The following is a 57,671-nucleotide window of genomic DNA, read 5'->3' on the forward strand; positions in this document are numbered from 1 at the left end:
CGCCGTCACATACAGAGTACGGTTGTCCGGTGCAAACATCAGCGAGCTTGGGCTTCTGTCCCACAGCGGTGCGACTTCCTTCGACTGTCCGGTGCTGGTATCACGCAGCATGATACGGTAACGGTCGGCCTCGAAGCCGGGTTTAGTCATCGCGAGGTACGCCATATAACGGCCATCGCTAGAGAATGTCGGCTGCGCGTCCCAAGCAATGTTATCGGCGGTTAAGTTAGTGGCTTTGCCGCCATTCACACTCACCTGCCACAGATCGTAATTGGTAGTCCAAGCTTGATCTTTGCTGGGCGCTTTGGCGCTGTACACCACATATTGGCCATCTGGGGTGAAAGTCACTTCTTCCATGCCTGAGAATGGCTTAGGTGGCGTTTCTGTGTCTAAACCTTGGGTGATGTCCACCACTTTAGTTAGCTTCTCGCCGTTAAGGGCACCCACGAATAAGTGGTTACGGGCATGATCTTCCCAGGTATCCCAGTGACGTACCATCAACTGCTTGTATTCACGGCCCGTCGATTTACGCTCTTCTTCGGCCTTAAATTTGTCTTTCGAGCAGGCTAAATCTTTACACTCTGGGAAGACGCGCATGCTGAGTACGATTTGCTTGCCATCGTTAGAGAGTTTGTAACCATCAATATCCAATGGCAGATCAGAAACTTGCTGCGCTTCACCGCCCGTTAATGGCAGTTGGAACAGTTGGCTTGAACCACTGCGGCTGGCGAGGAAATAAATTGATTTGTCATCGTTTGCGAAGCTGACATCGTGCTCAGTACCCGCAGCCGAGGTGATCTGCATCGGTTTAGCGTCTGCTTGCGTCAGATCGAGAATATATAAATCCGAGCTCGCCTCTCCCTTGTCATTAACGGTCTTCAGGCCGTAGACCAATTTTGTGCCATCGTGGGACACCGCGGCTGAATGCAATTTGTTGAGTTTAACCAGCTGTTGCACAGTAAAAGGTTTGGGATCGGCCGCGTGGGCAGAGCAGGCCAAACCAGCCGCGCCAAGCGCCAATAGGAGAGGAGCTATTTTCATTGTTATATCCATCTTTTGTTAAACACATTCGGTAGTTGTACCGAATGAACGGTCAAAACGAACATCAATCGTTTTTGTGAAGATAAGTTTGCCACACTAGCGAAACAAAAACGCTCAAGCAAGCCAAAAGGCGTACTTGAGCGTATTTTTTTGTGACAAATTGTCAGTCAGCATTGAATGGCGTCACAGAGTGCCACTCGCCTTCCTATCATGCTCAAAACCCGCTTAAAAAAGCGACATATTTGCAAGAAGGCCATTTACTTAGGCTTTGGCGTTAGCGATATTCACTTTCCAAATCGCAGGGCCAGTTTCATGGGCGTTTACGCCGTTTGAGTCCACCGCCACAGTCACAGGCATATCTTCAACGTCAAACTCGTAAATCGCTTCCATACCTAAGTCGGCAAAGGCTACTACACGGGATTTCTTAATGGCTTTCGATACTAAGTAAGCCGCACCGCCCACAGCCATCAGGTACACAGCTTTGTGCTTCTTGATAGACTCAACGGTCGCTGGACCACGCTCAGCTTTACCAATCATGCCCATCAGGCCCGTTTTTTCTAGCATCAGATCGGTGAACTTATCCATACGGGTCGCGGTGGTTGGGCCAGCAGGACCCACAACTTCATTACCCACTGGGTCAACTGGGCCCACGTAGTAGATAAACTTACCAGTAAAGTCGACGCCTTCTGGTAAACCTTCGCCGCTTTCAATCAGGCTTTGGATACGCTTATGGGCAGCATCACGGCCGGTGAGCATTTTACCGCTTAACAGAATGGTTTCACCACTCTTCCACTGTTCGATATCGGCTTGTGTGACAGTGTCTAAGTTAACGCGGCGCACATCGCTACCCACTTCGCGGGTGATTTCGGGCCAGTCGCTCAGTGACGGCGGCGTAAGATCAGCTGGACCCGTACCATCTAAATGGAAGTGAACGTGGCGAGTTGCGGCGCAGTTCGGGATCATCACTACAGGCTTTGATGCTGCGTGGGTTGGCGCAGATTTGATTTTCACGTCTAACACTGTGGTTAAACCGCCAAGCCCCTGCGCACCAATACCTAAGTTATTAGCACGTTCGAAAATGTCTAAACGCAGTTTTTCTTCGCTGGTTTGTGCACCGCGCGCCATTAATTCATGAATATCCACGCTTTCCATCAGCGCTTCTTTCGCCAGCACCGCGGCTTTTTCAGCGGTGCCGCCAATACCGATGCCGAGCATACCTGGAGGACACCAGCCCGCGCCCATCGTTGGCAGCGTTTTTTCAACCCAAGCAGCGATATCATCAGATGGGTTTAACATCACCATCTTGGCTTTGTTTTCACTGCCGCCGCCTTTGGCAGCAATAGCCACTTCCACATGGTTGCCTGGCACCATATCGATATGCACCACGGATGGGGTGTTGTCTTTGGTGTTTTTACGGCTACCCGCAGGATCTGCCACAATCGATGCACGCAATGGGTTATCTGGGTTGGTATAAGCACGACGCACACCTTCATCGACCATTTGCTGCACGGTCATATCGGTTTTGTCCCACTTAACCCCCATACCAATCTTAACGAAGGTGGTCACAATACCCGTGTCTTGACACAGTGGGCGTTTACCTTCGGCAGACATACGCGAGTTAATCAAAATTTGCGCAATCGCATCCTTCGCCGCCGCACTCTGCTCACGCTCATAAGCTTCGCTCATGGCATCGACAAAATCTTTGGGGTGATAGTAGGAGATGTATTGCAGGGCATCCGCCACACTTTCAATGAAGTCGGCTTGTTTAATCACTACATTTTCAGACGTTTCATGGTGAGATGACATAGTAGGTGCGCTCCAGCAGCCTTTAGGGCCTTACTTGTTTTTTGTGTAATTCTTTCTGGGCCAATATGATACTCTTTCCCATCTTTTTGGGCTACATCACATTTTTAGATAGGGTTAATTGATGGCAAATAGGGCGGCATTACCGCTGGCAGTACGCCAACTTGACTGGACTTTCAGCACAGCAGCAATCTTCGAACACTTTGCGGCAGAACCTTGGGCCATATTGCTCGACTCGGCCAATGCGCCCCATCAGGACGCTAAATTCGATATGATTTGCGCAGGTCCCATCGCTACCCTGATCACCCAAGGCGAGCTGACTGACATTCGAGTTCATCTGCCTGAATTAGCCAAGCCAACTCATCTCAGCCCGCAGGATGACCCATTTTCGCTGGTCAAACAGCTGCTGCGCCATTGGTACCCACACTCTTTTGCCTGCGATTTGCCCTTCAGTGGTGGCGCCATGGGCAGCTTTAGTTATGATTTAGGCCGCCGAATTGAGCAGCTCCCTAGGACCGCGGCGCAGGATATTCACCTCGGCGAGATGAATATTGGCTTTTACGACTGGGCATTGATTTTCGATTATCAGCAGCAAAGCTGGTTTATGGTGCACTATTTGGGTGAAACCGCGCTAGAAGCTCAGTTGAAAATAATTGATGCAAAAATTACCCTCACCACAAAACAGGCTGAATTTAGTCTCACAAGCCCTTGGTCAGCACAACTCACCAAAGCCGAGTACACCTCAAAATTTAATCAAGTACAGGCGTATCTGCATAGCGGTGATTGCTATCAAATTAATTTAACCCAACGCTTTGAAGCAGAGTATCAAGGCGATGAATGGACGGCCTACCGCAAACTACGAAGTGCTAATCAAGCGCCCTTCTCTGCCTTTATGCGACTGGATGACAATGCGATTTTATCGATTTCGCCTGAGCGTTTTATCCAGCTGCGCGGTAACGACATTCAAACCAAACCGATTAAAGGTACCTTGCCACGTAATCCCGATCCTGAGCAGGATAAACAGGTAGCTCACACACTCGCCAACTCCCCTAAAGATCGCGCCGAAAACGTGATGATTGTGGATTTGCTGCGTAATGATATAGGTAAAGTTGCCGCGCCCGGCACAGTGCAAGTGCCACATTTATTCGCCGTCGAAAGCTTTCCTGCGGTACATCATTTAGTCAGTACCGTCACCGCCAAACTCGCCCCACAGCACCACGCCTGTGACTTGCTGCGGGCAGCCTTTCCCGGCGGTTCAATTACTGGCGCGCCCAAAATTCGCGCGATGGAAATTATTGAAGAACTGGAACCCTCACGCCGCAGTCTGTATTGTGGTTCCATGGGGTATATCAGCCAAGATGGACAAATGGACACCAGTATCACCATACGCACGCTAGTGGCTGAGCAAGGTAAACTCTATTGCTGGGCGGGCGGCGGCATAGTCGCCGACTCGAATGTCGATGCCGAGTACCAAGAAAGCTTCGACAAGATAAGCCGAATTTTACCCTTACTCGATAGCCCTCAATAAGCGTCAGCGCACGAATAGGAAGCCTATGGATCAAGCGGAATTTAGACTCAGATTTAATCTGCATCCCTTAGCCTCGCAAGATCCTGCGGCTATTCCTCACCTTGGGTTGCGTAAAGCCGCGGTACTCATTCCATTGCAGGAAATCCAAGGCGAGCTGAATCTGATTTTAACCCAAAGACCGATGCACCTTAGGGCGCATCCTGGGCAAATTAGTTTTCCCGGCGGCAAGATTGAACCCAGTGACAGCAGCGCCATTACGGCCGCGCTGCGGGAAGCAGAGGAAGAAATCGGTTTGTGTCGTGAAAATGTTGAGGTAATTGGCACCTTCCCCGCGCACAATACTTTTACAGGCTTTGAAATCACCCCGGTGGTGGGCATGATTAAGCAGGATTTTGCCTTAAGGCTCGATCCCGGCGAAGTCGCCGACTGTTTTACCGTGCCTTTAAGCTTTTTTATCGAGCCGCAAAATCGCCACCGCAAACAGTTTTTACGCCAAGGGCGTTATTACAGCGTGCATTTTATTCCGTACCAGCAACGTTTTATCTGGGGCGCGACGGCGGCGATTATCGATCACCTCTGCCGCCATTTGAGTCTGCCCGAGGATATGATGTAAACAACACTCAAGCCTAACAATGGTTTATATAACAAAGTGTACATACAACCCCGCCACCAGCGAGGTTAATAGCAGTAAGGGAATATTGAACCAATAGCCGAGTTTGCTGTGGTGGGCGACATAGTAATTAAACGCCAGACTCACTAAGCTAATGGCGCCGCAAATCCAAATAAGATACTGCAACGTTTGAGTCTCGTGTGGGTCCCAGTACATTCTTACCGAAGTACCTTGGTTAAAAAAAGCTCCTACCTCACGTTCTGGCCTTGCCTCGCCAAAAACCAGTAGTGCATAAACCGCCACAGCCCAACCTAAGATGGATAATGTCGCGAGGATGAGCTGAAATATTTTGACTTTCCTCATATCGCCTCCGAACGTTTAACACACCATATAGCTCAATATTAGTAATATTAACCTCAGGATACCTTTTTCAGCTTGAGAAAAGCCACCAGCAAGGTAATATAAACCTCCAAAAATTTTCATATAAAACGTTTCGTTGGAGAACTAAGCAACAATGAGCATTGCATCGGTCGCTTCTGTATTTAAAGGTGAGCACGCAGTTGGTTCAACAGTCACAGTCCGTGGCTGGGTCAGAACCCGTCGTGACTCTAAAGCTGGCATCTCTTTTTTAGCTGTCTATGACGGCTCCTGCTTTAATCCTATCCAAGGTGTTGTGCCAAATAGCTTAGAAAATTACGACAACGAAGTGTTAAAGCTGACAGCTGGCTGCTCGGTGATCGTAACCGGTGAGATTGTGGAATCTCCTGGCGCAGGCCAAGCCTATGAGCTGCAAGTTACTCAGGTTGAAGTAACTGGCTGGGTTGAAGATCCTGACACTTACCCAATGGCAGCTAAACGTCACTCTATCGAGCATTTACGCGAACTAGCGCACTTACGTCCACGTACCAACATTATTGGTGCCGTTGCCCGCGTACGTAACTGTTTATCTCAAGCGATTCACCGTTTCTATCACGAAAACGGTTTCGTATGGGTGTCTACACCGCTGATCACCGCATCGGACTGTGAAGGCGCGGGTGAAATGTTCCGTGTATCCACACTGGATATGGAAAACCTGCCACGCACTAGCGACGGCAAAGTTGACTACGACAAAGACTTCTTCGGTAAAGAGGCGTTCTTAACCGTATCTGGCCAGCTGAACGGCGAGACTTACGCCTGCGCCCTATCAAAAATCTATACCTTTGGCCCGACTTTCCGTGCTGAAAACTCAAACACTAGCCGCCACTTGGCGGAATTCTGGATGGTTGAGCCTGAAGTGGCCTTCGCCACCTTAAGCGATATCGCCAGTCTTGCCGAAGGCATGCTGAAGTACGCCTTCAATGCGGTATTAACTGAGCGTATGGACGATTTGCAATTCTTCGCCCAGCACGTGGATAAAACCGTGATTGAGCGTCTGCAATCTTTCGTATCGAGTGATTTCGCCCAAGTAGATTACACCGATGCAGTTGAGATCCTGCAAAAATGTGGACGAGAGTTCGAATTCCCGGTCTCTTGGGGTATCGACTTATCCTCTGAGCACGAGCGTTATCTGGCCGAAGAACACTTCAAAGCCCCTGTGGTTGTGAAGAACTATCCAAAAGATATCAAAGCCTTCTACATGCGCCTTAACGAAGACGGTAAAACCGTTGCCGCGATGGACGTGTTAGCCCCTGGCATCGGTGAAATCATCGGTGGCTCGCAACGTGAAGAGCGTTTAGACGTGCTGGATATGCGTTTAGAAGAAATGGATCTGAACAAAGAAGATTACTGGTGGTATCGCGATCTGCGTCGTTACGGCACAGTGCCACACGCAGGTTTCGGTCTGGGCTTCGAGCGTTTAGTGTCTTACGTAACTGGCGTATCTAACATCCGTGACGTGATCCCATTCCCACGCGCGCCACGCACCGCGAACTTCTAATGTGTCCATGATAAGACACATTCTTTAAAACGCGCCTCGGCGCGTTTTTTATTGGCCTGTAAAAATGCGTTAAAATTCATCACTCGGTCAAACTCCTTCGCCTGAGTCCTTGCACTTTAGGGGGCAAGAAATCTAAGATGGCTGCGGCTAACTTATGTGCTTTACGCAGATAACAGCCCTGGGCAGAGAGTCGCCTATTGTCGTTAGTAAGCGAGTTGCAAAGGCAACTCAACAGCATTTTGCTCAATCGAGGAATCATAATGTCAAAAATCAATTTACTTTTGCTGTGCGGCGGTGGAAGTGCAGAACACGATATTTCCCTACTGTCGGCTAATTATTTTGAAACCTCATTAGCAAAATCCGAGCAATTTAATGTATTGCGCGTGGTACTGGATAAATTCGGTCAATACCAAACCGCCGCTGGCGATGACTGTGAGCTGACCAATAACCGCGAAATCCGCTTCCGTGATGAGACCAAGGCGCCTTGGCCTGTGGATTATGTGATCCCTTGCATTCACGGCTATCCGGGCGAGACAGGTGATATCCAGTCGTACTTTAATCTTATCCAACTGCCCTACTTTGGTTGTGAATCCGAAGCCAGCAGCAACTGCTTTAACAAGATCACCGCTAAAATGTGGTTCAGTGCCTTAGGCATTCCTAACACGCCTTATATCTTCTTAAATCAATACGATGATGAAGCGATTGCCCAAACCCAAGCGGCGCTAGAAAACTGGGGATCGATTTTCGTCAAGGCCGCATCCCAAGGATCTTCTGTCGGTTGTTATAAGGTTGATGACAGCAGCAAGGTCGCAGGCGTGTTAAAAGATGCCTTTGGCTATGCGCCCTATGTGATTGTTGAGAAGACCATTAAGGCCCGTGAGCTGGAAGTCGCGGTCTATGAGTATCAAGGCGAAGTGGTTGCGACGCTGCCGGGCGAAATCATCTGTGATAGCAATACCTTCTACACCTTCGATGAAAAATACGCCAAGAGCAGTAAGGCACGCACCGATGTGGTCGCGCAAAATGTGCCAACTGACATTAGCGAGCAGATCCGCGCCTATGCGATTAAAGCCTTTAAGGGCATGAAGCTGCGCCATCTGTCACGTATCGACTTTTTCTTAACCCAAGATAATGAAATCCTGCTCAACGAAATCAATACCTTCCCGGGTTCGACGCCGATTTCGATGTTCCCTAAAATGTTACAAAACCATGGGCATGATTTTACCGAATACTTAAGTTTGGTGATTAACGGCCAGTTAGCTGCAAAGTAATCTCTTCACCCGCGTTGAGGTTAAATAACACTAAGCGCGCCAATGGCGCGCTTAGTGTGATAAAGGAGGTGGTTGAATCGATTATGAATGTGGCGATATGGCCGCTTGTTTAGCCAATAACTCAAAAAACGCCGCCTTAGGCATAGGTTTATAAAATAAATAGCCTTGAATTTCCTGAATATGGTTATCCATCATCACCTTAAGTTGTTCTTGGGTTTCAATACCTTCGGCTGTCACGCTGAGATCTAACGCATGACTTAACCGTACCATCGCTTCGATCAAAGCAATATGCCGCTCGCCCTCTCCCAATCGGTCAACAAAGCTCTTATCGATTTTAATTTGATCGATGGGGAAATTGGCCAAATACGATAGCGATGAATAGCCAGTACCAAAATCATCCAGAGAAATTTTAATGCCCCTTGCACGTAACTCATTAAGCACTTGAATTAGGTGCGCATGTTTTTTCATTAGCAGGGATTCTGTGATCTCTAAAGTAAGCAACTCGTAGGGAAAATCCTCTACTCCTAATTCGTCAATAATATCGGCAAAGGAGTCGCAAAACTCATCCTGTAACTCATGGGACCAAAATTCAAAGGTTGACACATTTATCGCTAAACTGATCGCCAATCCACGTGCTTGCATATCGATAATGGTTTTCATCACCGCTTGTCGTACGCTTCGACCAATATTAACGATTAAGCCACTGTTTTCGGCAATCGGAATAAACTCATCAGGGGGAATAAACTTTCCTTCATGCTGCCAGCGCAATAACACTTCTGCTCGAACAATTAAGCCTGTCGTGGCATCGACTATCGGTTGAAAATAGAGCTCAAAGGCATTTTGTTCTAACGCTTGTTTTAACAGTGTGTGTAAATTCGCTATTCGCTCAGCATCTTGCTGCATTTGCTCGGTAAAAAAATGATACCGATTACGACCATTTGCCTTTGAGATATACATAGCTTGGTCGGCGCAGTTTAACAGTTGCTCCAAATCCAACGCATCTTCAGGGAAACGCGCAATCCCAATACTTACCGAACTATACACACCTTTGTCGTGGGATAATTCGTAACGCCGATAAACTTGTTTATTGATCTTATCCGCCAACTGCGACAGTTCTCGCTGGGTAACAATCCCGGGGAGTAAGATGGCAAACTCATCGCCACCTAAACGCGCAAACACTGTCTGCTCATTTAAACAACTTTTAACCAATTCAACCATTTGTACCAATAAAACGTCGCCCTTATCATGGCCATATGTATCGTTAACTTGTTTAAAATTATCCAAGTCCATCAACATAAAGCTAAATCCCGGCGTTAAACTGTCCGTAGAAATAAGCTCTTGGATTTGTCTAAATAAAGCATTGCGATTTGCAAGCCCAGTTAATGAATCATTATTGGCTTGATATTTAATAAGTTGAGCGGCCTTTTTACGTTCGCTGACATCGGAAAAAAGCCAAGCAAAGCCGTTTTCGCTACTATGGGATTCACGAAAAACCGTGACGGTTAAATCGAGATAAAAAGTCTCGCCATTATTACGTTGCCCAATCAGTTCTCCCTGCCACATTTTCCCCTCAGCAAGATGCTTAAACAGTGAAGCGATTTCGTGAGGTTCGGAGGGAGAAAAAAATTGCTCAGGATTAAACTCAATACTTTCAGATGGTTGAGAATAAACCATCTGAGTAAAAGCATCGTTTGCATAAAGGACAGAATGGCTAGCATTGGTGATAACGAGAGCAAGGGGCAGCCGATCAAATATTTTCACCGCAAGTCGCTGAAACTCTAACGAACGACTGCGTTCTATGGCTAAACTCGCCAGTCTTGCCGCTTCCGCGATTAAGATTAAATCCGCGGATGTAGGAGATTTAGCCTCTTTGTAATACATGGCAAAGGTACCGAGCACCTTGCCTTGAGTATCTTTGATAGGCTCAGACCAACAAGCCCTTAATCCGTGTACGAGTGCAAAGGATTTATACAAGGCCCAATAGGGGTGATGTTCAATGTCCTCAACAATCACCCGCTCGCCCGTATAAGCCGCAGTACCACAAGAACCAACCTCAGGACCAATTTCTACCCCGTGGATAACTTGGTTATAACTGTCGGGTAAATGTGGCGCGGCGCCAGTGAGTAACTTTTTACCGTCTTCACTGAGCAATAATACGGAAGCATGTGTACCTAAACGCTGATCTTCAATTTTTAACACTAAAGCATGGAGAATTTCTGCTAAAGGAGCGCCATTTAGCAACATGGAAAGAATACCGTTATAGCATTCTAGACTGACGCTTTGTTGAAAATGGGCAGTTATTTTATCAATACAGCCCGTAACCTGCATTCCTTCGTCCATAAAACCCTTAGTCATTTAGCGTTTAAGTTAACGACCTTACTAAGGTGAAAAACCTTTGTAAATTAAGGGTGAATTTTAGGTACTAAAACACACTAAAGCAACCTTTCAATCAGCGATAAAAGCTTGCTTTAGTGTTACAAGAAGTGAAGCTTACTCTTGAATACGCTCGAGTTTTGCCAGATAAAAACCATCAAATCCTGTATCGGCAGGGCTAATTGTCTCATCTTCAAGCAAACGGAAGTTTGGATTTTCCGCTAAAAAAGCGTCCACTTGCCCGCGATTTTCACAGGGGAAAATTGAGCACGTCGCGTACACCACAATCCCTCCGACCTTCACCATGCGGCTATAGCTGCTTAAGATATGCTTTTGCAGCTCCATCAATACTGGTAAACGCTCGGCGGTATCACGCCATTTTGCATCGGGATTACGCTTTAATACCCCAAGGCCTGAACATGGCACATCGAGCAGAACGCGATCGGCACTGAGTTTTAAACGCTTAATGGTTTTAGAGCCGACAATTAATCGGGTTTCGATATTATGGGCACCATTACGGCGGGCACGTTCTTTAAGGTTATCGAGTTTCCATTGCTCCACATCCATCGCCAATAAACGCCCTTTTCCTTGCATCTGCGCGGCGATATGCAAGGTTTTACCGCCAGCACCCGCGCAGGCATCGATCACTCGCATACCGGGTTTGGCATCTAGCGCAGCGGCCACTCGTTGTGAGCCAGCATCTTGCTGCTCGAACAAACCGTCTTTAAAGCAGTTAGTGCGAAACAGCGCCGAATCTGAGGTCACTTCAAGGGCGGAATCAACCCCCTCGACCGTTTGGGTGGTGACAAACTCGGCCGCCAGTTTTTGTGCTAACTCATCACGAGTCACTTTAAGACCATTGACCCGCAGGAAACGTTTTGGCGGAGTGCTTAATGCGGCGCGCTCCTTCTCCCAGGATGCACCAAGCTGGGCTTGACCCATAGCATCTAACCACTCTGGGCAACCATCCCAAAGCACTGGGTTACTCTTAGCCTGTTCGATACGCTTGGCTAAACGCTCGGCATCGACCGGCAAGGAATACTGCATTTTTGGCAATTCTAACTTGTGGAATAAGTGCCAGACATTAAGCAACTTGGAGCCTAAACGCTCCATTTCTTCCGGCTTTATTTCCGCTAAGAAACAATACAGATTTAACCGGCGCAAAATATCGCCCGTTACAGTCGCGATCCGTGACTGTTCGGCAGGTACTAACTTTAGCCCCGAAAAATGCTGAGAATAAGCCCGGTCTAAGGGTTTTCCTTCGCTTAGCACCATAGCTAAGATATTGATCACTAATTCATTCGAGCTGGCAGAAAGCGGAGAATTCAACATTTACAGGTCACCGTGAGTAATAAAACCGGAGGATCATAGGAGGTCAGACACTATTACGCAAGTAAACAGATACCTAGTTGCCGTTTCGGAACAAAAAAGTCCAATAAAAAAGCGATCCTTGGGGATCGCTTTTCTCGAATCGGCCGATGCAGTTACATTTTAGAACCTTTCGCACCGTAAAACAGGATAAAACCGTAGCACACCACTGGCAGAATAAAGGCCAATTGAATACCTAAGTTATCGGCTAATACGCCCTGTAATAATGGCACAATCGCACCACCTACAATGGCTAAACAGAGAATACCGCTACCCTGCGAAGTGTGGGGGCCTAAGTCACGCAGTGCTAAACTGAAAATGGTCGGGAACATAATTGAGTTAAATAATCCCACACCCAAAATCGCCCACATAGCAACACTGCCACTGGTAGTCATAGCAACCAGCACTAGCAAAGCCGCCATAAAGGCGTTGAAGGCAAGCACTGTGCCTGCGGGGATTTTTTGCATCACCGCCGAACCGATAAAGCGGCCGACCATAGCACCGCCCCAATAATAGGCGATGTAATGGGCCGCTTGCTCCTCTGGCATGCCAGCTATGTGTGATTCACCAAGGAAGTTGACTAAGAAGCTGCCAATCGAGACTTCTGCGCCCACATAGACAAAAATCCCCACCGCTCCCAGCACTAAATGCGTGCTTTGCAGTGCGCTGGTCTTGCCTAAATAAGTTTGTGCATCGCCCGCAGCGGCTTCGCTGTGTTCACGGATCACCGGCAAATCTAACTTCGCGAAAATAATCGCCAGTACCGCAAGTGCCGCAGCCAACAATAAGTAAGGCAACTTAACCACTTCTGCCTCGGCATTGGCTTGCGCTAGTTCAGAAGATGCCGTCGCTGCCACGGACAAAATTAAAATCGAGCCAAAAAATGGTGCAACCGTGGTCCCTAAAGAGTTGAATGCTTGAGTCAGGTTTAAACGGCTCGATGCGGTCTCGCTGCTGCCAAGCGCATTAACATAGGGGTTAGCCGCCACCTGTAAAATGGTGATCCCTGATGCTAATACAAACAGCGCGCCGAGGAATAAACCGTAGATTGCAAGGGATGCGGCAGGATAAAATAGCCCACAACCAAGACTCGCAATCACTAATCCGGTAACTATACCTTTTTGATAGCCTAACTTTTTAACCAACTGGCCTGCGGGAATCGACACCAAAAAATAGGCGCCAAAGAAACAAAATTGGATCAACATCGCTTGGGTGTAATTGAGTGAAAACACCGCCTTAAGATGGGGGATCAGGATATCGTTCAAACAAGTGATAAAGCCCCACATAAAAAACAGTGAGGTCAATGAGACTAACGCAAAACGATAATTACCGTTTCCCGCCTCGCTCACGCTGCTCGTGTGACTGCTGGTGTTAATTGATGACGCCATAGTTGTGTTCTCTAATCATGTTTTTATTATCCAAAGGTAAGTTCCCTTAGGCGTTTTCGTACAACGACAGGCTGCTACAATCAATTTGTGCTGCCCGTCCGAAGTGGTGTTATGCCCAGTCGAAACTAGTTCAACAACGCATAAAAGCAGGCGTAGGCCGAAAATGTCAATGTATTAGCGCTTCTTTGCGCAGTTTTCAGACCGTGACCTGTGATTTCTTGCTGGATGCTAAGTGCATTCAAGGGTAACTCAAGATCGATATCTTGCAGGTTGAAGCATACCAGTAACTTTTGTTCTCCGAGGGTACGCACAAACACCAATAACGGCTCTGGCACATCGAGAAACTCGATCTCCCCTTCGATTAAAATAGGATAGCCTTTGCGCCACGCGAGAAACTGACGATAGCTATGCAATACCGATTGACTATCCGCTTCCTGCACATCGACAGCGAGCGCCTGATGAGCCGGTGCCACGGGCAACCAAGGTGAGACTTGGCTAAAGCCATTAAAATCAGCATATTGTTCCCATGGAATTGGAGTTCGGCACCCATCTCGCCCCTTAAACATCGGCCAGAAGGTTTTACCGAAAGGGTCCTGCAATTCATGGAATTCGATTGGCGCTTCGGTTAAGCCTAGTTCTTCCCCTTGGTAACTACACACGCTGCCGCGAAGTGAACAAAGCATCGCATTAAGCATTTTGACCATATCACGGGTTTGTTTGCCCTGCCCCCAACGGCTAGCAACCCGCTGCACATCATGATTTCCAATCGCCCAGCAAGGCCAGCCATCACCGATACTCGCTTCCAAGGCTTCTACCGTTTGGCGGATATAAGCAGCGCTATAGTCATCGGTCAACAGCTCAAAACTGTAGGCCATGTGTAAGCGGTCTTCGCCCTTGGTGTAGGCAGCCATCACGGCGAGTGAATCCTCAGCGGAGACTTCGCCTAAGGTCACAGCACCTGGATAACGATTGATTAACTGGCGTAATTCTTCAATAAAAAGAATCGTTTGCGGTCTATCGTTATTGTAGTAATGGTACTGGTAGGCATAGGGATTATCTTCACTAAAGCCGCGCCCTTGGCGTTTATCCTTAGGTTTGGCCGGATTATCCCTAAGCTGTTCATCGTGATAACAGAAGGTAATGGCATCTAAGCGGAAACCATCGACCCCCTTATTCAACCAAAACTCCACATTATCTAACACGGCTTGGCGTACTTCAGGATTGTGGAAGTTGATATCGGGTTGGCTGCGTAAAAAGTTGTGCAGATAATATTGTTGTCTGCGCGGTTCCCACTCCCAAGCGCAACCACCAAAGATCGCTAACCAATTATTTGGGGCGGTGCCATCTTCCTTAGGATCAGCCCATACATACCAATCGGCCTTAGGATTGGTACGGCTCTCACGACTCTCGATAAACCACGCATGTTGATCGGATGTATGACTTAATACTTGATCGATAATGACTTTAATACCGCGTTGATGGGCTTTTTCAATCAGCTCATCGAAATCCTGCATCGAACCGAATAAGGGATCGACCTCGCGATAATCACTGATATCGTAACCAAAGTCGGCCATGGGGGATTTAAAAAAGGGTGAAATCCAAATGGCATCCACATTCAGGCTGGCAATATAATCCAACTTAGTAATGATCCCGCGAAGATCGCCTACGCCGTCGCCATTGGTATCTAAAAGGCTGCGTGGATAGACTTGATAAATCACGGCTCCACGCCACCAGGTTAACTCACTCATAATGCCCCTTTATCCTTATTCTTCAGCGAGCTACCCCAAAATTCTCACACCAGCAGTTACAATTATGTTACTGCGGAGTAAAGGCGCTACGACTTGTATTAGTGGCAACGAGCATACGTGAACAAGGAAATAAGGTTCAATACGCCTGCATACGTATGCAAAGCAGGCTATCATTAGATTTGTCTGATCAAGTTAAAATTAACCCTTTACTAACATAAGGTTGCATTAAATCAACCAGAGATTAAATCGGACTTTTTTTGGTCAAAAACGGGGTTTTAGCGGTCGCAGGAGCTATTGAATACGTATGCACAATATTGTGAGGCCAAGATTCTCGGGAGTAGTATCTTCACCGTTGCATAACAATTTGGTCATAAACGCAGCACTTATGCAGTCAATTAAGCGCCGAAATACCAAAAAAGGCCGCATAAACAATGCGGTAATAACGATAAAACGCTCTACATAAGCGGTAAAAAGCGACTTCAAGGGGAAGATAGAAATGATGCGATTTAAACCCAGCTTGCTGACCTTAGCACTCGTTGCTGCAGGCGCCAGTATGCACACCTACGCAGCAGATGATACTACTGCACAATCGACAGCAACCAAAGACGAAAATATAGAAGTCATTCAAGTGACTGGTATTCGCCGTAGCTTGCAAGAATCCCAATCTTTAAAAATGTCATCTTCTTCTATCGTTGAAGCGATTTCTGCTGAAGATATTGGTAAGTTACCTGATGTGAGTATCGCCGAATCGCTTGCCCGTCTCCCAGGCGTCTCAGCCCAACGTTTAGATGGTCGTGCAAACGTGATTTCGATTCGCGGAATGGGACCCGATTTTACCACAGCAACACTCAATGGTCGTGAACAAGCCTCAGTTAACGATAATCGCAGTGTTGAGTTTGACCAATATCCATCCGAATTACTTAACCGTGTCGTCGTGTACAAAACACCAGATGCATCGGTAATGGCACAAGCTATTGGCGGTACCGTTGATATGCAAACCATTAGCCCTCTTTCACATGGTGAACAAACGATTGCGGTTGCAGTGCGCGGTGAAATGAACGACCTGGGCGCACTCAACAGTGGCTCCGACGACAAAGGTTACCGCGGTAGTATTTCTTATATTGACCAATTTGCCGATGATACCTTAGGTGTCGCCATTGGTTATGCGCGCATGATGTCTCCCAACCAAGAAGAACGTTGGCAAGCATGGGGTTATCCAGATAATGCTAATGGTGACAGTGTATTAGGTGGCGCAAAACCCTTTGTTCGCTCGAGTGAATTAGAGCGTGATGGCCTACTGGCTGTGGTTGAGTATGCACCAAACGACCGTTTCCATTCTACATTGGATGTCTATTACTCAAAATTTGTAGATGACCAACGTTTGCGTGGTATTGAAATCCCTGCGGCATGGGGAACCAATGGCGGTGTCGTCGCCACCACCACAGTAGATGGTTTAGTGACAGAAGGCGTTATCAAAGGAGCTGAAGTTGTTGTCCGCAATGACGTGAACAAACGTGACGCAGATTCCTTATCTATCGGCTGGAACAACAAATTCAGCATTAATGATAGCTGGAGCCTTGAAGCTGACGTGTCACTCTCTAAGGCAAATCGTACCGACATAGGTATGGAGAGCTACTCAGGCACAGGTCGCGGTACAGGTGTTGGCGCTGTTGATGACTTAAGCTTTGCCTACAATGGTAAAGGCGGATATGTTTTCGACCATAACCTTGATTATGCAGATAAAAATGTAATAAAACTCGGTGATCCTCTCGGTTGGGGTAGTCCACTTGGCGCCAACACTCAGGACGGTTTTATTAATAAACCTGAAATTGAAGATGAACTAAAATCTTTCCGTCTCAGTGCCGAATATGTGCTCGACAGTGGCGCAATTCGTAGTGTTGAATTTGGTGTTAACCGGACTGATCGTGACAAAACCAAAGTTGACAAGGGCTACTATTTAACCCTTAAAGGCTATGATGGTTCTGCCGATTACACTATGACAGTACCGGATCAGTACTTACTTGATCCTACTTCCCTCGCCTTCTTTGGCATGGGCGATGTACTCAGCTATGACTCTTTAGCTTTCTATAACGACGGCAACTATATAGAAACCGACGTCGCCGATGTGGATTTAAGCCGCGCGACCAACTCTTGGGCAGTACAGGAAGAAGTCACAACAGGCTATGTGCTAGCAAATTTAGAGTCTGAAGTATTCGGTATTCCATTCACTGGTAATGCTGGCTTACAGGCGGTTTATACCGATCAATCATCAGATGGTACTGTTGCCACAGTAGAAGCTGGCAAAGTGATTTTAACTCCGCGTACCGCGGGAGACTCCTACGTAGAATGGCTGCCAAGCTTAAACTTAAGCTTTGAAGTAGCTGAAAGCCAAGTGGTGCGTTTTGCAGCTGCGCGAACTTTAACCCGTTCACGCATGGACAAGATGAATGCCAACCTGAACTACAGCTATAACCAAAATCCAAATGATGGCGTTAACTGGACAGGAAACGCAGGTAATCCAGAACTTCGTCCTTGGTTAGCACGTCAGTATGATTTAAGTTACGAGAACTACTTTAGTGATCAAGGCTATTTCTCTGTTGCAGTGTTTTATAAAGACCTAGAGAACTATGTTTACGATCAAAAAGTCGATTTCGACTTCAGCACCCTATTCCCAGGTGTACCAGGTAATCCAATCGGCGTAATCACACAACCTCAAAATGGTGAAGGTGGTTACGTTCAAGGGGTTGAGGCCGCCGTCTCCTTAGACTTTGGTATGTTTGCCGATGTACTCAGTGGCTTTGGTACAGTGCTAAGTGGTTCATACACTGACAGTGAAGTAAAAGAAACACCAACAAGCGAACCAACAACGTTGCCAGGCTTGTCTGAAAAAACCTTAAACGCAACCGTTTATTATGAAAATTCAGGCTTTGAAGCACGTATCAGCTCACGTTATCGCAGTGACTTCCTTGGTGAAGTGACTAAGATCAGTTTGCAACGTGAAAACGTGAACATTAAAGCCGAAACAGTAGTTGATGCCCAAGTGAGTTATGACTTTAGCGAAAGTGGAATTGAATCACTGAATGGATTATCGATTCTTTTCCAAGTCAACAACTTAACCAATGAACCTTTCACATCATACACAGGTTCGGATCAACGTTTAGTTCGCGATTATCAAAACTATGGCCGTAACTTTATGTTAGGCGCTAACTATAAGTTCTAATAGTTTAGGTACCAAGCCTCTGCAATCTATTGCAGAGGCTTTTCTCTTTATTGTTCCACTATCAGTAATTTCCCATTTAGTCATCAGCCTTAAACATCAACTAAAGGGCTTAGATCATGAGTCAAATCAAAGATATTGTCATTGTAGGTGGCGGCACTTCGGGCTGGATGACGGCCGCATTATTAGCGAAATTATTTAAACACACCCTTAACATTACTCTCGTAGAGTCAGAAGATATAGGCACCATTGGTGTTGGAGAAGCCACTATTCCACCACTGCAGTTATTCAACAGTGTTCTTGGGATCCCCGAAAACGAATTTATTCAAGCAACCCATGCCACCTTTAAACTCGGTATTCAATTTGAACACTGGGGTAAGCAGGGTGATAGCTATATGCACGCTTTTGGTAATATAGGAAAAGATATTGGCTATACACAGTTTCACCAGTACTGGCTCAGTACTCAACCCGAGATGATGGCATCATTTTGGGATTATTCACTTAATTACCAAGCCGCCTTAAACAATAAATTTCAATCTATTGAACAAATTCCCCATTCACCTCTCTCTGGTCTCACCCACGCTTACCATTTTGATGCCGCACGCTACGCTTGGCTTTTACGACAATACAGTGAAAAGTCAGGAGTAAAACGCATTGAGGGTAAAATTGAATCGGTAAATTGTGCCGCTAATGGACATATTACAAACCTAACACTGGTTTCTGGAAACTCAGTTCAAGGCGACTTTTTTATTGACTGTTCAGGCTTTGCTGCCCTATTGATAGGAAAAACACTTAATGTGGGCTATGAGAGTTACCAAGATTGGTTACTGTGCGATAGTGCATACGCTGTCCCAAGCGAAAAGGCCTGCGAGATAAAACCTTATACTCGTGCTATCGCCCATGAGGCGGGTTGGCAATGGCGGATCCCGCTGCAACATAGAACAGGAAATGGCATTGTTTACAGTAGCCGCTATATGAAAGACGAAGAGGCGAAAGCAAAACTACTGTCGACACTTGAAGGTAAACCTCTCGCTGAACCGAAAAAAATATCCTTTATCCCTGGCCGTAGGCTTAAACAGTGGCAACATAATTGTGTTGCTATAGGTCTCTCAAGTGGTTTTTTAGAACCTCTTGAATCTACAAGCATTCATTTAGTGCAATCGGCCATCATTCGCTTAACTAAACTGTTTCCCCACCAAGGTGTAGTCCAAGCAACAGTGGATGAGTTTAACCGGCAGTCCCAACTGGAATTCGAACAAATCCGCGATTTTATAATCTTGCATTATTATCTCAACCGACGTTCAGACTCTGATACCGACACGCTATGGAGCGCCTGTCAGCAAATGCAGATACCTGAAAGCTTGCAACAGAAGATTAGCCTTTTTAGCGAAACGGGCACTATTTTTAGGCACAAGGATGAACTCTTTACGGAAGCCGCTTGGGTTCAAGTGATGTTAGGACAGGGAATCATCCCTACAGATTATAATCCACTCGCAAACACAGTCTCCCCTGAGGCTTTAACTGAATTTTTAAGCAATATCAAAGTGATAATCAAAAACACCGTAAGTAATATGCCAACCCATGAACAGTATCTCGCACGGCTAGTTTAAGCCTCATCAAGTAAAGAAGCCTAAAAGTGTAAATACTTGACTTACTTGGCACTGAATAAGGAACAATTATGATCTTCACACGACGACATCTACTACTCAGTATTAGCTTTTTAATCAGTTGGAATACTCAAGCAGGGACAATCGATTCTACAGCGTTATTATCAGCCAATCTCAGTGCTAGTGAAGTCAATTCAACAGCCCCTTTAACTATCGAACCGCTCTCTTGGTGGGCGGGCATGCATAATCCTAAGCTGCAATTAATGCTCCACAGTGATGCACTGCCCGCGGATGCTGCGCAGCTTAAGGTTGAGATTGCTGGCAAAGATGTGGTGTTTGAAGGGATTGAACAGACGGATAATCCCCATTATTTGTTTATCAATTTAGACTTGCGCCAAGCCAAGCCGCAGACCTTTGACATCCGCATTTTCGCTGGCGACAAGCAGCTCTTGCAACTGCCCTACACTTTAGCGGCTCGGGCTGATGGTAGCCGCGAACGCCAAGGTTTTAGCAATAAAGATGTAATTTACCTTATCACCCCGGACCGATTCGCCAATGGCAATCCAAGTAATGACAATCAAGCCGATATGCTCGAGCATGCGGCGCCAAATAATTCCGATGGTCGCCATGGCGGCGATATCGAAGGTATACGCCAGCACTTAGATTACTTAGCCAAATTAGGTGTCACTCAGCTGTGGATCAACCCACTACTTGAAAATAACCAAGCCCAATACTCCTACCATGGTTACGCCATTACCAATCTTTATCGGGTCGACCCGCGTTTTGGCAGCAATCAGGATTACCAAAGGTTAGTCACAGAGGCCAAACAACATGGCCTTGGGGTGATTAAAGACGTAGTGCTTAACCATATCGGCTCAAACCATTGGTGGTTAAAGGATTTACCGAGCAGAGACTGGCTCAATGTCCCGCAGCATCCCGATGCAAAAAACGCCACAACGTCTCCTGCGGCCAGTTTTACCAGCCTCAGTTCTACCAACCCGGGCTTTACCAGTCATAGGCGCACCACAGTGCAAGATCCCTACGCCGACATGCAGGATAAACGGGATTTTGTCGACGGTTGGTTTGTCGATTCGATGCCCGATCTTAATCAGCGCAACCCAAAGCTTGCCACTTATCTGATTCAAAACAGCATTTGGTGGGTGGAATACGCGGGGCTTTCAGGCATTCGCGAAGACACCTACTCCTATGCCGATAAAGTCTTTTTAACCCAATGGACTAAGGCATTAATGGCAGAGTACCCACATTTTAATATTGTCGGTGAAGAGTGGACCGCCAATCCCATTATCGTATCCTATTGGCAAAAAGGCAAAATCAATGCCGATGGCTATACCTCAGATTTACCGAGTCTGATGGATTTTCCGCTCTATGAAAAGCTACTTGAAAGCCTGAACGAGCCAGAAGACTGGGATACTGGTTTTATCAAGCTTTACGAGATGTTAGCTAACGATGTGGTATATGCGAACCCAAGCCAGTTAGTCCTCTTTGAAGGTAACCACGATACCAATCGGATTTATAGTCTGCTAAAAGAAAACCTGCCGTTGTATCAAATGGCCCTCACCTATGTAATGACAGCCAAACGCATCCCACAGCTGTTTTACGGTACCGAAGTGTTGATGACCAGCCCGACCAAAGATCGCCACGACGGTGTAGTGCGTAGCGATTTTCCGGGTGGATTCGCTAATAGCAAAGTCAACGGTTTTAGCGGTAAAGGACTAAACGCTAAACAGCAACAGGCCCAAGCATTTATTCGCACCCTGCTTAATTACCGTAAGCATTCAGCCGCGCTGCAAACGGGCGATTTACTGCACTTTGTGCCACAAAACGGCATTTATGTGCAATTTCGATGCGCCGCCAAACAGGCCGCAGCGGGCAATGCCTGCTACCAAGCCGATGCGGATAAAGTGATGGTGATTTACAACAAAAACGACCAAGCACAAACGCTGGATTTAAGCCGCTTTAGCAAGGTATTGGCGGGTAATAGCTCTGCTATTTCTGTCTTTTCGGAGGACAATTTCGAGCTAAATCAATCACTTGTTCTGCCCCATGCTGGCGTTATGCTGCTTGAACTCAAACCCCAATAACCCATAAATGAAGCAGCTAAGCATGCTTAGCTAACAGCGCGGCCAACCTACAGTTTGGCCGCCAGGTCAGTAAAGGAACCTAGGTTGAATTTTCTATTATCTAACAGCAGTAAACGTCGCGCTTATCGCTGGCATCAGGGATTAACCCTACTGGCCCTCAGCAGCATTAGCACTTTTTGCGCTATGGCCGCACCAGTAATCAGCACTCAAGCAACCGCGTTGGATTCAGTGGCGGCTAAAACTATGCCTGCCAATCTCAATGAGGCAGAAAGCGAAATCCTGCCAGCCCATCACAATGCTGAGCAAGCAAACAAGTACAAACCTGTTGTTTATCAAATCTTTACCCGACTCTATGGCAATAAAAACACCACCAATAAACCTTGGGGCACGATTCGCGAAAACGGTGTGGGTAAATTTAATGATATTGATGATACTGCACTCAAAAGTATCAAAGACTTAGGTGTTACCCATGTGTGGTATACGGGTGTACCCCACCACGCCCTAATTGGCGATTACAGTGCAATTGGCGTTAGTCACGATGATCCCGATGTGGTTAAGGGCCGCGCTGGTTCGCCCTATGCGGTTAAAGATTATTACAACGTAAACCCCGATTTAGCGGTCGATCCCACCAAGCGTTTACTGGAATTTCAGGCACTTATCGAGCGCACCCACAAGCAAGGCTTAAAGGTAATTATCGATATAGTACCCAACCATGTGGCACGTAATTACCATTCCATCATTAAGCCCGAGGGTGTGCGCGATTTTGGTGAAGACGATAATCAAGCCCTTGAATATGCAAAGCATAATAACTTTTACTATGTGATTGATAAACAGCAATCCTCTGGCTTTCAAGTGCCCGATTTGCCAGAGAGCCTCAAACCGTTAGGCGGCGAGCCGCATCCCCTAAGTGATGGTCAATTTAAGGAAATCCCCGCCAAATGGACGGGCAATGGCTCACGCCTTGCCAAGCCAGATATGAACGACTGGTATGAAACCGTTAAAATCAATTACGGTGTCCGCCCCGATGGCAGCCATGATTTCCCCGCACTACCACCACGCTATGCCACTCTCGGCGCCGAGCAGCACTACGCTTTTTGGCAGCAACATAGCCATGAATTACCTAACTCCTGGATCAAGTTCAATCAAATTGCCCAGTATTGGTTAGCGATGGGAGTCGATGGATTTCGTTACGATATGGCCGAAATGGTACCAGTCGAGTTTTGGAGCTATTTAAATAGTCATATAAAACATAGTCATCCTGAAGCCTTTATCTTAGCTGAGGTCTATAACCCCGCGCTGTATCGCGACTATATTCAGCTCGGCAAAATGGATTACCTCTACGATAAAGTCGATCTTTACGACACCCTCAAAGCCATTATGGCAGGGCAAAAAAGTACCGCGCAGATCGCCGCGGATCAGGCCAAAGTGCACGATATCGACTCGCATATGCTGCATTTTTTAGAAAACCACGATGAGCAGCGCATCGCTAATGCCGCCTTTTTAGGTAACTTAACTGGTAACACCTCAACGGATGGGGTCGATCCCCGCTACGCCCTGCCCGCGATGGTGGTGTCAGCAACCTTAAGTACATCACCCACCTTGATTTATTTTGGTCAAGAAGTCGGAGAAGCGGCGACGCAAAACCTAGGCTTTGGCCATGCTTCGCGCACCAGTATTTTTGATTATGCGGGTGTTCCCGCCCATCAGCGCTGGATGAATCAAGGTAAATTTGATGGCGGCCAATCAACCACGGCAGAAGTTGCGCTGCGCGCCTATTACCAAAAATTATTGAACCTCAGCACAGGGAAAAATGCGCCCGCGCTCTTAGGACAATATGACTCGCTAGATGCTGCCAACCGCAGCGCGGTATCGGCTGCAAAGGCTAACAATAAGACAAACAATGGCAGCGCAACGGGTTATGATGACGCAACCTTCGCCTTTGTCCGCTTTGAGGCTAATACCGCCAATAACAAAGGTCAAAAGCTGATTATTGTCAGTAACTTTAGTCAAACCCAAGCCAAGTTATTTTCACTTAAACTGCCCCAATCTCTGATTACGCAATGGCAGTTAACCGATGCCACCTATCCGCTTAAGGATTTGCTGGAACACCATGCTGCGCAGTTAATCGTCGAACAAGGTGAAGGACAAGTTCTGTTGCAGCTTGCCCCTCTCTCCTCTGCGATATTTGAACTCGCCCATTAGCCAGATAAGGTAAGATAAAGATCAGAGATCAGCACCAAAGTCACACACCGTTGTGACTCTGGCTTTTTTAACACACACTAGCGTAAACATCAGTTAAACATCACAGAGGCAAGCCATGTTACTCGGCATTCACCATGCAGCGATTATTTGCAGTGACTATCAAAAGTCCAAACACTTTTATGTGACGATTCTTGGCCTTAGCGTGCTGGCAGAGCATTATCGTGAGGCACGCCAGTCCTACAAACTCGATTTACAACTGCCCGATATGAGCCAAATCGAGTTGTTTTCCTTCGACAATCCTCCCAAGCGCCCTAGCTATCCCGAAGCCTGCGGTCTTAGGCACCTCGCCTTTCGCGTCGCATCGATTGAAACGGCGATCAAGCATCTTAGGGCCCATGATATCGACGTCGAACCTGTCCGCATTGACGAATACACTGGTAAAAAGTTCACCTTCTTTAGCGATCCCGACGGCTTACCCTTAGAGTTATATGAGCTATAACCTGAATCCTCAATGTATTAAAAATGTAAATAAAACAGCGCACTAAAATAGCGTATTCACGCAACGAATAAGATGAATAAAGCTTAATTACGCCAAGGGAGTTTTAGCAGTAGACTCAATGAAGCGGTGCAGCACTAGCTCATCGTTTGACCAAGATGGCTGAGTAAAAGGCTGGAGCTTACCAAGGCTAATCACAGAGGAGCTCAAGGTGTTTGATAACCCAACATTATTGTTATGGAGTTTAGTCTTTGGCCTCTTTGGTCTTGGCTTTTTCACCTACGGCAAGCGCCAAGCCGCCCCCATCCCTCTGGCCGTCGGCCTCACCCTGATGATTTACCCTTATTTTGTCACCAATCTCGCACTACTTATCGCCATCGGCATCGCCCTTATCGCACTCTCCTATTTTGTAAGGATATGATTTTTAAATAGTAGAAATACTCAAAGCCAGAAATGCGTTGAATAACTGGCAGAATTAATAAAACTGAGTGGGAGATTACGTGTTAGGAATTAGAACTGTTTTGCTGGTATTGGCTTATGGTGAGCCATGGTATTAGTTCGACGACGCGCAGCGAGTCCATCCGTGGATGCTCGACCGCCCCGTCCGTGGGGCGGACGGTCGTCTCGCTAATCACCATGGCTCACCTGTTTAGCAGCGACGTAATCTGTATGTTTTAAAGAAAATATGTGTCTCGCTTTGGGACAAAAGCTTGTTAGATAATTCACTCTTATTAGCCAGATTCGCATTAGCTATTCTATTCGTAATACTTCGTTTGGCTACAAACTAATCAATGCTCGATATAATCAGTCGGAATAGGCATAACTGGGACATGAATCAGTTCTCTAGAGATTTGATTCATCTTAAGGGAAAAAACCGCCCCAGAATAGCCGCAAACGAGGAATTGGGACGGGTTTTAGGGGCTGGCGTGAATCAGTCTGTCCTAGAGCGATTCATCTGCACACTCTTCAGCAAGATCACCCCAATCGGGCAGGTTATACTTCTTTTTCAGTTGACCACAATACCAAGAAACAGATAAACCATAGCCTAATGATATGAAGCAGAGTTTCATATAAAGCATAATTAGCTCTTCGATGGCGGCTACATCTTTGAAAAGGTCATTAGTATAAAAAAATATGAAGGATAAAATGGATAAGATGATAGAAAAAAAGCTGAAAAAGTAAGCAGTCTGAACAGCTAGAGTAGTTTTAAAACTTGCTAATAAGGGAGGTTGAAATTTAATCCCATATTTCCAAAGAAGCCGATAAAATGGTGGTGAGTAAGTTAGCTTAGAAATACCTTTTTGTTCCATTATTTTAAAATACGCATTCATTTTGCATTTAAATGTCATATCTAAACCTCTTAATTATTCACATGAATCATGTCTGGTGTAGTTAAATATGGCCACCCATTTTAAATCAATAACATAATGCACTTTCGGTTTGCCTACAACTTGTACGAGCTAAAATAACGTTAGTGGGAGTCATCAACGTCGTAGGGACTGCATGTAAGACAATAAATTGCGCTAATCTCTTTCAAAAATGGTGTATTTCAGACGAGGTAAGTCATCCCATAGCGCTTGGGAAGTGTTCTGGATGGGGCTTTTGAAGTGATATAAACAGTTGTCAGTTACTGTAAAAGTGCTGACAGCATTTAGCAAAATGCCGTCGTCGCTTTTCTAAGTGTTCGCAATAATCGGTTAGTGCTTGCAGAGTGCCCACTGGACCATGAAATAACTTGCCAAATTCGGTGGTTAGCTTGAGCCAATTGTCATGGGGAATATTTAATCTTGTCAGTATCTTGGCGCTATTTTCACTGATGTATCCACGTTTATCATTGCGAATAATTCGGCCCGTATCATCTACCAATTGAACGTAATCCATTAATGAAAACGCAATGCCATTGGGTTGGTTGTCGCACTCATTACCAATAAAAGGTAGTAGATTGCTCGGCTGCTCACCTTTTAACGCCGCCCGAATGCGTAGTTGAATACTGGTATGGTCGGATTGCTCTGGTGTATCAGCCAGTTGTGCTCTAATAGGATTTAAATCCACATAAGTTATACAGGCTAATACTGCGGCTTCATCGAGTAGGGCTTGCGATTTGAACCGCCCTTCCCAGAACCTGCCTGTGCAGTTATCTTCTTGATTTGCTTGCCTTGCAATGGGTTCGTTGAGGCAGCGCATAAACCAACTGATATCACATAAACGGCTGCGGTAAATGGCGATTGAATGCTTTAATCTGCTGACCTCATAGGCTTCAACTAACTCACCTTTGGCGAACTTTTGTGTTAACTCATCGCCTTTAAACAACTTATGCCACTGCTCAAGCACTTCGCGGTCAGTCCAGAGATTTGCCGTCTCGATATCGACTCGTAGCACCACATGTAGATGATTCGACATAACCGCAAAGGCCGCAACATCAATAGCAAAAACGGCTTCAAGTTCAAACAATAATGACTCTACCCAAGCGCGGCGATGGTCATAGTTTTTACCGGAATAGGTATCATCGCCACATAAAAATGCCCGCCGCACCACGCGGCTACAGCAATGATAATAGGATGTGTCTTCAAGACTTATCTGAGTTCTGCGAGGGCGCGGCATACGAACCTCCTTGTTCAATGCTTAACCAAAGCATAGTAGGAGGTTTACTACCGCGCGATTGAGGCTGGGAGTCCAGTTTTATTTCTTGGGTGTCCAGTTTTATTTCAGTTTTACAGTTTTGTTAACTCTTTCGCCAGTTATCCATTTTATCTATCAATCCAGAGTATCGAACTAAAACAATGTAAATTGACGGTAATACAAAAATAATTACAAATCCGAGTTCAATCATAGCCTGCGCCATTTCAGTCAATGAAAGCGCCGAAGACATGCTACTAATTTCCCTCATAAACAATATAGGTAACGCAGTAAGAGGAATCACTAGTACAAAGTGCATTAATAAAAGTGTTTTAGTTTTACTTTTGGCAATGATTTTCATCTGAATACGGCAATGAATCTCTGAAAGCAATGCATTTAACGATGTATAGATGAACAATATTATTAGAAAATTTATCATGAGTACCTATGAGAACCCTGCGTTCAATTTCAATCGTCACCAATACCGCATTCACTTTGTATCATAACTAAAACTTGACTAACTTATCCTAAGCAACAAAGAGCCGAAAGGTTTTCCTAGTACGATTTTGGGGCAAAAGCCTTTAACCGGATTAACCGCGTCATGGTTAGTTAAGATTGCCATCAATAAAGCAGTGCTCCTAAAGGCATAACTATCATCCTAACTAACCTTCCCTATCCCACCTTACCTATCTGACTAAATAGGCTCAAACCAATCAACTCAACTATTCTCGGCAAATGGTTATACGGCGAAGTGCAAATATGCACAGTAGCGAGAGGATTAATAAGGATAAACTGCCACCGCCGCTATAGCCTTGTTTATGTTCTATGGTCGCAATATGTTCTTCTTTCACGCGGGTTTTAAAGCGAGCTAATTCGGCGTCTAAATTAGTGATCATATCGTTTACCGCTAGATCAAAGCCTTCGGCGGATTTTTCACGTAACACATTGGTGACGTTCACCGCGGTTGACGTGTCGGTAAGTTGGTTGATGCCGGGCGCCCTAAACAGCATTTTTTGGCTACGCATATCAAATACAGCGGTATCGACAAAGGTTTGGATCGCGTTTTCATTGCCGGGCACCATATACATGCCGACTATGGTCCAATACAGCAGTGAAGTCTTATTCTCGCTGCTTTGTAGCAGTTGATCATAAGATACCAGTGCCATCACATCGACATCATGTAAGCGTGCGACCTGCTGCAAGGTGCTAAAACCTTTGCCATTTTTAAGATAAGTGCTGGGGATTAATTCGATTCGATCAATAAAGTCATATTTAACAAATGACTGTTTCACTTTATCCAGCAAGGCGATTTGCGAGGTGCTATCGAGGGCTTCGTATTGCCAATGGGTGGAAGGTAAAAAGGCGATACCAACCGTGATGGGAAGACGCAACACTGGGATACTAGGCTGCTGCGCCTCACGCTGCTTATCGTCGGGATAGAGATATTCAACCAGACTGCTGGAAACGACGTTTTTTTCGGTGGTGTTACCGTTAAAAAAAGCACTGCAACCACCAAGCATGATGCTAATCGATGCCAGCGCACCCACAAGCGCTATGAATTTTGTCTTCATCTGTTTCCCTACCGTATCCTTACTGCGCACAGGCCACGCAACCCGTACATATTGCCGCTACCTTAGCGAGTCACTGCTGTAAAAACAAGCCGTTAACTTCACATATCGTGCTTTTGTTTGGCTTTTTAGAGGCTAAGAAACAACAAAGCCGCATCGGAATGCGGCTTTGATTTAGATAATTACGACAACCAGTTGCGCAAATTCATCTGCTTAGGCGTATTTACGCACTTTTTTCAACGCGATTTGCTGCTTTAATGCCGATAAATGTTCGATAAACACTTTACCGTGTAAATGGTCGATTTCGTGTTGTAAAACAATGGCTAAAAAGTCATCGGTTTCGATTTCAATCGCTTTGCCTTGTCTATCTAAGGCGGTGACTTTGACTTTTTCAAAACGAGTGACTTTTGCGCGGTAACCTGGGATAGAAAGACAGCCTTCTTCACCTACATATTCGCCAGACTTCTCAACAATCTCTGGATTAATCAGCACTAAGGGTTGGTCACGATTTTCGGATAAATCGATCACAATCACTGCATCTGTACTGCCCACTTGGGTCGAGGCCAGACCGATACCGTCGTCGGTGTGGTACATGGTTTCGATTAAATCATCGATAAATCCCTGAATCGCTTCAATGTCTTTTACGGGTTGTGCTTTGCGCTTTAGACGCTCATCGGGAATTGTCAGAATATCGAGTACAGCCATGCCTGTTTCATCTCTTAGTGAGTCAAAAAATTTGGCGCTATTATGAACTATTCCTGTGTTTTCTCAATATTCAAAACTAAATAGTTTAATAAAAATCATTACAATCGATTTTTTAGATTTAAATTGCAGCAGTATCAGCCGTTCGCTGTTTCACTTAGGCGGTAATTAACGCTACACTGGCTCACCTCTTTTATGGTTTTATTTGGCATCATCATGCGGTTTGCAAAAGATAAATCCCCACTTTATCGCTACTTAGAGCAAGATAAAGCCGTCACGCCAGACGAAACGAGCAGCACACAAGAGACACAAAACAACCTCTCGCCGATGGCGAAGATTTGGCATATTGTCGCGATGATCCCGCCTGGTAAAGTCAGCAGTTACGGCAAGGTGGCCGATTTTGCGGGTTTACCCGGGCGTGCACGCTATGTGTCAAAGGCGCTCAAATCGGCCCCCGAACATTTGTCACTTCCTTGGCATAGAGTACTCAACAGCCAAGGGGAAATATCCTTCGAAAAGCATTCAGTCTCCTTTCAGGAACAGATGGAATTATTGCGTATTGAAGGCGTTACAGTGAACTGTGGCAAAGTAGACTTGTCTGAGTTTGAGTGGCAACCGGATATGGCAACCTTAGTGATGTCAATCCCCTTCTAGTTTAATATATTGATCTATAAACTGTTTACACCCGATATAGCCTCAGCTATAAACAATTAAGCGTGACAGTTTAGCCAATGGGATAAGCGGTGTTAGCCGCAATCTGTTTGCGATATAAAGGAGCATTACTTGCGCACAATTCCAACGTTATTCGTGAGTCTCGCACTCACCCACAGCGTATTTGCGATGGCGGCGCCAACGCCTTTAACGCCTCAAACTGCTGAATATCAAGTTAATTATGGTGATATTGAGTTGGGTAAGGCCAAGTATCAACTGCCCCCCATCGAGGATGGCGTTTATAAATATCGCTTTGACAGCGACCTTAGCCTGTTATTACTCACCGATGTGCGCCATGTACTGAGTGAATTTGGCCAAGAGGGTAATCAATTATTACCAATGCGCTATTTGCATGAGCGTAAAGGTGTTGGCCCGAACTTTGTCGAGCAAACCGCCTTTGCCAAGGCTCAGGGGATGATCCACACCCGTTATAAGGATGAAAAAGGCAAATTCCCCTTTGAAGGCGATATTTTCGACCCTTTAATGGTGCAGCTGCAGTTTCGTCTCGATATCAGCGCTGGTAAAGAAGTGCTTGATTATAAGATGGTAAAATCCAACGAGCTCGATGAGTATAAGTTCCATGTGATTGGTAAGGAACGGATGACAATTGAAAGCGGCAGCTACGATACGGTCAAAATTGAGGTAGTGCGTGACAATCATAAACGCCAAACCTTCTTTTGGATGGCGCCGGATTTAGCCTACCTGCCCGTTCGTCTAACGCACTTTGAAAAAGGCAGCAAACAGCTGGATATCAAACTGCTGAATTATCATTTCGACGATGTACCAGTTGCAGTCGCGCCCGCAGCCGTTGAAGCCGCTGCCGATGAAACCGAAGTTCCGACAGAGCCGAAAGTACCTAAACTTTTAGGCACAGGCGCTAATTAAATTAGTTAAGTGTTTATGGCTGATAAGACGAATTGAGTGCTGTTGCTAAGAAGCCGCAACAACACAGCATAAAACACAAAAGGCCAAACGTGAGTGACTCCGTTTGGCCTTTTTGTCTCTAATTTAAAGACATCAAATAGAATGATTGTGACAGCGCCCCGATTACAAATCGATAAGTAGCTCACCTAAGCGGAATAACTTCCAATTACCGGGTTGCATCACCTGCCAGTCTTCGTTTTCAGTCAGTGGCCGAGTGGCAATCACGGTGACAACGTCGTGCGGTGTGGTTTCTTTATCAAAATCAATCACCACATCGGTATCAATTAATTTTGCCTTACCGAAGGGCGCTCTGCGGGTGATATAGCAAAGATTATTACTGCAGTAGCTCATCAGATATTCGCCATCACTGAGGATCATATTAAACACCCCAAGGGCGCGGATTTGTTCGGCAAGCGCTGCAACAAATTTAAATACGGCTTGCATATCGTCGGGGCGACGGTCGCCAAACTTGGCCGCGATCTGCTCCAGTATCCAGCAAAAAGCCAGTTCACTGTCGGTATCGCCAACGCTCTGATAACGGGACACCTGAAACTTCGCCTGATAATCACTTAACTGGCCATTGTGGGCATAGGTCCAATAACGGCCCCACAACTCACGGGTAAATGGGTGGGTATTTTCAAGCGAGACACAGCCGCGATTAGCTTGGCGAATATGGCTTATCACCACCTCGCTTTTAATCGGATAAGATTTGATCAACTTTGCAATGTGCGACTCACTACTCGGGCAGGCATCCTTAAAAGTACGGCTGCCACGGCCCTCATAGAAAGTGATCCCCCAACCGTCGACATGGGGCCCAGTGACGCCACCACGCTGTGCTAACCCTGTAAAACTAAACACAATATCGGTCGGCACATTGGCGCTCATCGCCAGTAACTCACACATATTTCTCGCCTTTCTTAATCCAAATATCCACGGTTTTGCATTGTAACTAGTTGATGACATTTGTGGAATGATCAAAGGTGACAAAAAATTTAAACAATTGTTTGAAAAATACTTGTATTAAAACTGCCTTAGGTTTAACTTTTATGCGACACAGGTCAGACCACAAACTATAATTGTGATCGTAATCAACAAAACTCGTTATGACCTGTGATTGGCACTCGGTCATGATTAAGGAGAAATACAGTGACTACCCTACTTTGGCTCATCGCCATGATATTAGTGCTAGGAGCCCTAGCTTACCTTCGGGTATCTTTGCTCACTGCCACTATTGCAGCCGCTGTTGTGATGACAGCCGGATGGACACTCGATGTTGTCGGCCCTATCTCTTGGATTATCTTCCTGGTGATCGCGCTGCCCCTCAATATCAGTGCATTTAGACAAAATGTTATCAGTCGCCCACTGATGAAGATCTACCGTGGCATCATGCCCGAAATGTCTTCTACCGAAAAAGAAGCGATTGAAGCTGGTACCACTTGGTGGGAAGCAGATCTGTTTGCGGGTAACCCAAACTGGAAAAAACTCCACAACTACCCTGTAGCTCGTTTAAGTGCCGATGAGCAAGCCTTCTTAGACGGTCCAGTGGAAGAAGTGTGCCGTATGGTGAATCAACACCAGGTATCACACCAACTGGCTGATTTACCGGCTGAAGTATGGCAATACCTGAAAGATCACGGCTTCTTCGCCATGATCATCAAGAAAAAATACGGCGGTTTAGAGTACTCAGCCTACGCCCAATCACGCGTACTGCAAAAACTTGCAGGCATTAGCAGCGAACTGGCTTCAACTGTAGGTGTACCTAACTCCTTAGGCCCTGGTGAACTGTTACAACACTATGGTACGCCTGAGCAGCAAAACTATTACCTGCCACGTTTAGCCAAAGGTTTAGAAGTGCCTTGTTTTGCGTTAACTAGCCCTGAGGCTGGTAGCGATGCGGGTTCTATCCCTGACTTTGGTATCGTATGTAAAGGTCAATGGGAAGGCGAAGAAGTCTTAGGTATGCGCTTAACTTGGAACAAGCGTTATATTACCCTCGCCCCAGTTGCAACTGTATTAGGTCTGGCGTTTAAGCTGCGTGACCCTGATCACCTGTTAGGTGATAAAGAAGAGCTGGGCATTACCTGCGCGCTGATCCCAACTGACGTTGAGGGCGTTGAAACAGGTCGTCGTCACTTCCCGCTAAACTGTATGTTCCAAAACGGTCCTACTCGCGGTAAAGACGTGTTCGTGCCATTAAGCTTTATCATCGGTGGTCCGAAAATGGCAGGCCAAGGCTGGCGTATGCTGGTTGAGTGTTTGTCTGTTGGCCGTGGTATCACGCTGCCATCAAACTCTGCCGGTGGCGTGAAAACAGCCGCTCTGGCAACAGGTGCCTATGCGCGTATTCGTCGTCAATTCAAACTGCCGATTGGTAAGTTAGAAGGGATTGAAGAGCCAATGGCACGCATCGGTGGTAACGCGTATCTGATGGATGCAGTGACCTCATTAACCACCACAGGCATCGATTTAGGTGAAAAACCTTCGGTTATCTCGGCTATCGTGAAATATCACCTGACCGATCGTATGCAGAAATGTGTTATCGACGCCATGGATATCCACGGTGGTAAAGGTGTGTGTTTAGGCCCTAACAACTACTTAGGCCGTGGCTACCAAGCGGCTCCGATTGCGATTACCGTTGAAGGTGCAAACATCCTGACACGTTCGATGATCATCTATGGTCAAGGCGCTATCCGTTGTCATCCTTATGTATTGGCCGAAATGGAGTCAGCGTTTGATAGTGAGTCTGGCCAAGGTTTAGCTAACTTCGATGCGGCCATCTTCGGTCACATTGGTTTTGCGACCAGTAACTTTGTCCGTAGCTTCTGGTTAGGTCTGACATCAAGCCGTTTCTCTAACGCGCCATATTCAGATAAAACCAAGCGTTATTATCAACATATGAACCGTTTCAGTGCCAACTTAGCCCTGCTGTCAGACTTAGCCATGGCAACCTTAGGCGGTAACTTAAAACGTAAAGAGCGTATTTCTGCCCGCTTAGGCGATCTGTTAAGCCAGTTATACCTCGCCTCTGCAACCTTAAAACGTTACCAAGATGAAGGCCGTCAAACCGACGATCTACCACTGGTTCAATGGGCGGTTGAAGATGCGCTGTACAAGTTACAGGCTTCATTAGACGATTTACTGGATAACTTCCCTATGGGTCTGGGCGGCGTATTACGTGCCATCATGTTCCCATTCGGCCGTCCACTGAAACGTCCAAGCGATGTGTTAGACCATAAAGTGGCCAAGATCATGCAAACGCCATGTGAAAGCCGTGATCGTTTAGGTAAAGGTCAGTTCTGGACTAACTCTGAGCACAATGCTGTGGGTATCCAAGAGCAAACGCTGAAGGATATTCTTGCCGCCGAACCTTTATTCGACAAAGTCTGTAAGGCCAGTGGCAAACGTTTACCTTTCATGTGGTTAGATAAAGTCGCTGCTGAAGGTAAAGCCTTAGGTGTATTGAGCGACAGCGAAGTAGAACTGTTGGAACGTGCCGAAATCGGCCGTATGAAGTCTATCAATGTGGATGACTTTGACCCAGCAGAGCTGCGCCCTGAAGTCGTCGCAACGACGTCACAGGAACGCGCCGCTTAATAGCGAAGCTGTATTAGCTGAGCTGTACTAACTAAGCCCATCTAATTAGACAAAAGGCACTACCTATGTAGTGCCTTTTTTATTTTCGCCTCACTTAGCAGGCTTATCTCTTCGCAATTGCCAAGCTCTTCTTAGCCTTGACCTTGTCCATTATCCCTTCGCCAACGTTTCTTCCGAGGTAATGATGTTATCTTGTGCTTCAACCTCGGGTTGTGATGGCTCTTCATCCTTAGTTTTCGCTTGCTGCTCAAGTCGTTGACGCTCAGCTTCTTCCTCGGCCTTGGCTTTCGCTAGGGCCGCTTCTTCCGCCGCTTTGGCCTGTGCAGCTATCGCCTCTTGCTCGGCAATCGCCTGTTGGATTTTCGCTTCTTCAAGCGCTTCAACGGGCAATAGGCTGATTAACTCTATACCATTGGGGAATTGGGTATCATTGCCTGACACAATCACGACTTTGCCTTCTTTGGTCAAATACACTAACGGCAATGCGGTTTCGCCATAACGTTTGCGGAAATGCTCGAAGGTGAAGTTTTCAGTTAAGTTAGTGACTTTAAGCTGAGCTCCTTTCGCCATTTGACTGGCAATTTTGGTGTAGGACACCGCATCACCAAACAAACATAGCCGCTGTTTATAGGATTCGGACAATTGATGGCGCGCACTGCCCTGCTCGGCATTGTTCAGGCCAAAGACCTTTTTAGAACCTAGCACATCTTGAAAATAAAAGGTCACCAGCGGGTTTAACTGCTTATAAGGCGACATGATCAGCACTCGGCCAATCCCGGTTAAATCCATATAGGTTTCAGCATGTTCTGAGGCAGGATTACCAAAATAGACCGGAATATTGTCCATCCGCGCGAGGCGAATGTTATCCCAGTTGCTGTCGGCCAGCAGCACTTTGATATCTTTGGCCTTCAAGATTTTTGCTAGTTCGCGGGAGAACTTGGAGGCTCCGAAAATTAATAATCCTTGCGCCGACCCCGAGGTCACCCCAAGGTATTTCGCCCAGCGGCCCGCGGTTAAACTTTGGATAACCACTGTGCCGATAATAATTAAAAACACCAAGGGTACAATGGCATCGGCGCCCTGCACATTATTCGCCTCTAACTTAATAGCGAATAAGGAAGATACGGCCGCGGCCACAATCCCCCGCGGCGCAATCCAGCATAGGAACCACTTATCGGCCTTTGATAGTGACGTCCCAATGCCTGACACCCAAATACTGAGCGGCCGTGCAACTAGCATAGTCACGACGAGTACGCCTACCCCGCCCCAACCTAAATCCATCATGGCATTTGAGTCGAGTCTGGCGGCTAACAGGATAAATAAGGCGGAGATCAAAAGAACTGTCAATGTCTCTTTAAATTCGAGGATTTCAGCAATATCTACACCGCGCATATTCGCCAGCCAAATCCCCATCACAGTCACTGTGAGTAATCCGGACTCTTCCTGCAATAGGTTGGAGCCGACAAAAATCCCCAGCATTAGGGTTAATACTGCGGTATTTCGTAAATAATGCGGCAATAAATTGCGGCGGATCACTTGCCCAATTAAGTAACCTGACGCTGCGCCTAAACCTAAGCCAAGCGTGAGCATAGAACCTAGTGCATAAAGTACATGGCTGGTTTGATCGCCAGATACAGTAATGTATTCAAACACTAATACCGCCAGCAGCGCACCAATGGGATCAATCACAATCCCTTCCCAGCGTAAAATACTCGCCAGTTGCGACTTAGGCCGCACGCTGCGCAGCATAGGCACTATCACGGTCGGGCCCGTAACCACCACGAGGGCGCCAAATAACAGTGCGACCTCCCAGCTAAAATCTAGCAAGTAAAAGGTTGCGACACTGATGCAGCCCCAAGTGATCACCATGCCGATGCTCACTAAGTGAGTCACCATACGGCCATGATCTTTTATCTCCTTAAAATTGAGGGTCAATGCGCCCTCAAACAGGATCACGGCAACACCGAGTGAAATGATAGGAAACAGTAAATCCCCGAAGATTTCATCGGGATTGAGTACCCCAAATGCGGGGCCTAACAGCAAACCACAGAGTAATAAGGGTAAAATTGCAGGTAACCTAAGCTTCCAACCAACCCATTGACAAAATAACGAAAGCACCCCAATCAGTGCTAACATCCCAGTGATTTTTTCAACCATAAAACTTCCTTTCGTTGGCATGGAGTGGTGAATATTAACCAAGCTAACACGCTTTTTTCATACTGAAAAATGAACTATTGGTGATAACCATAGCAGCTAATAATGCGTGCTTTTACAAAAAATTTCGTATCTAGGTGATACGCTCAAACGATAGACAAATTGTTAATGGTAGTGATCTTAGATACACGGCAACAAAGCCATGTTGCTAATGGCTGGATAACGAGAGGGTTTAAGGCTGTCACTTTAACATCGAGTATTCTTAACCTTGGCTAAAGAGCGGCAAGTTTTTGCTTTATTTGCTCATCGGGCAGTTTTTGCAATATTTCTTCGGGGATCTTGCCATGAAATTTTGTCGCATAGTTTGCTAAACAAAGTAATAAAGCAAGATTATGCTCCGAATCAGTCAGCTCAGGTTCTGCACTCGATAAAATGATATCGCACAGAGACTCACTATAACCCCATAGTGTTAATAGGTAGGCAGAAATAGCGACAATTAATTTTCTCGCAGGCCAGTCACCGACTTGTGACGCAAATAAACTCTGCCATGTTCGCGATGATACGATCAACTCCCCTATTGCCGACATTAACGCAGCAATAAATAGCTCTTCTTGAAGACCTTTATGCAAACTCAATTTGCTGGCAATTTTTTGTGCGTTTAGCGCCAACTGATAGGCATGTTCATTAATATTTACTTGGGTTGCTTTATCTATGATAGAGGTTGCCGATTGTTCTACTGCAATTGAAGTTATGATCGCACAGGTTAAATCTACCCCTAAGCGTTTAATAGCTTCTTCAATTGAGAGCGTCGTTCGGCTAAAGCCGAGAAAAGCTGAATTTGCCAACTGCAAAAGTTTGGCCGTGATTAAAGGTTCGTGAGCTACAAGATCAACAATATCAGCCGCTTGTGACTGTTCATCTTTAAGCACTTTTCTGACTTGCTGCACGATATCCGGCAATGGAAGCAATAACGCACTCGCCCCTAACATCGCCCTAACATCATTGGTAAAAGGGAGTTTATGTGTTCTCTCAACACAAGTTAAAAGTTGCACTATATCCTGTTCATTAAACGGCTTGCTCAACACAAAATGAGCCGCTTTACCCGCTTTACACACCACTTCCTCGGTTGTGTCTCCTGTCAGTAGTGCTCTAATCGCGCCAGGATAATGCGTAGATGCCTCTAAAAGTACTGCATCTCCGTTGATTTCGGGCATTAAGTAATCACAAACAATCAGATCGAGCTTAATATGTTGAGGGATTGATTTGGCCCAATTTACCCCATCTTCCTCAACCCAAAACTGCCATTCAGGTCTCAACCGCTTCGCAAGCCTTAACAGCGCTCTAAGCATAAAACTGTCGTCATCAACAAAGAGTACATTGAACATGGTTCTCTCCTAAGGCATTGTCGAAGAAAGGCTTTCAAAGGAGGTTAATAGTGCTAAATAGTCCTCTTCCGATTGAGGTTTCGAAATGCAATAACCTTGGATAACATCGCAACCTAAATACTTCACGATATTAAGTTGGTCCAAAGTCTCAATCCCTTCTACAACAACTTTCATATTAAGATCGTGCGCTAATCTAACCACATTAGCGACTAAGCTTTCAGTATTCAAATTACTTTCAATATCTAATATCAGTGATCGATCAATTTTCAGCACATTGATAGGTAACTTACTCAAATAGCTTAATGAGGAGTAACCCGTGCCAAAGTCATCAATCGCGATACTTATCCCTAATTCGGCAATAGCATTGAGCGTAATTGCACACTCATCAAGATTATTAAGTAAAAATGTTTCGGTTAATTCAAATTCAAGGAGTGTGGGCTCAACACCAGTAAGCTGAATATGATGCTTAATCCAATGGATGAAATCAGGTTCCATTAGCTGACGACCTGAAATATTTATCGCCATTTTGCCAAATTGAACACCCTGACTATGCCATTTAGCAGCGGTGATAAATGCCGTTTTGAGAACCCAGTAACCAATATCGACCATTTGGCCATGTTGCTCGGCCAGTGGAATAAACAACGAAGGCGAAACCATACCAAAATCTGGATGTGACCACCGAATTAGTGCTTCGCAACCGGACAAGGCATATTCAGCAACATCAAATTTTGCTTGAAAATTTAAGAATAACTGTCCTTGCTCTACGGCATGAAACAATGCTTGATTGAGCGAGATCTGGTGTTTTTTCCGTTCAACAGCTTGCTTATCGTAACGCATAAACATACGCACTGCGTCTTCAGCAATCATCATATTGCCGAGTAATAAATTATTCAGAACGGTTCTAGGATCATCGCCATCATCCGGAATAAGGCAGTAGCTTACAGCATAATCGAGCTGAGATAGCTTCACATCAGCTTGGGCAGTGACAGGGTCGATAATGGCTGCGGCCTTTTGTAACGCATTCATTTCAGACGCAACATCAGGTAAACAAAGAACAAATTGCTCATTCGCAAGTAAGGCGAGTTGCCCACTCTCGCCCATGGTATTGCGTAACTGTAATGCAATACGTTCAATGGTTCGCTGTGCTTCGGAATAACCAATCATGCGGCTCCAAAGCTCAAAACTTCTGATCTTAATGACTACAAGGACCATTGGGCGACTGGCGTTAAGATATTGACCTATTAACGAGACAAGCTGTTGATAATTAATCAAAGAGGGAAGCTCAAATACTGCATTAAGGAGCTCACCATCGGTCACTGGATGGAAACTCAACACCACACCTGAGGGCCCCGCTAAACGGCAGGTGACTTCTAGCTCTGTGTGGTTTAATAAACGCATCGACATACTCTGCCCAATTGACAGTGCTTGCCCATGCAACCTTGAACGGTCACTTTCAACCCAAAAGTCATCCAATAAACGCCCTTCAACAAAGGTTTCGCCTAACAGCTTTCTTGCGGCGATATTGGCCTGACTAATCAATGAAGGATAAGATATTTCAACTAAAGCATCAGAACTTGCTAACAGCATTTTTTGTGATTGGCGTTGAAACAAACACTTAGCATAGTGAGTAAAAGCATTTTCAACTTCATCAAGTAGCTCATCATCTTCCCAAGGTTTCTGTAAAAAGCGATAGGCACTTCCTGCATTAAGTAAGGACTTTACAGACTCAAAATCAGAGTAACCACTGAGCACTAGCGCAACGATATCTGGGTATAAACGCTTAATTTTAGAGAGTAACTGCCCGCCATCCATATAGGGCATTCGAAAATCGGTCAGCACGACTTTGCAGTCGAAAGAGAGCAAAGCGTTAAGAGCTTCTTCTCCACTCTGGGCAGTCTTTACGGTATAGCCAGAACGAGTCAACAGGCGGCTAAGAGCCTTAATAATTCCTACATCGTCATCCACTAGCAATAAAGACTTATCCATTGTAACCCCTAACTTAATAGCATATTTACCCTATTTAACAGATCTTTATTATCAAAAGGTTTTGCAATTGCATCATCGGCACCTAATCGAATTGATTCAACAAGCTCAGTCGATGAAAGCCCTGACAATACTAAGATTTTAAGTGTTGCCAAATCTGACCGCTGCCGAATAAATTGAATGACCTCAAAACCATCTAATCCAGGTAAAGACAGATCGAGCAGAATTAAGTCTGGCTTCTCGGCAATAATCTTAACCCCAGCCTGAAACCCATCCTGTGCAAATAAAATTGTATAAGGCGTTGATTGAAGAGCTCGCTTCAGCGCATTACGCATCGACAACTCATCATCAATAATAAGGATAGACTTTTTGGCAGCCGACAACTCTTTATTATTTGAAGCTAAAAATGCTTCTGGCATAGGCATCTTCTGTTGATGCAGAAAGTTGATAAAGTCTTCAACTAAGACCCGATAATTTCCACGCCCGGGTAACTTATGGCCTTTCAGTTGACCATTAGCAATCCAGCGACTCACAGTACGTTGATGCACATCACAATATTGGGCGATATCACTTGGCTTGAGCGTTTTCATGCAGGTGTGTCTATGTTTAATCTTGCTTAGTTAACACTTATAGCATAATTTTAATCTATAAGACAAATAGGACAAATGTGATAGGTGACTTGATGACAACCCCATCTGATAGCACTCTCCCGCTGATTCTGTGTGTGGACGATGAAGCGAGTATTTTAAAATCGCTACAACGGCTTTTTATCTCAAAAGACGTGCAATTATTGCTTGCAGAAAGCGGTGCCAAAGCGCTGGAATTAATGCAGAACCACAGAGTCAATGTCATTATTACCGATATGCGTATGCCTAACATGACCGGCGCGGAGTTTCTCGCAAAAGCGGCCGTTATCCAACCCGATGCCTATCGGATCCTTATGACAGGTTATGCGGATCTTGCCTCCACTGTCTCAGCTATCAACCTCGGAAAAATTCATCGATACGTACAAAAGCCTTGGGATAATCAGGAGTTGCAAACAGTCGTTGAAGAAGGTTTAGCACTTTACCATTTACTACGCCAAAACAAACAGTTAACAGCAAAAGTCGCTGCACAAAACAAGCAGTTGAAAGAACTTAATAGCTCCTTAGAAGAAACCGTACAAAAAAGAACTGAACAACTGAAACAAACGCTATTAAAATTTAAAAGCTTAGCGAGCGAAAGGCAAAAAGACGAAGCCGCAACCTTAGAAGTGCTTTATAACATTATTGTTAGCTACCCACCCCTCAGTGGTGAACTCGCGCGTAAAATTAGCGCAACCTGTGAATATCTAGCAAACGCGTTAAAATTACCCTCCGACCAAGTGAACACTATTACCAAAGCAGGTTTATTTTCCGAGATTGGTAAAATTGCCCTGCCTCCTAAAATCGCAGAAACCGCTTATACCGATCTCCACAATCGTGAACGTCGTATGTTCAATGAACATCCTCTGCACGCTGAAGAGATATTACTCCCTGCTCTGCATTTAAGTGAAATGTCACTTATCATTGCAAACCAATTAGAACGATTTAATGGCGGTGGTGAGCCGGCTCAAAAAGCTGGGGCCGATATCCCTCTTGGATCAAGAATATTGGCCATCGCTAGGGATTTTTGGTTACATGTAGAAGGTCGTTACGATGGTAACAAAATGACAATGACCGAAGCCTTCGACGCAATTCAGCTCCATCAGGGCAGTTATTACGATCCGGCTATTGTCAAAGCATTGTCGGTATTAGTGGCCTCCGAAGAAGTCGATATTGCCAATAAAGCGCGCCGAGGTTTGGAAGTCAGTGCGCTCAAACCAGGGATGAAATTGAAACAAAATCTCTACAACCTTAAGCATATTCTTCTCTTACCTCAGGAACACGTACTTACCCAAGCCTCTCTCGATAAATTGTGGAAATATCAGCTAAAACACAAGGAACAACTGCTGGTAGAGGTCGAAACCACGCCAGATGAAAAACGCTGAGAAAGCTAAGAATGAGGCAGCAAACATACTAAGCAAACTCTTAAAGTCGCCTACAATTAAGTTATCGAATCGATTGCTTTCTCGGGTTGCATTGCTGACTAAACGACTAAGACCCTTTTGCTTTAATCGCCAATAAGTTAGCAAAATTTTAAAACACTCATTCCCGTCTATAAGGTTACATCAGCGGATAACGACTAGTATGAGTGAGATGCTAAGGACTCAGCGCAGACATACTAGTGTTAGAGTGTTCGATAGAATTAAACAAAGTAGCTTAAAACATGGGCAGGCAGATGAGTAATAAGAACCAACAAGAAGTATTGCTAAACCAATTAAAAGCTGAAAATCAGAAGCTGCAAGAGTTTAAAAAACTGAACAATTTAATGTTAAAAACGATGCAAGCATTTACTGAAAATATTGACCAATCGGTGCCATTTAGCTCACTTTTCAGCTTAATCGCCCAAGAGGTCAACCCAGACATCCAGCTAATTATTACCTGCAATCAACAAGGCGATGGTGTTTATGTTGTAGCAAGTACGAATAAGGAACTAGAAGGTAAAGATTTTATCTTAAAAAATACTGAAGTAAATGCGAAAAACATATTCGACAAATCAGCAGTCTTTAATAGTCAAGTCAAATCAGCTTGGCCAAGTATACTACAGGAGTTTTCAGCACTCGCCTCCTCGGCAATCATTCAACCAGTAAAAATCACGAACCGTTGCTATGCAATAGTTTTACTAATGAATAATGCTAATGGGTTTAGTGCAGAAGCAAGTTCGGTGATATCAAATTACAGCAGTTTCATTGCTAGCATACTTACATTAATGGAATATCGACATGTCTCGAAAGAGAGAGATAACCTATTTGCTCAACAAAAACGCATGGAAACGAGCATGGCACGTCAGGGAAAACTAGCTGCTATTGGTCAACTTGCAGCTGGTGTCGCCCATGAGCTAAACAATCCATTGGGATTTATTTATAGCAATTTGAATACTTTTAAACTTTATATAGAAGATATAGAAACTTTTATTAGTAACGCGTGCAAAAAATCATCTGACACGGATAATCTATATAACAAAAGTAATTTACAATTTATCATTGATGACAGTAAAGAATTACTTAGCGAAAGCTTAGAGGGCGCAAGGCGAGCGCGAGACATTATCAAGAATCTTCGAAATTTCTCACACCCTGATGAGACTACAATCTCCAAAGTGAACATTTTAAAACTTGTTGAAGATGCCATCAAAATAGCAAATACACAATTTAAAAAACAAACTAAAATTTTAATCAAGAGTGAAAACCAAGATTTTTGGATAGAAGGAAATATCACACAACTCTGCCAAGTTATTTTAAACTTGATAAGTAATGCTCACCATTCCATTAATCATTCGAATGGATTGATAGAAATAAATATAATAAGAACAGCATCGTGGATCAATATTGAAGTTATAGATAATGGTAATGGGATTGATAAAGCAGATATTCCCCATCTATTTGAGCCATTTTTTACAACAAAGGAAATAGGACAAGGCACAGGATTAGGGCTACCGATCTCTCGAGCGATAGTTGAACAGCATAATGGTTGTCTTGCCCTTGACTATACGGGCTCAAAGGGGACTAAATTCATTATCAGTTTACCGGAGTATACTAATGCTAGCAGTAATTAAAAACCATAACAAGCCTATAAAAAAACATAGGTTGTTGTTTTTACTATATTGCATTACTATTGGTTTACTCGCTAATTTATCAGTAGTATCCTTTCCAATTGCAGTACCATTTAATGTAGGAAATGTTGCAATATTAGTTATTCTTGCTCGATTAGGCCCTATTTGGGCATTGATCTGTTTTTTATTTGTGACATATCCATTGCCCTACGACATCACAATCACTAGTAGCATTTTACAAGTAATACTTTTCTATCTCTATAATAAATTTGAAAAAATCAACTTATTAACTGCATCGTTAATCTATTTCATTTCTATAGCAATTTTAAACCGATTAATGCTACCAGAGGCCATAACTGATAAGTATTTTTTCCTTTTAATCTTTACAACCTTAGCGACTGCATTATTTGCCTGGAGTATAAAAGCTGCAAACCTACTTTTGGCGCTTTATGTAAATGCTCAGCAACTTAGAAAACAGTCTCTACAACATCAATTATCCTATAGAGTTGGATTATACACAGCCATTCCTGCCACACTATTAATTACATTGGGATTAAATGGTATTTCCAGCTTGCACTTAGTTAAACAAATAGCAATTTTTCAAGACGAAGTATCAATACTGAACAAAGAAATAGAAGCAAAGCTTAAAAATTATGTAGATAAAATTGAAACGATAACTAATTTAACAGATATACAGTTGACAAAAAACACACTCAAACAGTTAGTTGAACAATCACCTGAATTCATATCAGCTTTAGTCACGGATAAAAATGGACTAGTAAGAGAGTTTTACAAAGCTAACTTAAATGAAAATAGACTGAATAATGAGAGCGTTGCTGATAGACCTTACTTTTATCAAGTCAAGAAATCTAACACATCTTTTCTCAGCGACACCTTTATGGGGCGTGCATTAGGAGAAGATCAGCTATTCGCCGTGAGCACACCAATTAAAATAGACAATCAATTTAGCGGTGTTTTACAACTTGCAATAAAACTTGATTCACTATTAAAAGTTTTTAGCAATCGAAATGATAGCATATCACATCGGATTTTACTTGATAGCTCAGGTAAAAAAGTATGGGGAAGTAATATAAGCGGGGAAATAGGAAGCATATGGGTACGACCCAATCATAGCCTGCCAATGGAAAATAAGTTTTTAACCAATAGTTTATTTAACCCGCTAAAGCCTATCACTTTCAGTAAAGATGCTCACCATCTTATTATCAGTGAAGATGTATCAAACTCAGGTTGGTCATTGTATTTTTTTATTGATACCGATGATCTATTTCTAATATTTTCAATATATTTTTTACTTGCATTATTACTCATAACATTAATTCTCGAAATATCAATACAATTTTCAAAGCGCTTTGTAAAGCACTACACCCAAGCGTTAGAACAACTGGTGGATTATACTCAGCAGTGGGATGGAAAAAGCTCAGTTAGAAAGAATTTAACGTTTACTCAATCTGCACTTGAAATTGATACCCTAGCACACAGTTTTGTAAATATGCAGCGAAGAGTTTCTGGCGCTCATCATGCTATAATATCGACGATGAATGAAGTTAGGCTTCTTAATGAAGAATTAGAAGAGCGTGTTGAAAATCGGACTAAAGAACTAGAACTTGAGCGTGATAAAGCAAATCATCTTGCTTCAATAAAAACACGCTTTCTTGCTAATATGAGCCATGAGATTCGCACACCCATTACTATAATAAAGGGATTTACAGAGCAAATATTGCCTAAAACAGATGGTGAAATTCATAGTGCGCTATGTAAGATAGAACAAAACACGACTCATTTACAAAGCATTATCAATGATATTTTAGATGCCGCTAAAATTGATGAAGGTAAAATGACTATTGCTGAGCAGTATATTGATATCATTCCACTTCTAGAAAGTATTTACGAGTCAATAGTCATGCTAGCAAGTAGTAAAATGCTCATCACTGAATCCGAAATTGATGTCGGAGAAATTAGATATGTAATGACTGATCCCTACAGGCTTAAACAAATATTATTAAATTTTATAAGTAATGCCGTAAAATTTACACATCAGGGTAAAATTAAGCTTGTCGCAAATATCAATCAGTCAAATCAGCTATATATAGCAATAATCGATGAGGGTATTGGTATTTCTCAAGAACAAGCCTCTAATTTGTTTCAAGCCTTTACTCAAGCAGACTCAAGCACTAGCCGTGATTTTGGCGGCACAGGTTTAGGTCTATTTATTAGTAAACAATTAGCAGATGCCATGTCTATTACACTCGACATGCAAAGTGAACCAGGTGTTGGTTCTTGTTTCTCAGTCACAATACCGGAAAGCAAAGTAACCAATAACATCAACAGTGTTATTACACATAGTCACGAGGCGAGTGATGAAAAATATAACTGGGAAAACTTGCATATACTGATTGTTGATGATGTAAAAGATATTAGAGATTTGATTGCAATTTATCTTCAGGAAACAGGTATAAACTTGAGCTTTGCTGAAAATGGACAACAAGCCGTTCAACTTGTAAAGCAACAATACTATGATTTAATTATTTTAGACCAACAAATGCCTATTATGGATGGTGTAACAGCGGCAAATGAGATTAAAAAGTTTAATAAGAAAATCCCCTTACTACTACTAAGTGCAGATATACTGGATGTAGAATCTACTCTAGGTGAAGTATTTAAAGAGAAAATATCAAAACCATTTACTAAGGTTCAACTTTTAACCACATTAAGCAAATTGCTCAACCTAAAAGAACCTTCGGTTTTAAAAAATAATCTTTTAGAAGATGATTTAGTTATTGAATATTTAGAAACCTTGCCTAGTTTAATGAATAAATTAGAATCATTAATCGAGAATGGTGACAGTAATAATTTATCCCGCGAACTACATAAAATTAAAGGAACAAGTGCTTGTTTTGAACTGAAATCAATTTCGCAATCTGCTTTAAAGCTACAAAATCTATTAACTGAAAGAACACTATCAGTATCCGATTTGGAAGAACTATCCTTTGCCATAAAAAGTTATAGTGATAATACTAAAGATAGTATTAACTCAAAGTGATGCAAATTAAGATATGCTTTCGGGAGACAAAATGGGTAATATAACCGTAAATGAGGTGCCCTCTCCTAATACAGACGCAACTTTTATTTCACCTTTATGTTTTTGCACTATACTATAGGACAATGACAACCCCAATCCAGTACCTGTTCCCACGGGTTTTGTAGTGTAAAATGGTTCAAAAATTTTTCGCATATCTTGAGGTGCTATACCAGACCCAGTATCACTAATGACGATATAAAACTCAGCATCTGTCGCACTAACATCAATTTTTATTTCGCCCTTATCTTCAATAGCCTGAGCAGCATTCACAAGTAAATTAAGGAAAACCTGATTCAGCTGCATGGGCTGGCAATATAGTTCGGGCAAATTTTCCTGATAATTCCTCACAATTACAGCTTTGTACTTAATTTGGTTTGCTGCAATTTTTAACGTATTTTCAATACCTTCAATCACATTAGCATATTGCCAATCACTGCTATCGACATGAGAAAATGACTTAAGGCTTTTTACTATTACGGCAACGCGCTCTAATCCCTCAATGGATTCATTTATTAAATCGGGTAGATCTGAACTAATAAATTCAAACTGCTGACGTTTTAACATGTCCTGCTCAAGTGCAAAATAAGGTGGAGAGCCAATTTTTTTTGTCAGTTTTTGATAAAAGGACAGCAGCTTCAGCAGCTTATTATTATAGTCCTGCAGGCTTTGTAAGTTGGAGTTAACAAAACCGATAGGATTATTTATCTCATGAGCAACTCCAGCAGCGAGTTGCCCTATAGCTGCCATTTTTTCTGATTGCAGCAATTGATTTTGGGCTGTTTCTAATTTTCTATTGAGTAAACTAAGCGAAGCATGCTCATGCTCTAATTGCTCAGAAAGGCTCTTTTGGGCTTGATAATAGCTCGCTAACTCAGTGACATCTTGTACAATTAAGCAAACGGTTTTAACTTGATTATCTTCAATATCAAGTGGGAAAAACTCAATATTTTGATACATTGCAGTTTCTTCACCCGTAATAGGTCTGCTACTGCTAAAATCAAATACATGGGGCCTATGTTCCCAATAGGAAAAGCTTGCATTATTCAATACAAACACACTGTTAATTTTTTTTTGAAGAAATTTAGCAGCCTGAGGAAATAACGTGAGTAAGTTTTTTTCTTGTTTATCTCCAGCTACAGAAGATAAACGATCACTAAAAAAATCATTCCAATAAACAATATTGTAAAGCTCATCAACCACACAGATCCCTAAGGGCAAACGTGAAGCAAGTTTCTGTAACAGTTGAGAATTACTCATAATTACTCCAGCAATAGCTGCAGTTTGGCTAAAAGTGTTTGAACCGAATTTTCTTCCAAACAAATCACAATCTTCGAGTCAAATTGACTTACTTCTACTTTAAACTCTACTTCCATCATTAAAGTACTAGCCCAGCGATAATGGTAATGCTGATTTGAAGCGCTATACATTGTCGGCATACTTAGCTTTGCATTCAATGCTAACTGTTCCGCAAATCCCGTTAAACAAGCCCCTGCTAAAATATTCGCAAGCTCTAGCAACAGTTCATTTAAGCTATCTTGAGTTAGGGGAAGCTCGTAATCCATAAGTTGACCAATTGCATCACACCCCTGCTTGGATAATGTAGCAATTACCTCACCTTTAATCGTGCCCAAAAAAGATTGTCGCGTGTACCATACTGTCTCATCAGACAACATAGTGCAGAATTGCTCGGGGGTAACATCGCTAATTTTGGGAATTGATAAAGTGATTTTCGCTCCAATTAATCGAGCAAGAGAGTTAGCAGCCTGCCCCATAGAGATATTCATCAACTCCTGCAAGGCATCTCGCTGTTCTTCTGATAGCAACATGTTCATATGAGCCCCACATCAAAAAGCGCTTCTCTTAGCTGTGCAGGCTGCAATGGTTTTTGCAAAAATCGAAAGGCACCTAGGGAGTCTACTAATGATTTTGCTTCTGGCTGAATATCCGCACTGATAACAATCACGATAGTTTTTGATTGTTGTTCATGGAGATACTTTAAAACCCCAAATCCATCAAGCTCAGGCATGGTCAGGTCGAGGAATAACACCTCAGCTTTGCCTGAATTTGCAGCTTCTATGGCCTCTTTACCATTACATGCTTCCGTGATTTCAACGTCCCAATCCTCCGGCAGAGCACGCCTAACGGCTTTTCGGGACATTAACGAATCATCCGCAATTGTGACTGGAATAGGCATAGCATCACCTCAATAATGTCTCATTTGTCTTATATTAGTCGTTATTCGCGATGCGTCAACATTGAGCCAGAAGAATAAAAAATGATGCCCTTATCATAGAATGAACATTGGTTAGAAATGTTCGGATGAGAATAACCTCCTATACTTGTGTCGTAACGAAGTATGACTAGGTAAATTGCTTACTTTTAACAGAGCCAGCACTCACGAACGCATGATCATATGGTCAACGGCTTTTGATAAAACTATTAAAATCGAGTGTCATCTACACATTAATACTTTTCAGTGCTTAGCATAACCACTGTAAGAGTGGAGGATAAACCGAACCTTGTTTTGAATGCACTCAAGCAATTATTAAGCATTTATGTCACGTACAAAGTAGAAATCTCAATAAACTGATGATGCTGTCAACCGATGAAGAATATGACCCCTGTTAAAAATGAGTCCTATACCAATCCTATTAAATATCTGTTCATTCAGCGGTAGTTCAACGCGCTTTAGACAAGGCGAAGGCTTGAATGCATAGTCGTGCTCTGTCGAAAGCCTTAAACACAGTATAAAGCGCGTTGCTATACAGTGAACATCAGTCGCCCTTCGAGTGCCACACTGCCATCCCACTCCCGCGTCACATTGACTTAAAAGGGAATAACCATTCCTGCGTCAATACGGCTTGGATTGAGATGCCAGTGAGGCTCTGAACTGATTAGATATTTAATGTGATTGGTATTAGTCACGAAATGGTCACATTTTGGTCACGGTCACGAAGAAAGAAATGAGATAGGAACTGATGGAAAATCAAAAAGCCCATGCTAATTAATAGCATGGGCTTCATGAATGTTGGCGGAGCGGACGGGACTCGAACCCGCGACCCCCGGCGTGACAGGCCGGTATTCTAACCAACTGAACTACCGCTCCAAACTTTTTATCATAACGCTGTAACAGCACTATAATTTTAATTTCAATAACTTGACTGGCGGAGCGGACGGGACTCGAACCCGCGACCCCCGGCGTGACAGGCCGGTATTCTAACCAACTGAACTACCGCTCCACTCAAGTTGCGGTGAATAATACGGTTGAGTGTTCGTAGCGTCAACCGTTTTTTTCACCCAATTGCATCGTTTAGTTAAAATTTCGCCAAACTTAACAAAATCCCATGTTAAATGAACAAAATACCTTCAAATTAGGCTTCAAATCTTCAAGTTGTATGCCGCTTTATCTACGATTATCAGGCTCATCCGGCATGGTCAAATCAATTTCATCAAGCGATGGTGCTGCGGTCTTATTTTGTTCCGCTTCATCTAGAATTCTTTGTTCAGCAGCGGCAAGAGCCTGCGCTAAACTTTGTCGTTTGCGCCAAACTATCAGGCCCACAATACCTAACAATAATAAAACAGCATTGACGGTAATGATCCAGAAGAGCGCATCCTGCTTAGCGAGAGCTTCTTCCTCTGCGGCCTTTTGGGCGGCTACAGCGGCTAATTCCTCTTCACTCGGTGGAGGTTCTGGCGGTTGTACTAAGTTAAAAAAGAGCTCAGGCAAATCCAGTATTATTTCACGTCCTGCAATTGTGGTGGTCGCCACTGTACCTTTAATGCGATAACTTCCAAATTCCGTGACTAGTGGTAATGGCAGTTCTGTACTGTCTTGCGTCAACCCATGAAGGACAACCGGTAACTGCAAGCCCGCTGGTCCTACAAGTTCAAATGAAAAATGCGTTTCAGCGAGTTGTAACACACTGCTATCGGCGTGTAGCATGATTTTCCATTGACCCGTTAACGGGTCATCAGGCGTGATCACTTCGGCATGCACAGGCCTTGGTGATAAGATGAAGGGAAAGGAAACTTGCCTCTCAAACACGTTATTACGGGCCTGTACCACAAAGTCGTACTCACCCCATGGCTGTTTCAGATTGATATCACTAGTAAAAGTGCCATCATCGGGTCTTTCATCAAACTTTTCGCCATTATCTTTGTATGAACCCACAATAATATCGCCAGCGGCAAAATTTTCATCGCCAGCACGATGTTTACTCACAAAATGAGCGGTCCACTCGACAAGATAATCGAGACCCGGCATGCGAACCCGCTCAGCATCCCCCATCAATTGGGCGACGACTTTAACCTCTTCACCTTGGAATAAGGGTTGTGGTAAGTGTTGCACTTCAATCTCAAGCTTTGATACACGCTTGATTTTCGAACCTTGCACAACTTTACCGACCAATTGCCAAGGTCCAGGCAACGGTGATTCGATATAAATAATATCTCCCGTTATCCCATCGACCCATTTTACGTTCTCAGGATGGCGATTAGCGTACCACTTACTTCCATCGGGCAGAACAATGACCACAGGCGCAGAACCGTACTCCCGCTGGATCAACAGCGTCATGTTGCTGACCATATGATCAACCCGAAAGCGATTCTTAAGCTCAGAGGCGGTGTCAACGGGCACTGCTTTTTCCGTAAAAAGCTTAGGAGGCTTGCTAATGGTATTCGGTTTAGCATCAACGGGCTTTTGGGCACTCACGTTAACCTCAGCGGCCTTATCTACACTAGCTTTCGACCCATTGATTTTCGCATCGTTTGGAGTTGCATCAACGGGTTGCGCCTCATTCGTTTTTGAAGCCAAATTGGCGGGTGACGCTGTGGTCGCAGCTGGCTCAGTATCGGCGGCAAGCAAAGCAGTGCTCAAGCAGAGGCCGCCGAGCACAAATGTGATATTCAGTAAGGATTTTCGCAGCGACATCGTCATAGGCAATAAATTATCCTCTCCAGAGGCATTTTCCTGATTTTGCGACTAAATCAAGACGTTTTTCATGCATAACGAGTTCATCGGCCGATGCGCTGATCACTTTAAGATTAAGTGATGCCGGATCAAAGCGTTGAATACCACCAGCCTCTTGGCCGACTTCTTCGTTAGAGAGATTGAACTTGGTCTGCCCACCGGTCATCGCCAAATACACATCGGCTAAGATCTCGGCGTCGAGTAACGCGCCATGGTAAAGGCGGCGGGAGTTATCGATACCGTAGCGCTTACACAGGGCATCTAAGTTGTTCTTTTGTCCAGGGTGTAAAAATTTTGCGATATCGAGGGAGTCTAAGATTTCACAAATTTCACTGGTCTTTGGCCCTAAAGGCTGCAGCAGCGAAAATTCATGGTCCATAAAACTCACGTCGAAGTTTGCGTTATGGGCCACAATTTCGGCGCCACTGATAAAATCGATAAACTCTTGTGCTATTTGATGGAACCTAGGCTCATTGGCGACGCGTTCATCGGTAATACCGTGAACCGCTATCGCCTCTGGGTCAATCGCTTGGCCGGGATTGATATATTGATGGAAATAGCGACCTGTTAAACGGCGGTTGATCACCTCAACACAACCTATCTCAATAATTCTGTGGCCTAAATACACTGCACCACTGCCTTGGTTCATACCCGTGGTTTCAGTATCCAAAATAACCTGACGGCTTGCGTTTGAGATAATATTCATACTTTTATGCGCTTCTTTTGACATTTTTTGGTTATACTCGGCCGGTATTTTTGCCGCGGATAACCATTTGATGACTGAACTAAAACTGATCCACATCTTCACCGATGGCTCTTGCTTAGGCAACCCTGGCCCCGGTGGCTATGGCATTGTAATGAATTATAAGGGCCATACAAAGGAGATGTCCGATGGTTTTGCCTTGACGACCAATAATCGCATGGAATTATTAGCCCCCATCATCGCTCTTGAGGCGTTAAAGGAGCCCTGTAAAGTCATTTTAACCAGTGATAGCCAATATATGCGCCAAGGGATCACCACCTGGATCCATGGTTGGAAGAAAAAAGGCTGGATGACCTCAAATCGTACACCAGTAAAAAATGTTGACCTCTGGAAACGTTTAGACAAAGCAGCCCAGCTCCACCAAATTGATTGGCGTTGGGTGAAAGGTCACGCCGGACACGCCGAAAACGAGCGCTGCGATCAACTCGCCCGCGCCGCCGCTGAAGCAAACCCAACCCAAGTCGATGAAGGCTATCAGGCTGAGTCCTAATACCAGTAATCACTTCGGCGCTCATTTCGGCGCTTAAAGTTGCGCCGATCACTGCCGAGATAAGTGGAAAAAATTACCGCAAAACTGCACAAAGGCCAGGCCTAATGACGTGGCTTGGCGGCTTTTGTGGGTAATACGATAAAATTGTCGCTCCAGCACTAGGCCTTCGATGGTTACCAGTGCCAACTCTTTTCGGCTGATATCTTTATCTAGCGCCAACTCAGAGAGCACGCCCAACCCAGCCCCTTGTTTTACCGCGAGCTTGATGGCATCGGGCGTAGAAAAGCAGAATTTCGCCTCGGGCTGCATGTCTAATTCATTGGCTGCATTGACAAAATATTCCCTTGTGCCCGAACCTTCTTCCCTTAGTACCCAAGATTGGCCTTTGACCGCTGCGGGTTTAACCGTTTGCCCAGCGAGGGGATGCGCGGGATGACAAAAGACTAATAGTCTGTCCTTATGCCAAGGCTCAATATTTAAACGGTTATCGGTACAATGTCCTTCGATAAACCCCATTTCGGCACGAAATTGCGCGACCGATTGGATCACTTCTTGGGTATTGGTGATCGCTACGTCCACGTGGGTCTGGGTGTGTTGCTGACAAAAAGCCACTGCCGCCTTCGCCAGCAAATAGTTACCAATAGTGGAACTGGCACTCACGCTTAAATGCCCGACTAAATCGCCGTCTTGGCGCGTGAACGCTTGCTCGATTTGCTCGACCCTATGCAACAAGTCCGTTGCCAGCGGCAACAATAGATTCCCTTGGGAGTTGAGCTGTAACCGATTGCCTATCCGTTCAAATAACCGGGCGTTAAGTTGTTTTTCTAATTCAGCCAAGGCCATGGAGGTCGCCGGCGGCGACAGGTTGACTTGTTCAGCCGCTTTCGCGACTTGTCCACTGCGTGCAACAGCTTCAAACACTGCAAGTTGCCTTAAGGTTATTCGCATAACAGACTCATTGATGAATAAAAGTTATTTGGTATGTTCAGATAAGTGCCCTGTTCGGCCAGCGCTAGGCGCAGTGGTCCAATTAGGTTGTCTCACCTTACGTTTGTCACGGATGGGCGTTAATGGTGATTCTAGCTTACGCGCGACAATCAAATATAAACTGCCCGCACTAGGTAACCATGAGGCCAAAGTTTGCTGCATAAAACGGCCTTCATTAAATTCACCAATTAACGGGTGATAGACTAAACGTTCATCGCTGACCACTTGATAGCCTAATAGGCCTAACCAATCTCGCACTCGAGACGGCATAAAAAAACGCCCACACCAGGGTAATTTATCCTGATATTTAGGCCAAAGCTTACCCAGAAACACAGGGCTTAAGGGGTTAAAACCCACAATAAATAGGTATCCGCCAGCGATCAGTACCCTGTCGGTTTCGCGCAGGATACGGTAAGGATCTGCTTCAAATTCAAGCAGCAGACTCATCAGCACCGCATCGATCACCCCATTCTGTAAAGGTAAGTGACAAAAATCGCCTATTAACGAGGCATTGGGTTCTGAGCACAGCGAGAAATGATGGGCAACTGGGGATGCCATGCTCGACAGTTCGGCGCTTAACGGGCCCAGTTTGAGCAGATGATAACCAAATACCCTTGGCCACCAATCGGCAAGCTTATCGGCAACGGCTTGTTGGAGGGCTGGGCCATTAGGCAAATCGTCCCATTGTTCGGGTTTGTACGCAGAACTGTTATAGGACACAAGTCTCCTCCCTTCCTGTTACCTATTTGCTCAATGATGATGTTAAATCACCCTATCACCCAATACCGCTTTGGCTTTTGCCTCTAGATGATAGCAACAGTCGCCAAACGTTATCGTCTTATGGATAATAACCTTACCTTCAAATCGAAATACAGCGATCGGCGATGCTATGCTCACTATAACAGCGATTAATGCCTTTAATGACAATTATATCTGGGTGTTGCGACAAGACTCCCAGCAAAACGTGTATGTGGTTGACCCAGGCGATGCCAATGTTGTGATCGACTACTTGCGCGCACAGCAACTCACACTAGCGGGTATTTTGATCACCCATCACCATAGGGATCACACGGGTGGGATCCCTGCCCTCGCGGCCCATGTTAAACAGACTACAGGCCATGACTTAGCCGTTTATGGTCCACAAACTGAAGCGATCGAAGGCATCAATCAGCCGATTAACCCAATGCTTAGCGATACGCTCACCCTACCCTTTGTTGACGCGCCCGTTCGTATTCTGTCCGTTCCAGGGCATACTGCTGGGCATATCGCCTATTTGCTTGATGGCGCACTATTTTGCGGTGATACGCTCTTTAGTGCTGGCTGCGGCCGCTTATTTGAGGGCACACCAAACCAAATGTGGCAATCCTTAAGTCTGCTCGCGGCGCTGCCCGATGAAACACGGGTCTACTGCGCCCATGAATACACCTTATCAAATCTGAAGTTTGCTCAAAAGGTCGATACTGATAATGAAGCACTCAAGGCGTATGTGGAGCGCGCCAATGCCCTTCGTGCGCAAGGCAAAGCCACCATTCCCTCAACGATAGGATTGGAGCGCGCCATTAATCCCTTCCTTAGACCTTTAGCACCTACCATAGTCAACAGCATAAAAAATCAGTTTTGTGATCAAGATCTGACGAAAGCAGATGAACTGACCTGTTTTACCCTGCTCAGGCAGTGGAAAGATATTTTTTAGTAAAAAACGATCTATTTCCGACTGAAAATTATACAGTTTTTTCCACTTTTGATGATGTAAATCAAAAGTAACCCCACAAGATGTACGATAATTTAGGGACAAGATCGAAAAGATCCCATAGAATGGCTCGTTTTTGCGTGAATACTTTGCGCTCTGTGTTGTCGCTATTTACATAACAATCAATACATTAGGCTATATCAAAGCTAAGCAAGATTGTGCTGTGGCAATGCACTAACAGAGGACTATCGTTTTCCATGAGAGTATCACTTTATGTTGTGGTAGGGGGAATTGCCCTACTCACGGGTTGTCAGACTTTAGACAACCATCAGGTGACCAAACCTGAAGCTGAAACCGTCACAACCGAAAATAGTGTCCCACAGTATTATCTCGCAACCGAACCTGAATCGGCGCAAATTACTGATGTGTGGGAGCGAATTCGTCAAGGAATGCAACTCCCCATTCCTGACAAAAAATTAGTTAATTATTACCGCGATTGGTACATCAAGAACCCCAAACACCTCGAAGTGATTTCTGAGCGTGCGGCACCTTACATGTATCTGATTGTTGAAGAGCTTGAGAAGCGTCATCTACCGATCGAGATTGCCCTTTTGCCAATTATTGAAAGTGCTTTCGATCCAACCGCTTCATCGGCAAGTTCCGCCTCTGGGCTTTGGCAATTTACTTCCCCTATGGCCAGCCATTTTGGGTTAGAGATGAATTGGTGGTACGACGGCCGTCGCGATGTGCCAGCCTCCACCGTGGCCGCGTTGGACATGCTCGAATACCTGTACGACAAAACCAATAACAATTGGCTTTATGCGATTGCGGCCTACAACTCGGGCGAGTCTCGCGTCCTTAATGCTATTAAGCGCAATGAGGATAAAGGTCTTAACACCGATTTTTGGTCACTCGATCTCCCCAAAGAGACAAAACGTTATGTACCGCAATTATTGGCCCTTGCCGAAGTGATTAAACATGCCGACGAGTACGGCATTACACTAACGCCAATTGAAAACAGCCCGTCTATTGAAGTCGTTGATATTGATAGCCAAATTGATTTGGCCATGGCTGCTGGGCTCGCCAATATGACGACCCATGAGCTGTTAAAACTCAACCCAGGATACAACCGCTGGGCCACGGCCCCCACGGGGCCTCATACGCTGGTTTTGCCGATTGATAAATCAGAAGAGTTTAAAAAAGCACTGGCCGAAACCGAGAGTGAAGCACGTGTAAGTTGGCTCAGATACACCATCAAATCCGGTGATAGTATCGGCGCCATTGCCAAGAAGCACCATACCACTGTCAATGCAATCCGTGTGGCAAACGGTATGAAAAACAATAATATCGTTGCAGGTAAGCACCTGATTATCCCTGTCTCAGCCGATGATGAACAGCTGTATGCAATGTCAACAAGCCAGAAGTTACCTAAAAAGGCTGCAACATCAACCTCTGGCAACAAATTGACATATAAAGTGAAATCCGGCGATACCCTGTGGCAAATTGCACAAGATCATAAGGTATCGGTGAAGCAACTGACCACTTGGAACCATTTAAGCAAAGACAGTAAATTGCAGATGGGCCAAAAACTGACGATCGTTGCGCCGCAAAACCAAGCTAACGCCGAGCAAATTCGTACCGTTAGTTACAAGGTAAAATCAGGCGATTCATTAGCGCGCATTGCCAGCAAGTTT

Annotated in this window: 43 protein-coding genes and 2 tRNA genes (2 of these 45 cut by a window edge); 19 read left to right on the plus strand and 26 right to left on the minus strand. The window is 44.7% G+C overall.

Annotated elements, in window-relative coordinates; all coding sequences use genetic code 11:
• Both EYR25_RS15480 and EYR25_RS15485 read right to left on the minus strand, forming a co-directional pair.
• Positions 1–1,041: the 5' portion of a dipeptidyl-peptidase 5 gene (locus tag EYR25_RS15480; protein WP_165953508.1), read on the minus strand. Its footprint begins 1,011 nt before the window's first position; only the first 1,041 of its 2,052 coding nucleotides appear in the window; the start codon lies at positions 1,039–1,041; its stop codon lies beyond the left edge, outside the window.
• A gap of 261 nt (positions 1,042–1,302) precedes the next feature.
• A complete protein-coding gene (locus EYR25_RS15485; protein ID WP_047536415.1) occupies positions 1,303–2,847 on the minus strand; it encodes a fumarate hydratase in 1,545 nt (514 codons plus the stop codon).
• A gap of 121 nt (positions 2,848–2,968) precedes the next feature.
• On the opposite strand from EYR25_RS15485, the gene pabB reads away from it, so the two are divergent.
• Positions 2,969–4,372, plus strand: coding sequence for an aminodeoxychorismate synthase component I (pabB, locus tag EYR25_RS15490; RefSeq protein ID WP_133181240.1), 1,404 nt, complete (start codon positions 2,969–2,971; stop codon positions 4,370–4,372).
• Positions 4,373–4,397: 25 nt separating this feature from the next.
• Positions 4,398–4,985 carry a CoA pyrophosphatase gene (locus EYR25_RS15495; RefSeq protein ID WP_133181241.1) on the plus strand — a complete coding sequence of 196 codons (588 nt, stop codon included), beginning with the start codon at positions 4,398–4,400 and terminating at the stop codon, positions 4,983–4,985.
• 24 nt (positions 4,986–5,009) lie between these two features.
• On the opposite strand, the gene EYR25_RS15500 is transcribed toward EYR25_RS15495, so the two are convergent.
• The gene (locus EYR25_RS15500) at positions 5,010–5,345 is read right to left on the minus strand and encodes a hypothetical protein (protein ID WP_023267974.1); all 336 of its coding nucleotides are present in this window, start codon (positions 5,343–5,345) and stop codon (positions 5,010–5,012) included.
• Positions 5,346–5,496: 151 nt separating this feature from the next.
• On the opposite strand from EYR25_RS15500, the gene asnS reads away from it, so the two are divergent.
• Both asnS and EYR25_RS15510 read left to right on the plus strand, forming a co-directional pair.
• Positions 5,497–6,897, plus strand: coding sequence for an asparagine--tRNA ligase (gene asnS, locus EYR25_RS15505; protein ID WP_023267973.1), 1,401 nt, complete (start codon positions 5,497–5,499; stop codon positions 6,895–6,897).
• Between the two features lie 260 nt (positions 6,898–7,157).
• Positions 7,158–8,168 carry a D-alanine--D-alanine ligase gene (locus tag EYR25_RS15510; RefSeq protein ID WP_011622892.1) on the plus strand — a complete coding sequence of 337 codons (1,011 nt, stop codon included), beginning with the start codon at positions 7,158–7,160 and terminating at the stop codon, positions 8,166–8,168.
• Positions 8,169–8,249: 81 nt separating this feature from the next.
• Here the strand turns inward: EYR25_RS15510 and EYR25_RS15515 are convergent, their stop codons facing one another.
• The 4 genes from EYR25_RS15515 to EYR25_RS15530 all read right to left on the minus strand — a co-directional run bounded on the left by EYR25_RS15515 (position 8,250) and on the right by EYR25_RS15530 (position 15,045).
• Complete coding sequence (locus EYR25_RS15515) at positions 8,250–10,508, minus strand: sensor domain-containing phosphodiesterase (protein ID WP_133181243.1); 2,259 nt, start codon at positions 10,506–10,508, stop codon at positions 8,250–8,252.
• A gap of 150 nt (positions 10,509–10,658) precedes the next feature.
• Entirely contained in the window at positions 10,659–11,873 is a 1,215-nt protein-coding gene (locus EYR25_RS15520; RefSeq protein WP_133181246.1) for an RsmB/NOP family class I SAM-dependent RNA methyltransferase, read from the minus strand.
• 152 nt (positions 11,874–12,025) lie between these two features.
• Complete coding sequence (locus tag EYR25_RS15525; RefSeq protein WP_133181248.1) at positions 12,026–13,297, minus strand: sugar MFS transporter; 1,272 nt, start codon at positions 13,295–13,297, stop codon at positions 12,026–12,028.
• A 125-nt stretch (positions 13,298–13,422) separates the two neighbouring features.
• Positions 13,423–15,045: an alpha-glucosidase gene (locus tag EYR25_RS15530; RefSeq protein WP_133181250.1), complete on the minus strand. Its 1,623-nt coding sequence runs from the start codon at positions 15,043–15,045 to the stop codon at positions 13,423–13,425.
• Positions 15,046–15,541: 496 nt separating this feature from the next.
• Between EYR25_RS15530 and EYR25_RS15535 the strand changes: the two genes are divergently transcribed.
• The 6 genes from EYR25_RS15535 to EYR25_RS15560 all read left to right on the plus strand — a co-directional run bounded on the left by EYR25_RS15535 (position 15,542) and on the right by EYR25_RS15560 (position 25,090).
• Positions 15,542–18,265 carry a TonB-dependent receptor gene (locus EYR25_RS15535; protein ID WP_133181253.1) on the plus strand — a complete coding sequence of 908 codons (2,724 nt, stop codon included), beginning with the start codon at positions 15,542–15,544 and terminating at the stop codon, positions 18,263–18,265.
• Between the two features lie 116 nt (positions 18,266–18,381).
• Positions 18,382–19,872 (plus strand): tryptophan halogenase family protein, encoded by a 1,491-nt coding sequence (locus tag EYR25_RS15540; protein WP_133181255.1) that lies wholly within the window; start codon positions 18,382–18,384, stop codon positions 19,870–19,872.
• A 68-nt stretch (positions 19,873–19,940) separates the two neighbouring features.
• Positions 19,941–21,971, plus strand: a complete 2,031-nt coding sequence (locus EYR25_RS15545) for a glycoside hydrolase family 13 protein (RefSeq protein WP_243729900.1) — start codon at positions 19,941–19,943, stop codon at positions 21,969–21,971.
• Between the two features lie 84 nt (positions 21,972–22,055).
• On the plus strand, positions 22,056–24,173 hold the full coding sequence (locus EYR25_RS15550; RefSeq protein WP_133181257.1) for an alpha-amylase family protein: 2,118 nt from the start codon (positions 22,056–22,058) through the stop codon (positions 24,171–24,173).
• Between the two features lie 115 nt (positions 24,174–24,288).
• The gene (gene gloA2 / locus EYR25_RS15555) at positions 24,289–24,672 is read left to right on the plus strand and encodes an SMU1112c/YaeR family gloxylase I-like metalloprotein (protein WP_133181259.1); all 384 of its coding nucleotides are present in this window, start codon (positions 24,289–24,291) and stop codon (positions 24,670–24,672) included.
• A 208-nt stretch (positions 24,673–24,880) separates the two neighbouring features.
• Positions 24,881–25,090: a hypothetical protein gene (locus EYR25_RS15560; protein ID WP_133181261.1), complete on the plus strand. Its 210-nt coding sequence runs from the start codon at positions 24,881–24,883 to the stop codon at positions 25,088–25,090.
• Between the two features lie 520 nt (positions 25,091–25,610).
• Here the strand turns inward: EYR25_RS15560 and EYR25_RS15565 are convergent.
• The 4 genes from EYR25_RS15565 to def all read right to left on the minus strand — a co-directional run bounded on the left by EYR25_RS15565 (position 25,611) and on the right by def (position 29,558).
• The gene (locus tag EYR25_RS15565; RefSeq protein WP_133181264.1) at positions 25,611–26,018 is read right to left on the minus strand and encodes a DUF6404 family protein; all 408 of its coding nucleotides are present in this window, start codon (positions 26,016–26,018) and stop codon (positions 25,611–25,613) included.
• 274 nt (positions 26,019–26,292) lie between these two features.
• Complete coding sequence (locus tag EYR25_RS15570) at positions 26,293–27,270, minus strand: transposase (RefSeq protein ID WP_133181266.1); 978 nt, start codon at positions 27,268–27,270, stop codon at positions 26,293–26,295.
• 737 nt (positions 27,271–28,007) lie between these two features.
• Entirely contained in the window at positions 28,008–28,856 is an 849-nt protein-coding gene (gene rhlP / locus EYR25_RS15575) for a rhombotarget lipoprotein (protein ID WP_133181268.1), read from the minus strand.
• 210 nt (positions 28,857–29,066) lie between these two features.
• The gene (def, locus tag EYR25_RS15580; RefSeq protein ID WP_133181271.1) at positions 29,067–29,558 is read right to left on the minus strand and encodes a peptide deformylase; all 492 of its coding nucleotides are present in this window, start codon (positions 29,556–29,558) and stop codon (positions 29,067–29,069) included.
• Between the two features lie 210 nt (positions 29,559–29,768).
• Between def and EYR25_RS15585 the strand changes: the two genes are divergently transcribed.
• Together EYR25_RS15585 and EYR25_RS15590 are read left to right on the plus strand one after the other, a co-directional pair.
• Positions 29,769–30,209: an MGMT family protein gene (locus EYR25_RS15585; protein ID WP_165953585.1), complete on the plus strand. Its 441-nt coding sequence runs from the start codon at positions 29,769–29,771 to the stop codon at positions 30,207–30,209.
• Positions 30,210–30,338: 129 nt separating this feature from the next.
• Complete coding sequence (locus EYR25_RS15590) at positions 30,339–31,151, plus strand: DUF3108 domain-containing protein (protein WP_133181275.1); 813 nt, start codon at positions 30,339–30,341, stop codon at positions 31,149–31,151.
• A 162-nt stretch (positions 31,152–31,313) separates the two neighbouring features.
• Here the strand turns inward: EYR25_RS15590 and EYR25_RS15595 are convergent, their stop codons facing one another.
• On the minus strand, positions 31,314–32,093 hold the full coding sequence (locus EYR25_RS15595; protein WP_133181277.1) for a class II glutamine amidotransferase: 780 nt from the start codon (positions 32,091–32,093) through the stop codon (positions 31,314–31,316).
• A gap of 243 nt (positions 32,094–32,336) precedes the next feature.
• Between EYR25_RS15595 and fadE the strand changes: the two genes are divergently transcribed.
• Positions 32,337–34,784 carry an acyl-CoA dehydrogenase FadE gene (gene fadE / locus EYR25_RS15600; protein WP_133181279.1) on the plus strand — a complete coding sequence of 816 codons (2,448 nt, stop codon included), beginning with the start codon at positions 32,337–32,339 and terminating at the stop codon, positions 34,782–34,784.
• A 150-nt stretch (positions 34,785–34,934) separates the two neighbouring features.
• Here the strand turns inward: fadE and EYR25_RS15605 are convergent, their stop codons facing one another.
• The 4 genes from EYR25_RS15605 to EYR25_RS15620 form a co-directional block, all read right to left on the minus strand.
• Positions 34,935–36,941, minus strand: a complete 2,007-nt coding sequence (locus EYR25_RS15605) for a cation:proton antiporter (RefSeq protein WP_133181282.1) — start codon at positions 36,939–36,941, stop codon at positions 34,935–34,937.
• Positions 36,942–37,210: 269 nt separating this feature from the next.
• The gene (locus EYR25_RS15610; RefSeq protein ID WP_023265608.1) at positions 37,211–38,323 is read right to left on the minus strand and encodes an HDOD domain-containing protein; all 1,113 of its coding nucleotides are present in this window, start codon (positions 38,321–38,323) and stop codon (positions 37,211–37,213) included.
• A gap of 9 nt (positions 38,324–38,332) precedes the next feature.
• Entirely contained in the window at positions 38,333–40,309 is a 1,977-nt protein-coding gene (locus tag EYR25_RS15615) for an EAL domain-containing response regulator (protein WP_133181284.1), read from the minus strand.
• Positions 40,310–40,317: 8 nt separating this feature from the next.
• Positions 40,318–40,896, minus strand: a complete 579-nt coding sequence (locus EYR25_RS15620; protein ID WP_133181286.1) for a response regulator — start codon at positions 40,894–40,896, stop codon at positions 40,318–40,320.
• A gap of 92 nt (positions 40,897–40,988) precedes the next feature.
• Between EYR25_RS15620 and nosR the strand changes: the two genes are divergently transcribed.
• The 3 genes from nosR (at position 40,989) to EYR25_RS15635 (ending at position 47,036) form a co-directional block, all read left to right on the plus strand.
• Entirely contained in the window at positions 40,989–42,314 is a 1,326-nt protein-coding gene (gene nosR, locus EYR25_RS15625) for a response regulator c-di-GMP phosphodiesterase, NosR family (protein WP_133181288.1), read from the plus strand.
• Positions 42,315–42,604: 290 nt separating this feature from the next.
• The gene (locus tag EYR25_RS15630) at positions 42,605–43,978 is read left to right on the plus strand and encodes a sensor histidine kinase (RefSeq protein WP_133181290.1); all 1,374 of its coding nucleotides are present in this window, start codon (positions 42,605–42,607) and stop codon (positions 43,976–43,978) included.
• Positions 43,962–47,036 carry an ATP-binding protein gene (locus tag EYR25_RS15635; RefSeq protein ID WP_133181292.1) on the plus strand — a complete coding sequence of 1,025 codons (3,075 nt, stop codon included), beginning with the start codon at positions 43,962–43,964 and terminating at the stop codon, positions 47,034–47,036. The genes EYR25_RS15630 and EYR25_RS15635 overlap by 17 nt, the downstream gene beginning before the upstream one ends.
• Before the next feature lie 6 nt (positions 47,037–47,042).
• On the opposite strand, the gene EYR25_RS15640 is transcribed toward EYR25_RS15635, so the two are convergent.
• The 8 genes from EYR25_RS15640 to dnaQ form a co-directional block, all read right to left on the minus strand.
• Complete coding sequence (locus EYR25_RS15640) at positions 47,043–48,332, minus strand: sensor histidine kinase (protein ID WP_133181294.1); 1,290 nt, start codon at positions 48,330–48,332, stop codon at positions 47,043–47,045.
• Between the two features lie 2 nt (positions 48,333–48,334).
• Positions 48,335–48,907 (minus strand): chemotaxis protein CheX, encoded by a 573-nt coding sequence (locus tag EYR25_RS15645; RefSeq protein ID WP_023265601.1) that lies wholly within the window; start codon positions 48,905–48,907, stop codon positions 48,335–48,337.
• Complete coding sequence (locus EYR25_RS15650; RefSeq protein WP_133181296.1) at positions 48,904–49,269, minus strand: response regulator; 366 nt, start codon at positions 49,267–49,269, stop codon at positions 48,904–48,906. The genes EYR25_RS15645 and EYR25_RS15650 overlap by 4 nt, the downstream gene beginning before the upstream one ends.
• Before the next feature lie 384 nt (positions 49,270–49,653).
• Positions 49,654–49,839: a hypothetical protein gene (locus tag EYR25_RS21400; RefSeq protein WP_133182900.1), complete on the minus strand. Its 186-nt coding sequence runs from the start codon at positions 49,837–49,839 to the stop codon at positions 49,654–49,656.
• A 265-nt stretch (positions 49,840–50,104) separates the two neighbouring features.
• Positions 50,105–50,181 (minus strand) — tRNA-Asp (locus EYR25_RS15660).
• 56 nt (positions 50,182–50,237) lie between these two features.
• A tRNA-Asp gene (locus EYR25_RS15665) sits at positions 50,238–50,314 on the minus strand.
• Between the two features lie 164 nt (positions 50,315–50,478).
• Positions 50,479–52,014: a TIGR03503 family protein gene (locus tag EYR25_RS15670; protein ID WP_133181298.1), complete on the minus strand. Its 1,536-nt coding sequence runs from the start codon at positions 52,012–52,014 to the stop codon at positions 50,479–50,481.
• A 10-nt stretch (positions 52,015–52,024) separates the two neighbouring features.
• Positions 52,025–52,753, minus strand: coding sequence for a DNA polymerase III subunit epsilon (dnaQ, locus tag EYR25_RS15675; RefSeq protein ID WP_133181300.1), 729 nt, complete (start codon positions 52,751–52,753; stop codon positions 52,025–52,027).
• Positions 52,754–52,823: 70 nt separating this feature from the next.
• Between dnaQ and rnhA the strand changes: the two genes are divergently transcribed.
• A complete protein-coding gene (gene rnhA, locus EYR25_RS15680; RefSeq protein WP_133181302.1) occupies positions 52,824–53,300 on the plus strand; it encodes a ribonuclease HI in 477 nt (158 codons plus the stop codon).
• Between the two features lie 48 nt (positions 53,301–53,348).
• Here the strand turns inward: rnhA and EYR25_RS15685 are convergent, their stop codons facing one another.
• On the minus strand, positions 53,349–54,248 hold the full coding sequence (locus tag EYR25_RS15685) for a LysR substrate-binding domain-containing protein (protein ID WP_133181305.1): 900 nt from the start codon (positions 54,246–54,248) through the stop codon (positions 53,349–53,351).
• Positions 54,249–54,272: 24 nt separating this feature from the next.
• Positions 54,273–55,007: a class I SAM-dependent methyltransferase gene (locus EYR25_RS15690; protein WP_133181307.1), complete on the minus strand. Its 735-nt coding sequence runs from the start codon at positions 55,005–55,007 to the stop codon at positions 54,273–54,275.
• Between the two features lie 169 nt (positions 55,008–55,176).
• Here EYR25_RS15690 and gloB point away from each other — a divergent pair, with 169 nt between their 5' ends.
• Both gloB and EYR25_RS15700 read left to right on the plus strand, forming a co-directional pair.
• Positions 55,177–55,980, plus strand: a complete 804-nt coding sequence (gene gloB, locus EYR25_RS15695; RefSeq protein WP_133181309.1) for a hydroxyacylglutathione hydrolase — start codon at positions 55,177–55,179, stop codon at positions 55,978–55,980.
• Positions 55,981–56,234: 254 nt separating this feature from the next.
• Positions 56,235–57,671, plus strand: the 5' portion of a protein-coding gene (locus EYR25_RS15700; protein ID WP_133181311.1) for a lytic transglycosylase. 111 nt of this gene lie beyond the right edge of the window; the window shows 1,437 of its 1,548 coding nt (coding positions 1–1,437); the start codon lies at positions 56,235–56,237; its stop codon lies off the right edge, out of view.

Source organism: Shewanella decolorationis (genome assembly GCF_004354305.1).
Classification (GTDB): Bacteria; Pseudomonadota; Gammaproteobacteria; order Enterobacterales; family Shewanellaceae; genus Shewanella; species Shewanella decolorationis.

Bases quoted from the DNA above. Each gene is read 5' to 3' on its own strand.
- rhlP (WP_133181268.1), bottom strand. From the start codon at position 28,856: ATGAAGACAAAATTCATAGCGCTTGTGGGTGCGCTGGCATCGATTAGC.
- EYR25_RS15485 (WP_047536415.1), bottom strand. From the start codon at position 2,847: ATGTCATCTCACCATGAAACGTCTGAAAATGTAGTGATTAAACAAGCC.
- EYR25_RS15605 (WP_133181282.1), bottom strand. From the start codon at position 36,941: ATGGTTGAAAAAATCACTGGGATGTTAGCACTGATTGGGGTGCTTTCG.
- EYR25_RS15595 (WP_133181277.1), bottom strand. From the start codon at position 32,093: ATGTGTGAGTTACTGGCGATGAGCGCCAATGTGCCGACCGATATTGTG.
- EYR25_RS15540 (WP_133181255.1), top strand. From the start codon at position 18,382: ATGAGTCAAATCAAAGATATTGTCATTGTAGGTGGCGGCACTTCGGGC.
- nosR (WP_133181288.1), top strand. From the start codon at position 40,989: ATGACAACCCCATCTGATAGCACTCTCCCGCTGATTCTGTGTGTGGAC.
- EYR25_RS15570 (WP_133181266.1), bottom strand. From the start codon at position 27,270: ATGCCGCGCCCTCGCAGAACTCAGATAAGTCTTGAAGACACATCCTAT.
- EYR25_RS15635 (WP_133181292.1), top strand. From the start codon at position 43,962: ATGCTAGCAGTAATTAAAAACCATAACAAGCCTATAAAAAAACATAGG.
- EYR25_RS15565 (WP_133181264.1), bottom strand. From the start codon at position 26,018: ATGACATTTAAATGCAAAATGAATGCGTATTTTAAAATAATGGAACAA.
- asnS (WP_023267973.1), top strand. From the start codon at position 5,497: ATGAGCATTGCATCGGTCGCTTCTGTATTTAAAGGTGAGCACGCAGTT.
- EYR25_RS15685 (WP_133181305.1), bottom strand. From the start codon at position 54,248: ATGCGAATAACCTTAAGGCAACTTGCAGTGTTTGAAGCTGTTGCACGC.
- EYR25_RS15645 (WP_023265601.1), bottom strand. From the start codon at position 48,907: ATGAACATGTTGCTATCAGAAGAACAGCGAGATGCCTTGCAGGAGTTG.
- EYR25_RS15610 (WP_023265608.1), bottom strand. From the start codon at position 38,323: ATGTTCAATGTACTCTTTGTTGATGACGACAGTTTTATGCTTAGAGCG.
- pabB (WP_133181240.1), top strand. From the start codon at position 2,969: ATGGCAAATAGGGCGGCATTACCGCTGGCAGTACGCCAACTTGACTGG.
- EYR25_RS15520 (WP_133181246.1), bottom strand. From the start codon at position 11,873: ATGTTGAATTCTCCGCTTTCTGCCAGCTCGAATGAATTAGTGATCAAT.
- rnhA (WP_133181302.1), top strand. From the start codon at position 52,824: ATGACTGAACTAAAACTGATCCACATCTTCACCGATGGCTCTTGCTTA.
- EYR25_RS15545 (WP_243729900.1), top strand. From the start codon at position 19,941: ATGATCTTCACACGACGACATCTACTACTCAGTATTAGCTTTTTAATC.
- EYR25_RS15535 (WP_133181253.1), top strand. From the start codon at position 15,542: ATGATGCGATTTAAACCCAGCTTGCTGACCTTAGCACTCGTTGCTGCA.
- EYR25_RS15515 (WP_133181243.1), bottom strand. From the start codon at position 10,508: ATGGACGAAGGAATGCAGGTTACGGGCTGTATTGATAAAATAACTGCC.
- dnaQ (WP_133181300.1), bottom strand. From the start codon at position 52,753: ATGAATATTATCTCAAACGCAAGCCGTCAGGTTATTTTGGATACTGAA.
- def (WP_133181271.1), bottom strand. From the start codon at position 29,558: ATGGCTGTACTCGATATTCTGACAATTCCCGATGAGCGTCTAAAGCGC.
- EYR25_RS15495 (WP_133181241.1), top strand. From the start codon at position 4,398: ATGGATCAAGCGGAATTTAGACTCAGATTTAATCTGCATCCCTTAGCC.
- EYR25_RS15670 (WP_133181298.1), bottom strand. From the start codon at position 52,014: ATGACGATGTCGCTGCGAAAATCCTTACTGAATATCACATTTGTGCTC.
- EYR25_RS15615 (WP_133181284.1), bottom strand. From the start codon at position 40,309: ATGGATAAGTCTTTATTGCTAGTGGATGACGATGTAGGAATTATTAAG.
- EYR25_RS15500 (WP_023267974.1), bottom strand. From the start codon at position 5,345: ATGAGGAAAGTCAAAATATTTCAGCTCATCCTCGCGACATTATCCATC.
- EYR25_RS15510 (WP_011622892.1), top strand. From the start codon at position 7,158: ATGTCAAAAATCAATTTACTTTTGCTGTGCGGCGGTGGAAGTGCAGAA.
- EYR25_RS15525 (WP_133181248.1), bottom strand. From the start codon at position 13,297: ATGGCGTCATCAATTAACACCAGCAGTCACACGAGCAGCGTGAGCGAG.
- EYR25_RS15650 (WP_133181296.1), bottom strand. From the start codon at position 49,269: ATGCCTATTCCAGTCACAATTGCGGATGATTCGTTAATGTCCCGAAAA.
- EYR25_RS15620 (WP_133181286.1), bottom strand. From the start codon at position 40,896: ATGAAAACGCTCAAGCCAAGTGATATCGCCCAATATTGTGATGTGCAT.
- gloB (WP_133181309.1), top strand. From the start codon at position 55,177: ATGCTCACTATAACAGCGATTAATGCCTTTAATGACAATTATATCTGG.
- EYR25_RS15630 (WP_133181290.1), top strand. From the start codon at position 42,605: ATGAGTAATAAGAACCAACAAGAAGTATTGCTAAACCAATTAAAAGCT.
- EYR25_RS15530 (WP_133181250.1), bottom strand. From the start codon at position 15,045: ATGAGTGAGTTAACCTGGTGGCGTGGAGCCGTGATTTATCAAGTCTAT.
- gloA2 (WP_133181259.1), top strand. From the start codon at position 24,289: ATGTTACTCGGCATTCACCATGCAGCGATTATTTGCAGTGACTATCAA.
- EYR25_RS15640 (WP_133181294.1), bottom strand. From the start codon at position 48,332: ATGAGTAATTCTCAACTGTTACAGAAACTTGCTTCACGTTTGCCCTTA.